A 57,671-nucleotide genomic window follows, 5' to 3' on the forward strand; every position below is an offset into this window, starting at 1 on the left:
CGCTATTTCGCAGAACGGGTTCATCGACATCTTGACGTTGGCGAGGTCGACGCCGGAATTGTCCGCCTTGACGCGGACCTTGACGTTGTAATCGACCACGCGTTTCACGGCTACCAGGATCTTCATTGGTCAGTGTTCTCTCGAAAATCTTTGATGGTTTCAGTCGGGCTGCGGATGATCAGGTCGCGACTAAATCGCCCCGGCGGCGCGCATTTGTTCAATGTGCTCCGTTCCCAGCCCTAGTTCCCTGAGCACCTGTTCGGTGTGTTGGCCCAGGCCCGGTACGGCGTCCATGCGGGATTCGAACGCGCTGTTGCTGCCGGGCGGGATCAGACTTGGAATGGGGCCCGCAGAGGTTTCAACCGTTCGCCAGCGTCCTCGGGCCTCAAGTTGTGGATGGCTCCAGACACCTTGCATGTCGTTCACTCGTGCATTGGCGATTTGAGCGCGGTCCAGGCGATCGATCACGGCGTCGAAGTTGAGCGTGGAGAACGACTCAATGATCAGTTCCCGTAGTGCGTTACGGTTTTCGACACGCTTGAAGTTGGCAGAGAAGCGCTCGTCTTTGGCCAGTTCGGGTTGAAGTAATACCTTCTCGCAAAACAGCTGCCATTCACGCTCGTTTTGCAGCCCCAGCATCACGGTGGTGCCGTCACCGACTGGGAAGGGGCCATAGGGGTAGATGGTGGCGTGCGCAGCACCAGCGCGCGGTGGTGGCGGTGCGCCGTTGTAGGCGTAGTACATCGGGTAGTTCATCCACTCGACCAGGCTTTCCAGCATGGACACGTCGAGGTGGCTGCCTTCGCCGGTGCGTTCACGCAACAGCAGCGCGGACAGGATGCCGGTGTAGGCGTACATGCCGGCCGCGATGTCGGCGATCGAGCATCCGGCCTTGGCCATTGCTTCATCGCCTGGGCCACCGGTGACCGAAAGAAATCCACCTTCGCTCTGGATCAACAGGTCATAGGCTTTTTTCTTTTCATAGGGACCACCGACGCCATAGCCTGAAATATCACACACAATCAGACGTGGAAAACGCTGATGCAAGGCCTCAAAGGACAACCCCATTCTTGCAGCCGCACCGGGTGCCAGGTTTTGCACCAGGACGTCGGCGCCGACCAGTAAGCGGTCCAACACTTCGCTGGCGGAATCCTGCTTCAGGTCCAGGGTCAGGCTCTCTTTCGAGCGATTGGTCCAGACGAAGTGCGAGGCCAGGCCGTTGACGCGTTGGTCGTAGCCTCTGGCGAAATCGCCGCTGCCTGGACGTTCGACCTTGATCACGCGCGCGCCGAGATCGGCCAGTTGTCGGGTGCAGAAGGGGGCGGCAATAGCATGCTCAAGGCTGACGACGGTGATGCCATCGAGTGGACGCGGACCTTTGGGTTGGCTCATGAGTGTTATCTCTCTGGTCATGGCTCCCCAGCGGCGCCTGCCTGGGCTGACGCGCCGGGTTGTTGCGCCGATCACTTAGAAGGAGCGCGGCAGTTCGAGCAGGTGCTCGGCCACGTAGGACAGGATCAGGTTGGTGGAGATCGGCGCCACCTGGTACAGGCGAGTCTCGCGGAACTTGCGCTCGACGTCGTATTCGCAGGCGAAACCAAAACCGCCGTGGGTCTGCAGACAGGCATTGGCCGCCTCCCAGGACGCCTTGGCCGCCAGGTACTTGGCCATGTTGGCGCTGGCCCCGGCGTTCTGGCCGCTGTCGTATTCCTTGCAGGCGCGCCAGCGCATCAGGTCGGCGGCCTCGATCTCGATATGGGCTTCGGCAATCGGGAACTGCACGCCCTGGTTCTGCCCGATGGGCCGGCCGAACACCACCCGGTCGCGGGCATAGGCGCTGGCTTTTTCGATAAACCAGCGACCGTCGCCGATGCACTCGGCGGCGATCAGCGTGCGTTCGGCATTCAGGCCGTCGAGGATGTAGCGAAAGCCCTTGCCTTCTTCGCCGATCAGGCTGTCAGCGGGGATTTCCAGGTTGTCGAAGAACAGCTCGTTGGTCTCGTGGTTGACCATATTGGCGATGGGCTGCACGGTCAGGCCGTTGCCGATGGCCTCGCGCAGGTCCACCAGGAAGATCGACATGCCCTCGGATTTCTTCTGCACCTCGGCCAGGGGCGTGGTCCGGGCCAGCAGGATCATCAGGTCGGAATGCTGGACCCGCGAGATCCAGACCTTCTGCCCATTGATCACGTACTTGTCGCCGCGCTTGACCGCGGTGGTCTTGATCCTGGTGGTGTCGGTGCCGGTGGTGGGCTCGGTGACGCCCATCGATTGCAGGCGCAACTCGCCGCTGGCCAGCTTCGGCAGGTAGAAGCGTTTCTGCGCCTCGCTGCCGTGGCGCAACAGGGTGAACATGTTGTACATCTGGCCGTGCACGGTGCCGGAGTTACCGCCGCAGCGGTTGACTTCCTCAAGGATCACCGAGGCTTCGGCCAGGCCCAGGCCGGAGCCGCCGTACTCTTCGGGAATCATTGCCGACAGCCAGCCGGCGTCGGTCAGGGCTTTGACGAAAGCTTCGGGGAAACCCTTTTCTTCATCGATCTTGCGCCAGTAGGCGGCATCGAATTCAGCGCACAGGGCACGAACACCCTCGCGAATGGCATTGAGTTCTTCAGAGTTGCGGTCAGTCATTATTATTCTCCTCAACGCGTCACGCACGGCATTGGCCCTGCGTGAGCGGGTTCGGGCATGGAGCAATCAGATCGGGTTGAAACCCAGCGCAGCGCGAAAGCGATTTTTGACGTAGTGACCATCACGCGGTGGCAGCACCCGTGGCGGGTTTTCCGCCTTGATCTTGATCGTCGCGAGCTTGACGCCATCGCGCGTTGCGAAGCGCTCGCGCAGGTTATGTACACCTTCCATGTCGCGGACTTCGTCGGTCCAGCTGAAGCCGCAGGTCTTCGCGACTTGATCGAGCTTGATGCCGAAGCCGGCATGGCTGACCTGCATGCCGGTTTCACCGAAATGGCCGTTGTCGAGCACGGCGATGGTCAGGTTGGCGGGCTTTTGCAGCGCAACGGTGGCCAGGGCGCCAAAGCCCATCAGCAGTTCACCATCACCGGTGACCACGATCACCGACTTGTCCGGCTGGGCGTTGGCCAGGCCCAGGCCGACGGTGATTGCGCTGCCCATGGCGGCCCAGAGGTAGTAATTCAGGTCATTGTCACCGGCCGCCATGACGTCGTAGGACGCCGACCCCAGGCCGGTCACGACCAGCACGTCTTTGCGGTCGGCCAGCAGAGCCTTGACCACTTCGCGACGGCACAGGGTGTGGTTTGCGCTTACTTGACCCATTTCTTTTCTCCAATCAGGCGCTGACCGAGCAGCAGGGCACAGGAAGAGTCACCGTTGAATGCCATGGTCGCCGCGCCGTGCAGCAGTGGGGCGACGTCTTTCGGATCATCGGCACGCCAGGTCATGACCTTCATCAGGTTCAGGGAGGCCTCGGTGGCCTGACCCATGGGGTTTTGCCAAGCGTTGAATTCGGCCCAGTCGCCGCGCATGGTGACCACCATCAGCAGCGGGAAGCCGGCGCAGACCTGAAGCGCCAGGGTGTTGATACAGTTGCCGACACCGCTGGATTGCATCAGCAGCGCACCCCGTTCGCCGCCGAGCCAGGCACCGGCGAGGTAGCCGATCCCTTCTTCTTCGGTGGTCAGGACCACGGCTTTGATGTCCGGGTCGGCATACGACATACGGATAGCGGCCGAGTGACCGGCATCCGGTACGAAGACCACATGTTTGACGTCGTGGGCCTTGAGTACGCGGAATACGTCCTCCTGCCAATCCGGCCCTACGGTTTGTTCAGCTTCTGTTGACATGCCAGTCTCCCAAGCGGTGCTGCTTTTGTGTTTTCACACATTCTGGGAGGGATGGAAGGCAGCGACGACTACCGTTTTTGTCTTTGAGATATGCCCATTTTCTATAGCTCGGCTGTGGAGTCGCTGGGTATTGGGAAATTGCGATAGCCATGCGTTATTGGAAGGATAAAACCTGATTGCTGTGGTGAGGACCAGGTTCAAGGCTTTAGTGTACGGCGATACAATTTAGGCATATCAGCTAGAGCGTGATCCGCTCTTATTAGGAAGGCAGGACTAGGGTAGTTTTCGGCTACGTCGTAACAGCACTTGGCCGACGCCACTACAACAATAAGATCCGAGGGTTACACCTATGTATAACAGCCTCTTGCAGTTGGCTTGCCCCGTCCTGTCCTCTGTCCATGATCTGTTTCACCCGCATCCACCCTCGGTCTGCCGGTACCGGCATTTCGCACTTGCCTTGTTCATTCCTTAGTTCGTCGGTTGCACACCGTCCTTTGATGGCTGTTGCCTGATCAAGGGATGTTGTTCCCGGCTATTTCCAGAAATACAACAACAGGTGCTCTATGAAAAACAGGCTACCGGCTGCGGCAGGCATTTTGATCGCCATGCTGCTGGGGATCTTTATCGGCTATATGATTTTCCTCAACTTCCCGGACAAGGCGATGGCCACCAAGGTGGCCGGTTACATCTCGATCGTCTCGGATATCTTCCTGCGTCTTATCAAAATGCTCATCGGCCCGCTGGTCTTCTCGACTCTGGTGGTGGGCATCGCGCATATGGGCGATGCTAGTGCTGTCGGCCGGGTATTCGGCAAAGCGCTGGGCTGGTTCGTCACGGCTTCATTGCTTTCATTGTCGGTGGGGCTGGTCATGGCCAACCTGCTGCAGCCCGGCCACAACCTGGGGTTGCCGTTGCCAGATGTGAGCAGCGCGACCAACCTGCAAACCTCGGTGTTCACCCTCAAGGATTTCGCCACGCACCTGGTGCCCAGATCTTTTGCGGAGGCTATGGCCACCAACGAAATTCTGCAGATCGTGGTGTTCTCGATTTTTTTTGGTGTCGCCTTGGCCTCCCTGGGAAAAAAGGCCGAGCGACTGGTGAATGTCATTGAGGATCTGTCCCATGCGATGTTGAAGGTCACTGGTTATGTGATGAAGCTTGCACCGCTGGCGGTGATGGCGGCCATGGCCGCGACCGTTGCGGTCAACGGGCTCTACATTCTGGTGAAGTTCGCGGTCTTCATGCGCGACTTCTATTTCGGGCTGATCGTGCTCTGGGCGATGCTGGTGTTTGCCGGCTGGATGTTTCTGGGGCGGCGTGTATTCAAATTGGTGGTGCTGATCAGAGAGGCTTTCCTTCTGTCTTTCGCCACGGCCAGTTCCGAGTCGGCTTACCCGAAGCTTCTCCACGCGCTGGATCGTTTTGGGGTCAAACGCAGGATCTCGAGTTTCGTCATGCCCATGGGCTATTCCTTCAACTTGGATGGCTCGATGATGTACTGCACATTCGCGGTATTGTTCATCGCCCAGGCGTATAGCATCGAGATGTCCATCGGTACCCAGATCAGCATGCTGTTGACGCTGATGCTCACCTCCAAAGGCATGGCTGGCGTGCCGCGTGCTTCGCTGGTGGTTATCGCCGCTACCCTGACCCAGTTCGATATTCCCGAAGCGGGTCTGCTACTGATTCTGGGGGTCGACACCTTCCTCGATATGGGCCGGTCGGCGACCAATGCCGTGGGCAACTCCATTGCAACGGCGGTAGTGGCCAAGTGGGAAGGGCAGTTGGTGAGCGAGGATGAGGCCGAACGCGCCGGTGCTGTGCTGGGGGCGTCGGATCGGGTCGGGGAGAAACCGCTGACGGTCTGATCCGTTCGGGGCACGGGTGCAGGATAAGAGGGTGAGCATTCACAAACGTGGTGGCTCACCCTTTTCGTTTATCCGAGGGAAGGTAGGTGACCACGCCAGCGGGTTATTGGTAAAGACGCAGGAGATGCACCTGCAGATATAAAAAAACCCTCACATTGCGCTGTCGTGGGCAGGCACAGTGAGGGCAAAAGGGAACGCGGTGCAGGTGACGCTCAGGACTTGCGTTGCAGGGTGTGGTAGCCCAGTGCCGATCTGGCTTCCCTGAGGGATTTTCCTTCAGTGAGCAAGGCCCGGATGTTGGCTTCCACGGCTTCGATCGCGCGGGCAGACGCAGCCACTTCACGGGCGCGATCCCGGGGCACGATGACCACGCCGTTGGCATCCGCGACCACGATGTCCCTGGCGCAGACGCGGGCTTGGCCGATGGAAACCGGCTGATTGACCGACTCGACTTCGACCCGATCCTTGCCGGTGCGCATGAACCGGCCTTTGCTGAACAACGGGTAGCCATCACCCAGAGCCTTGCTGACATCCCGGCAGACACCATCGATCACGGTCGCGGCAATCCGTTTACTCCCGGCATATTGGGTCATGATGTCACCCCAGACGGTGCAGTCGGTGCGTCCGTCGTTGTCGATGACCACCACATCGCCTTCCGCCACGTCGTCGATGAAGTCGCCGACCGTGCCGGGTGGGCAGCTGGCGGTGACGTAGCGCACGGTGAAAGCCGGGCCAACGACCACTTGGCGGTAGTTATCCAGGGGCATCACGCCCAGGCACTGGCCAGGCAGACCCAGTTTGTCCAGGGCATCGGACACTCCAGGCGTATCCAGACCTTCAAACAGTGCAACCAATTCTCTGTCTTGGGGGGACATGTGTAACTCCTCGCAGTGATGACAGCATCGTTCATGAACAAGCCGCTCAAACGAGCGGCCTGGTTTTATTCAAGGGGGCTTCAGCCAGGGGAACTTGATCTCGCCCGTGGCTCGGAAATGGTCAGCAAGAGGACGAAACTGATAAATGATCCGATCGCCAGCCAGGCAAAGACATAGTTCCAGCCATAGTTGTCCAGCAGCAGTCCGGTAATGAAGGGCGTGGCCGCGGCGCCCAATTGACCGATCATGTTCACGATGGCGTTGGAGATGGGGAACGTTTTTTTGGTGGTCAGTCCCATCGGGTAGACCATGTAGGAAGAGAAGCCCAGGCTGAGGACGACACCGGTCAGCATCAGCAATAACCCGTAGGGCAAAGGTTCGGCGGGTGAGTTTATCAGCAGGTACATCATCAGCGATGTACCCAGTGCCGACAGCAACATGCCGGGTTTTCGCCGCCCACCGAGCAGCCGATCCGAGCAGAAGCCGCCGATCAGGTTCCCGAGTACCGCACCCACCCATGGCGCCGCCGATACCAACCCCATGTTCATGATCGAGAATTGTTTGACGGTCATCAGGTAAGTTGGAATCCAGGCCAGCAATACACTGGAGACGCCCAGTTGAAAGCAGTAGCTGGTGGCGCAGCCCCAGATGTTCCAGGAGGCGAACACCTGCTTGTTGGTTTCCAGGGGGGCTTCATGACGAGCCCGTATGAGACGATCCAGTCTATCCAACCATGCCGGGGTCTTCTGGGGGCTGGTTTGCTGGGCCGTCTGGGTACTGTCGGTTTCTTCGGTAATGTAGTTGAGCTCGGCTTCGTTGACGAACCGGCTGCGGGAAGGGTGATTGGTGACCATGAAATACCAGACCACCGCGAGGACGATGCCGGGTACGGCGAAAAAGTAGAAGATTTCTCGCCAGCCCCAGACCGAAATAATCACGGCACAGAGTGGCGGTACGATCACGGGACCGAACTTGACGGCGGACAGGAATATCCCCGAAGCCGTACCTTTTTCTCGCGGGGGAAACCAATTGTTGATAGTCGTGGTCATGCTGATCGGCAGCGGACCTTCAGCGACGCCAAGGCCCAGGCGATACAGTTTAAGGGCAAACAGCGAGCTGGCCGTACCCACCAGGCCGGTCAGCAATGAGGTCAGTACCATGGCGCCTGGCAGGATCCTGCTGACCCCGAAACGGCCGAAGGCAAAGCCAGAAGGGATCTGTGCCAAGGCATAAGCCAATAGAAACATGCTAACCAAGCCACCGGCCTCAGCATTGCTCATATCGAACTCTTTACGAATAAATGGCAGGGCGACACCGAGGTTGGCCCTGTCGGCGGCAGCGATGGTGTAAATCAGGAAGATCAGGGCCGCAACCACCCAGCGGTAATGGCTACGCACAGCAGGTTTCATGACTTCAGGCAGGGACATGATGGTGGACCTTATTTTTCTATCGGTGTTGTCCAGCCAAAGTAGTGATTGTGACTCTGCAAAAAAAGCGACAAATACTCCTGCCAACAAATCGCTTTTATTGATGGGAGTGCACTGTGGAAGGCATGCTTTATAGCGTGCGCAGGCATAAAAAAACCGGGCTGAAGGCCCGGTTGCATGACGTGGGGAAGACCATCCTGTAGCGGGCTCCGCTTGCGCAAAAGCATCGCTCCTTGCGCTGGGCTACAACACCATGTGGCTGAAGTCACAGCACTGTGCCGCCAGACGCGCCACTTCGACGCTCAGGCCCTGAAGGCGATCGGCACGGTGTGCGGCGATGTAGTGGATGGGAGGCAATGGGGGCTCGGTTTCGATGATCTGCAACCGGCCCTGTTCCACCAGCGGTGAGAGGCACTGGCGAGGTAGGTAGCTGATGCCGATACCGGAGAGCGTCAGCCCCAGTTGGGCGATCAGGTAGTTGCTTTTGATCGTGCGGTTGACCCGGACATCGTTTTGGGCGAGCCAGCGCTCATAGATCAACCCGGTGCCGGAGCCACCGCCCTGGGTCAGTACGGTGTACGAGGAGATGGCCTGCATATTCATTACTCCGTTGCCCTGATGCAGTGAAGGCGCACACATCCAGGCGTTCTCCACCGAACTCAGCGGGGTGCTGACGAAACGGGCGTCGGCAAAAATGTCGGGCACGATGATCAGGTCGAGCTGATCGTTCTCCAATTTCGCCACCAACTCGGTGCTGAGTTCGATCGAAGGTTCCAGTACCACTTTGGGATAAGCGCTGCGGATGCCCTCGATCAGCACCGGTAGCCAAGTCATCGCGGTCAGTTCGGTGACGCCGATACGAAAGCGCCGGACCAGCACCTCCTTGGAACTGATGCGCTCAAGCAGGTAATCGCGTTGGCGCAGGATCTCCGAAGCCTGCTCGAACAGCTCCGTGCCTTTTTCCGTCAGGCGCGCACTGCGTTTGGAACGATCGAAAATGGGCATGTCAAAGGCGTCTTCCAGTTCCTGGATACGCTTGGAGACGGCTGACTGGGACATGTTCAGTTTCATGGCGGCGGATTCAAAGCTACCCAGTTCCACAATCCAGTAGATGGCTTCCAGTTGCTTGAACGTGATCATTGCTCAGGCTCGATTGAGAAAAAGTGATCCATTATTAATGAAATACATCGAGTCTGCCGAACCATAAAGCGAAACCCGGCGATGACCGGGTTCGTTCACATCCATTTGGATCGTCTCGGCCCCTTCAAAAACCCTTTGTAAGGGGCAGGGCGTCAAACCCGGGCAACATGCGGTTTTGTGTGCCCTTGCAGTCCGGTACGTTCTTCAATCTCACCGCTGCCGCTGATATACCCATAGCGCGACAGATTCGGCATCAACATCGAGGCGATGAACGTAATGGTTACGATCGCAGCGACGTAGAAGAAGAAATACTCCTCTATCCCCTGTGATCGAAGCGACAAGGCGACGTATTCGGCGGTGCCACCGAACACTGCATTGCCGACGGCATAGGGAAAGCCCACACCCAATGCACGTACCGCCGGGGGGAAGAGCTCGGCTTTGACGATCCCGGCAATCGGGGTGTAGAGCGACGCAATGGCCAGGCCTCCAAATACCAGCAGGAACGCCGTAAACGGGCTTTTGACCGACTGCAGGGAATAGAGCAGGGGAACCACCAGCAGCATGGCCAATCCTGAAAACATCAGCATGTGCGCCTTGATCCCAATACGGTCTGCGAGCAAGCCAAACAGTGGCTGGCAGAACATGAAACCGACCAGGGCTGCTGTCATGATGAAGCTGACTGTTTCCGGGCTGAAGCCTGCGGAGATCACCAGGAACTTCTGCATGTAGGTGGTGAAGGTGTAGAAGTACAGCGAGCCGCCGATGGTGAATGCCACCACCAGCGCGACGGCCCGTTTGTGTTTGAACATGCCGCGCAAGGAACCGGCATCTTTGCGGGCCATGTCTTTTTTGCTGGCGGTTTCATGCATCGAGCGCCGCAGATACACCACGACGATTGAACTCAGGGCACCGATGAAGAACGGAATCCGCCAGCCCCATGTGTGCAATTGCTCGGCACTGAGGGTCTGCTGGAGAATGACCACGGTCATCAAGGCCAACAGTTGACCTGCGATGATGGTGAGGTACTGGAAGGAGCCATAGAAGCAGCGACGGCCGGGTGTCGCGATTTCGCTGATGTAGGTGGCGCCGGTGCCGTACTCCGCGCCGACCGACAACCCCTGGATCAACCTGGCGGCCACGAGCAGAATCGGTGCTGCAACCCCTAGGGTGTCGTAGGTTGGCATGATGGCAATCAACAGTGAACCGGCGCACATCATGAACACCGAGATGATCATCGAGGCCTTGCGGCCGCGAGTGTCGGCGAGCCAGCCGAAAATCCAGCCGCCGAGTGGGCGCATAAAAAAACCAACAGCAAAAACACCGGCGGTTGCCAGTAGTTGGCTGGTGGTGTCCCCTTTGGGGAAAAACGAAGCGGCGAAGTAGATGGCGGTATAGGCGTAAATGAAAAAGTCGTACCACTCCACCAGGTTGCCTGAGCAGGCACCGATGATTGCCTTTATGCGGCTTGGGGTATCCACGGGGCCGGTCTGGGCCACGTGGTTTTTCGAGCCTGTGATAGATGTCGACATGATGTTCACCCTTTCTTCAAGGCGAGGCGATACGAGGCGCACGCTAATGCGTGTCCGACGTGACTGACTCGATGGATTGATCGGCTTAACGAAGAGGCGTGAGTCCGCTCTCTGTCCGGTTTTCTGAAGAGAAGGGGGAGGGAGGATGCACGAGGGAGGCAAACGGCCCGTGGCCCAGAAAACTCGAATAAGCCAGGTCAGAACAAACGGTGGAAATCATGGCGCGAGCCCTCGAATCTTATTCTTGTAGTGAGTCGAGCGCTCTTCGGCGCTGACGTTGATTGCACGCTACCGCAGAGTGAGGAGGGCAATAAGCCGTCAAGCAGGCCTAACTGATATACCCAAATTCTATAGCTGGGCGTGCAGCCCTGGCAGGTAGGGGGATACAGCCCGCTCGAAGGCCGCCAAGCCCCGCAGCGCGTGGTGTGCAGGGCACTCCAAGGCTTGTAAATACGGATACACTGATTAACACTTTCGGCGCATATCGCGCCGAACTCGATGCTGACTGGCCCGGTAATGGATGTTGTTCAACTCAAAACCTTGATTCATGTGGCCGAGCTGGGCAGTCTCAGCAAAGCCTCGGACCGTCTTCATATCGCGCAACCGGCACTCAGCCGGCAAATCAGAATGTTGGAGAAAGAGCTCGGCGCCTACCTGTTCGAACGACACGGACGCGGGATGGAAATTACCGATGTCGGCCGCGAAGTGCTGGCTCACGCGACTCGTATCATGGAGGAAATGGAGTCGATTCGGAGTTCGGTCGTCGGTGGCAGGTCGTCTTTCCGCGGAACGGTTGTCATCGGTACAACGCCGACAGTTGCCCAGATTGTCACTGTACCGCTGGTGCGCAAGATCCGTGAGGCGCATCCCAATCTTGCCGTCAGGTTTTCTTCGGCCTTCAGCGGTTACTTGCTCGATTGGGTTCAGCGCGGTGAGTTGGAGCTGGCCATTTCCTACGACCCTCAACCGCTGCATACGCTTCGAATCGTGCCGGTGATGATGGAGAACCTGCTGCTGGTTGGCCCCGCCAGTGCCAACTTGCGCATCGATACGCCGGTGTCCTTCGAGTCTTTGGCCGAGCAGCAGTTGATATTGCCCAGTGCTCGACATGGCCTTCGCGTGATCATGGACAACTGTGCGCGGGAAGTCGGGATCAAGCTCAAGACCAGTATTGAGGCAGACTCGTTTGGCGCGATGATCGATCTGGTTCGCCATGGCTTCGGTTTGACGGCCTTGCCACTGGCGTCTATCTATTCGCAGGTCGAAGCCGGCGAGCTGTGCGCGGCGCCGTTAGTGGATCCCGTGCCCATGCGCAAACTGGTTCAGGTTTTTCCGGCGGACAGACGCGTCAGTCCCGCAGCTAAATTTGTTGGCGATGCCTTTATCGAAATTGCCGCTGATCTGGTCGATCGAAAAATTTGGGCGGGATACATGCTTTGAGTCATTGGCTGATGTGTCTGCCCTGTGCGTCGGCCCCCTGCAATGATTGACCATCTTTGACCAACACCTTTTGAGGGAGTCCCCCGTTGGCCTTCAACAATACGCCACTCGTACTCATTCCCGGATTGCTATGTGATGAGCGTCTATGGGCGCATCAAAAGGCTGCACTGGAACGCGCCAGGCCCATCTGCATTCCCAATGTCTCACTCGACGCCAGCATTGCGCAGATGGCGGAGCGAGTACTGGATGAGGCCCCTGCGTGTTTTGCACTGGCGGCCTTGTCCATGGGCGGTTATGTGGCCATGGAAATCATGCGCCGGGCGCCTGGGCGGGTGATGAAACTGGCCCTGATAGATACCATGGTGCGACCGGATGATGAGGCCCGAGCCAAAGCGCGACGCGGCCTGCTGAGTCTTGCCGAACTTGGCCGGTTCAAGGGGGTGACGCCACAACTTTTGCCCAAGCTCATGCATCCCCGTTGCATCGGTACCGCTGTTGCGGACACCGTCCAGGCAATGGCGCACGCGATAGGCAAGGACGGTTTCGTTCGGCAGCAACAGGCAATTATCGACCGCGCGGACTACCGACCCGTACTGGAAACGATTGCAGTACCTACCTTGATCGTGGTGGGTGAAAACGACGAGATCACGCCGCCGGTGGAGTCAGAAGAAATCCATCGGGGCATACCGCATTCACGTCTGGTTGTGCTGGCTGAATGTGGACATCTGCCACCGCTCGAGTATCCGCAGTTGACGACGCAACTGCTGAGTCGATGGCTTGATGTGTAGTTGTCCTGATGGACGTCATGGTCGGTCCGATCAACTGAAGGCGTCCAGGGAAAACTCGATAAAGCTGCGCAGCTTCGGGGTGACACGACGGTCGGGGGCATATAGCAGGTGCATCGGACGCGTCGGCACTTTGTACTCCGGCAGCAGTTCGATCAGCGTACCTTCGATCAAGGCTTCGCGTACCAACTCCACGGGCTGCAGCAGGATACCCAGGCCTGCCAGTGCCGCGCAGAGCAATGGCTCGCCGTGGTCCACCATGAGTCGGCTTGACACGGGGACCACAACGCGTCCTTCCGGCCCATCGAAGGTCCAGTGTGTGCGCAACTCGGTATGGGTAAATCCCAGGCAAGCATGGACTTGCAGGTCCCGAGGGCTGTTCAGTGGTGGATGCTCGGCAAGATAGGACGGAGCAGCACAGAGCGTCAGGCGGTATGGCGCCAGAGGGCGAGCGATCAATCCGCTATCGGAAAGCGTGCCGATGCGAAACACAACGTCATACCCCTCGTCCACCAGATCAACCGCGCGATTGCTCAGCGTGAGCTCAACGTCGACCTTGGGGTGCTTCTTCATGAACTCCGGCAGTCGCGGTGCCAACGTGTGCATGCCGAAGCTGACCGGCGCATTAACGCGCAGCTTGCCCGTCGGCAGTGCGCGGGTCTCGGCGGCCAGGTTTTCGGCCGCATCCACTTCAGCCAGAATGATTCGCGCCCGTTCGTAGAACGCTCGACCGAAGTCGGTCAGGCTCTGTCGGCGGGTCGTACGTGTGAGCAGGCGGACCCCCAGGCGGGCTTCCAATGCTTGCACATGCTTGCCAACCCGTTGAGAGGACATCTGTAACGCCTCGCCTGCCGCACTGAACGAGCCCAAGTCCACAGACTTCACAAAGACTGACAAGCTTGTGAGTCGATCCATTACAAACCCTGCGTTTCAAATGATGATTCATTCTAGGTATTTATCGCAGGCAGGCACAGGTTCAGGATGCCTTTTCTCGTTTCGCATCTGTCAACAGTCTTTCCCAAGAGGTTTTTAAATGAGCATCAATCAAAACAAGGACGCGATGTCGCGATTCCTGGGGTTTATCAATAACGGTAGCGAATCTCTCGCGCGCGAAATCGTCTCTCCAGACGCCATTTTCCACGTGCCGGGGCGAGCAGAAGCGCTCAAGGGGCCCGCAGGGTACCTGGATATCCTTGCCATGATGCGCGCCGGTTTCCCAGACATCCAATGGACGCTTGAGGAGCTTATTGCGGAGGATGACAAGGTCGCCGCACGCTTTATCATGCGGGGGACTCACCTCGGTCACTTTTTCGGCGTAGCGCCCACCGGTAGGAAAATTGAGGTGCAGGCCATGAATTTCTATCGGTTCCTGGATGGCAAGGTCATCGAGGAGCGCGGACAGCCCGACCTCCTTGGCCTGTTGCAACAAATTGGGGCCGTCCCGGGCCAAGCATCTAACTGAAGCCTGGAAGCTCCATGGTCAAGGCCAATCCCCCGGCACCGGGAGTTCCTCTGGCCTGCGGCTACAGCTGACCTCGGTTGCTTAAGACTCGGATAACATCACTTTTTTTCCAGAAATCGAGCTGGAAAGCGCTGTGCTCCGAATGATTGCCGAACAATCGATAGCGTGGAGAAATCACAGCGCTCAAACCACAATACTCAATGTGCTAGCAGGTTCTCGACACCCAGATCCTCGGGCCTGGCGACACCGAGCAGACCCAGATCGCGCTTGAGTTCAGCGCCGATGAGTTTGAGTGCATGCCGCACGCCTGCTTCGCCGGCCACGGTCGCGGCGTAGTTGAACGGCCGCCCGATAAAGACCGCCTTGGCCCCCAGCGCCATGGCTTTCATGGCATCGGTGCCCCGGCGCACGCCGCTGTCGAGCATCACCGTCATATCCGGTACCGCCTCCACGATACGCGGCAGGATTTTCAGGGGGGCCACGCTCCCATCCAGTTGCCGCCCGCCGTGATTCGACACAATCACCGCGTCGGCGCCGATGTGTTGGGCCTTCACCGCATCCCGCGGGTTCAGGATGCCCTTGATGATCAACTTGCCCTTCCAGCGGCGACGAATGTCGATGACATGCTCCCAGGTGAGATGGCCTCGGTCCGAAAAGTCCCGCAGTACATTTCTTGAGAGGATAGGCGCGCCGCGAGTCGCGTAATTGTTCTCGAAATGCGGCATCCCGTGAACGATCAAGGTCCGCAAAAATGTTCCGAGCAACCACCTGGGGTGCAGAAGCCCTTGAGCGGCCAATCCCAGGCTCGGACGAAGCGGCGTCGAAAAGCCGGCCCTGATGTTGTTTTCCCGGTTGGCGGCTACCGGCGTGTCGACCGTCAGCACCAGGGTTTCAACACCGGCGGCGGCGACCCGATCAATCAGCGCATTGATCTGTTTCCCCTCTCCCGGGAGATAGGCCTGGAACCAGGTACCCGGCGCTTGCTCCATCACCTCTTCCAGGCGGATCAATGAAGAGCCACTCATGATGCACGGTACCTTCGCCTGGGCCGCCGCGCGGGCCAGCACGATATCGCCGCGGTAGCTGGTCAGCGCGGAGATACCCATGGGCGCAATGCCGATCGGAGACGAATAGGTTTCGCCAAGCAACCTCACCGACGTATCGACATGCGCCACGTCCACCAGCGCGTTTGGCAGGAAGCTGTAGTCCAGGAATGATGCGCGGTTTGCGATGGCCGAGAGTTCGTCTTCAACAGCGCCTGATACATAGGCGAAGAGCGGTGTGGGCAACAGGCGCCGCGCCAGGGGCTCGAAATCCTGAAGTGAAAGACAGCGGTGCAAGGGGCAGGGCATAAGGCTCATCCTGGAGGCGTGGGCTGCGGTACGGCTTTAATATGATTACTAAAAGAGATGCTAAAGCATAGATAAATATCGCTAAAAGTATTTTTTGATTCTCCCTAAGATCAGGTTGTCGTGAAAGCACACCTAATAACACCGGGAGATATCATGTTACTTCCAGGCACCCGTATCGAACCATCACCTGCACTTGCTTCTGATTCCTTGATCAAAGCATTTGCCTCTGTCGTGACACCTCATATCAGCGACAACATGGGGCGCCATATCGGTGCCCGTAGCCTGACGCGCTACAATCGCACAGGCAAGCTCGTCGGTACCGCACTGACGGTCAAGACCCGTCCAGGCGACAACCTCTACATCTACAAAGCGCTGATGATGTTGAAGCCCGGCCACGTGCTGGTGGTGGATGGGCAAGGCGATACCAACAACGCGGTGATCGGCGAGTTGATCAAGTTGTATGCCCTGCAACGGGGTTGCGTCGGCTTTGTCATCGACGGCGCGATTCGTGATGTGGCGTGTTTTGAGAACACTCCATGCTATGCCAGAACGGTCGTGCACTGCGGGCCCTACAAGACGGGGCCGGGCGAGATCAATGTGCCGGTGTCCATTGGCGGGATGGTGATCAACCCGGGGGACATCGTTGTCGGTGATGAAGACGGCTTGGTGGCGTTCTCCCAAGAGGCCGCCGAGGGCGTGTTGGCGAAAGCCCGTGAACACGAAGCACACGAAGAGCGGGTGAAGGCAGAGATCGCGACCCAAGCGATCGAACAGTCGTGGATCACCAATGCCCTCGTCAAAGCCGGCCTGATGTGAGGCAACCATGAGCACAGCACTGCTTTCCCAGCGGGTCTTGAGCATTGCCCCTTCGCCCAGCATAGCGGCCAATGCCTTGGTCGCCACGCTACGGGCGCAAGGTCGCGACATCGTGAACTTCACCGTTGGTGAGCCCGACCTCGATACGCCAGCGCATATCATGGAGGCTGCCAAAGCGGCGATATCGGCGGGTGAAACCCACTACACCAACACACTCGGCACGCCAGCGCTACGCAAGGCGATCGTGACCAAGCTGCAGCGTGACAACGGCCTTGAATACACCCTCGATCAGGTGGTGGCGGCTGCCGGTGGCAAACAGATCATCTTCGAAGCGCTGGCGGCCACCCTCGACCCTGAAGACGAAGTGATTGTTCATACCCCTTACTGGGTGTCGTATCCAGACATCGCCAAGCTGAACGGCGGGACTCCCGTTGTCATCGTCGGCAATGAAACCAACGGGTTCAAGCTGACAGCGGCGCAGCTGGACGCTGCCATTACCCCACGCACGAAATGGCTGATCCTCAACTCGCCGAACAATCCGAGTGGGGCCGTCTACACCTTGGAAGAGTTACAAGCCCTCGCCCAAGTGCTTCGCCGTCATCCCCATGTGCTGGTCATGGCCGATGAGATCTACGAACACTTCGTCTACACCGAGGGCGGACATGTCTCCTTTCCCAAGGCAGCACCCGATCTGAAGGAGCGGACGCTGGTTGTGAACGGGGCTTCGAAGGGCTATGCCATGACCGGCTGGCGATTGGGCTTTGGCGCAGGCCCTGCCTGGCTGATCGCGGCCATCGGCAAGCTGCTCTCGCAAACCACCACGTGCCCCAGCTCGATCAGCCAGGCCGCTGCCGTGGCGGCCTTTGTCGGCGACCAGGCGCCTGTTCGCGCCATGGCAAGTCTCTACCGCAAACGCCGCGATCTGATGCTGGACTTGTTGTCCGGTATCCCCGGCCTGACGTGCGTGACGCCGGACGGTGCGTTCTACGTATTTGCCAATGTGCAAGGGCTGCTTGGTCGCCAAGTCCCGCAGGGCTATGTGCTGCAGACGGATGCCGACGTGGTTCGCTACTGGCTTGAAGATGCCGGTGTTGCGACGGTGGTCGGCGATGCATATGGCCTCAGCCCGTACGTGCGTCTCTCTTTCGCAAGCGGCGAGACATTGATCCGGGAAGGTTGCGCACGTATCAGGAAAGCCAGCGAAGCGTTGCGCTGATTGGCCGACTAGAGCCGACAGCTGTCGGGGGAGGGCGCTGCCTCCCCTTTGAAAACAAGATCCTGCCACTGACATCACCTGTGAGACGGACATGCATAAACCTCGTATTCCTCTGGTCGTTCAGATCCTGATCGGCTTGCTCGTCGGCATTGCGGTCGGCGTAGTCCTCAACCATGCACCCGAAGCGCGCCCCTGGCTCACGGAAAACCTGCTGCAACCCGCCGGAGACCTGTTCATCAAGCTGATGAAAATGATCGTCATACCGATTGTGTTCTGTTGCATGGTGGTGGGCGTCGCCGGTCATGGTGATCGCAAGGCGCTCGGCCGGATGGGGGGCAAAACCCTCCTCTACTTCTTTGCCGTGACCACCACCGCGATCATTGTCGGGCTGGTGATCGGCAATCTGCTGCAGCCGGGAGCGGGCACGGATCTGCACAGCCTCAAGGCGGCAAACATCACCCTGCCTGCCGGCAATGGACATCAGGGCGCCGTGGCCCTGTTGTTGGGCATTGTCCCGGATAACATCGTGGACGCGATGGCCAAGGGCAACCTGCTGCCAGTGCTGTTCTTCGCGGTCATGTTCGGCCTGGGGCTTTCCGGCCTGTCCGATGAGCGTAAAGAGCCGGTGCTGGCGATTTTCAAAGGTCTGAGCGATGCCATGTTCCGGGTGACGTCGATGGTGATGGCTTATTCCCCCATCGGGGTATTCGGCATGATTGCGGTCACAGTCGCCAACTTCGGCTTCGCCTCCCTCCTGCCGTTGGCGAAGCTGATAGTGGTCACCTATATCGCCCTGGTGCTGTTTGCGGTGCTGGTGCTGGGCAGTATTGCGCGGATGGCGGGTATCTCGATTTTCGGCTTGATCCGGCACATCAAGGACGAACTGGTCCTGGCGTTTTCCAGTGCCAGCTCCGCGGCGGTGATGCCACAGCTGATGGTCAAACTGGAGAAGTTTGGCGTGCCACGCGAGGTGGTTTCCTTTGTCGTCCCGGTCGGCTACTCGTTCAACCTCGATGGGGCGTCTTTATTTCTCGGCATAGGGACGCTGTTTGTTGCCCAGCTCTATGGGATAGAACTGAGCCTGTCACAGCAAGCGGTGTTGGTGGTCACCATGGTCCTGACCTCCAAAGGCGCGGCGGGAGTGCCCGGATTCATGTTCGTGATTCTGTCCGCTACCCTGGCCAGCGCGGGATTGCCGCTGGAGGGCATTGCGTTTATCGCCGGTGTCTACCGAATCATGGACATGGGCACTACCACCCTGAATGTACTGGGGAACGCGTTGGCCCCGATGGTGATCGCGCGATGGGAGTCGGCTCTGCACTCAGCGTCGCCCGTTCCGGGTGCTCACATCCACCCATACGGCCAGCACCAGGATGCTGCCTTTGACAATCATCTGCCAGTAGCTGTCGACATCGAGCATGGACATGCCGTTGTCCAGGCTGGTGATGACCAGCGCGCCGAGGAGGGCGCCGTAAACGGTGCCCGAGCCACCGCGCATGGAGGTGCCGCCGATGAAGCAGGCGGCAATGGCGTCGAGTTCGCCCATGGTCCCGGCCGAGGGTGAGCCCGCGGCCAGGCGCGCGGTATTGACCACGCCGGCGAGGGCGCACATCAGGCCCATGATGCCGAAGATCCACAGCTTGACGGCCTGCACGTTGATGCCGGACAGGCGCGTGGCTTCCATATTGCTGCCCACCGAATAGATGCGTCGTCCGAACACGGTCTGGCTGGTGATGTAGCTGAACACCCCCAGCAGCATCAGCAGAAGCAGCACCGGCACCGGGATCCCGTCGTAGCTGTTCAGGGTATGGACGAACCCCGCCAGCACCGCGCCGATCAACACCACGCGCAAGACGTCACGCACCAGCGAGTGTGCCACCAGGCCATGGAGGGCCCGATTGCGGCGCTGTTTCCAGGTCAGGAAAAGTGTCAGGGCGAGCAGCAGTATGCCCAGGCCTGTCCCGACCGTGTGTGGCAAATAACCCTGGCCGACATAGACCAGCGACGGTGATACCGGGGCGATGGTGGTGCCGCCGGTAATCCCCAGCAGAATGCCGCGAAACGCCAGCATGCCGCCCAGGCCCACAATGAATGACGGGATGCGCAGGTAGGCGGTCATAAAGCCGTTTGCCAGGCCAATCATCCATCCGCACAGGGCGACAATGCCCAGGTTCGCCAACAGCGGTACGTGATAGATCACGTCGAGAATCGCCGCCAGGCCACCCAGCAGGCCAAGCAATGAGCCCACCGACAAGTCGATCTCGCCGCTGATGATCACCAGCACCATGCCGCAGGCGAGAATCCCGGTGATGGACATCTGCCGCAGCAGGTTGGAGAGGTTGCGCGGGGTCAGAAATCCGCCGTCGGTCTGCCAACTGAAAAATAGCCAGATAATCGCCACGGCGATCACCAGCGCGAGCATTTTGTAGCGGGTGAAGAGTTGTTTGAGCTGATTCATCTACGCGGTTTTCCGATCATTATTGTTATGGTCATCGGGAGAGCTGAGGGCGGCGGTGAGCAACTGTTCCTGGGTGAGTTCGTGGTTGATGAAGTCGCCGCGCAGCTGGCCTTCGCCGATCACCAGGACGCGATCGGAAACGCCCAGCACTTCGGCCAGCTCCGAGGACACCATGATGATCGACACGCCTTCGGCCGCCAGCGCGCCCATCAGCTTGTAGATTTCATACTTGGCGCCGACATCCACCCCGCGGGTGGGCTCATCGAGAATCAGCACGCGGGGGTTGGTCAGGAGCATCTTCGCCAGCACGGCTTTCTGCTGATTGCCGCCGGAGAGGCTGGTGATCGGCAGGAACGGGCTTGCGGTCTTGAGGTGCAGGCGCGAGATTTCCTTGTTGATGCTGCCCAGTTCGGCTTCGGCGTCGATACGGGTCATTCTCGAGTAGTTGCCCAGCACGGCCAGGGTGATGTTCTGGCCGACCCCCAGGTCCGGAATGATGCCCTGGCGCTTGCGGTCTTCAGGCACCATGCACAGGCCGGCGCGGATGGATTTGAGCGGCGTGCGGGTGTCGATCGGCCGGCCGTCCAGCCAGACTTCACCTTCATGGCGGCCGGGGTAGGCGCCGAACAGCGCCGACACCAGTTCCGTGCGACCGGCGCCGACCAGCCCGGCGATGCCGAGGATTTCCCCGCGTTTGAGGACAAACGAAATATCGTCGACCCGTTTGCGCCTGGGGTTGTCGACGTCGTAGCAGGTGATGTGGCGCGCCTCGAAAATCACCTCGCCGATCTCATGGGGTTCGGTGGGGTAGAGCGTGCTCATTTCCCGTCCGACCATCTGGGTGATGATCGTCGGGATGTCCAGGTTCGCCATGGCGGTCGTGGCGATGTGCTTGCCATCGCGAATTACCGAAATGGTGTCGCACACGGCGGCCACTTCATCCAGCTTGTGGGAGATATAGACGCACGCAACGCCCTTGGCCTTGAGGTCGCGAATGATATCCAGCAGCACCTCGATTTCCGAGCGGGTCAGGGCCGATGAAGGCTCATCGAGGATCAGCAGGCGCGCCTGCTTGTTCAGCGCCTTGGCGATTTCCACCAGTTGCTGGTAGCCACCGCCATACTGTGAAACCGGTAGCGAGACGTTCATGTCCGGCACCTTGAGCTCACGCATCAAGGCTTCGGCACGGTGGATCATCGCCGGGTAGTTCATGCGCCCGCCGGGCAGCGTCAGCTCGTGCCCCATAAAGATGTTTTCGGCCACCGACAGGTCGGGGACCAGGGTCAGCTCCTGGTGAATGATGACGATTCCGGCGGCTTCGGTGTCGCTGATGGACTGCGCCTTGAGCGGCTGCCCGTCCCAGAGAATTTCGCCTTCCCAGGTGCCATGGGGGTAGACCGCCGACAGGACTTTCATCAGCGTGGATTTGCCGGCGCCGTTCTCGCCGCACAGACCCACGCATTCCCCCGGCTTGACCTTGATATCGATGCCATTCAGGGCTTTGACACCGCCAAAGGATTTGACGATGCCATTCATTTGCAGCAGGTAGTCGGACATAGCGAGGTACTCACAGGGTACAGCTCGGTGGGTCACTGTCCGGCAATCTGCGCCTTGGTATAAAACCCGTCTTTTTCCAGCAGGTCGATATTGTCTTTGGTCAAGGGGATCGGAGTGAGCAGGATGGTGTCGACCTTCTTGTTGCCGTTGTCGGATTGCGAGCTGTAGCTGGGTTTCTCGTTACGTGCCAGTTGCACCGAGAGCTTGGCTGCTTGCGAGGCGATCAGTTTCAGCGGCTTGTAGACGGTCATGGTCTGGGTGCCATCGATCACCCGTTTCACCGCTGCCAGGTCTGCGTCCTGACCCGAGATCGGCACTTTCCCGGCCATCTGCTGCGCGGCCAGTGCCTGGATGGCACCCCCGGCGGTGGCGTCGTTGGAGGCGACGATGCCATCGATCTTGTTGTTGTTCCGGGTCAGGGCATTTTCAACAATGCTCAGGGCTTCGGTGGGGTTCCATTCCTTCACCCACTGTTGGCCGACAATCTTGATATCTCCCTTGTCGATGGCCGGTTGCAGCACTTTCATCTGGCCTTCGCGCAGGACCTTGGCGTTGTTGTCCGTGGGCGCGCCACCGAGCAGAAAGTAGTTGCCCTTGGGCGCCGCTTTCAGCACGCCGCTGGCCTGCATCTCGCCGACCTTTTCGTTATCGAAGGAGATATAGGCGTCTATATCGGCGTTGAGGATCAGTCGGTCATAGGACACCACCTTGATCCCGGCCTTCTTGGCTTCGGCGACGGCATTGGTCAGCACGGTGGCGTTGAACGGCACGATGACGATCACATCGACACCACGGGAAATGAGGTTTTCAATCTGCGAAATCTGCTTCTGCTCGTTGGCATCGGCCGACTGTACGAAGACCTTGGCGTCCATTTTTTCCGCCGCCGCGACGAAGTAATCACGGTCTCGCGACCAGCGTTCCAGACGCAGGTCATCGATGGAGAAACCGATCTTCGGGTGGGCGGCATCGGCCATAACCGGTAGCGAGAGCAGGGCCAGAGCGCTGGCGAGCAGAGTGCGTTTTAGTGCGTTCATGATGGTGCGTCCTTTTATTGTTGTTGGAAAGACACTGCCTGGCGATGAATAAGCTGCCGGTGGAACTGTAGAGCGTCGCAGGGCGCCGCGAGCATGGATTTGTCGTGAGAATGTCACCGCGACGCCGGGGTTCGCCCGTCCTCAGGGGTAGATGAAACGGTTCACCACGCCTTCGAGCATCTCCTGTCGACCGCTGACGGCCTGCGGATTCAACCCGTGGCTGAAGGCATGTTCGGCCAGTGATTCGAGGCTGAACTCACCCGCCAGCACCGCCTGGCCGAGTGGCTGCTGCCAGCCGGCGTAGCGTTGATCCTTGAATTGCTGGAGTCGGTCGTTCTGCACCATGGCCGCCGCGCGCTCCAGGGCCAGGGCGAGGATGTCCATTGCCGCGACGTGGCCGTGGAACAGATCGACCTCGTCCACGCTCTGGCGACGGACCTTGGAGTCGAAGTTGAACCCGCCATTAGTGAACCCGCCGGCCTTGAGGATTTCATAGGTGGCCAGGGTCATCTCCTCGACGCTGTTGGGGAACTGGTCGGTGTCCCAGCCGTTCTGCGGATCGCCGCGGTTGGCGTCGATGCTGCCGAAGATCCCCAATGAGACGGCCGTGGCGATCTCGTGATGGAAGCTGTGCCCGGCCAGGGTCGCGTGGTTGGCCTCGATATTGACCTTGATCTCGTTTTCCAGCCCGTACTGGTGCAGGAAGCCGAAGACCGTGGCGCTGTCGTAATCGTATTGGTGCTTGGTCGGCTCCTGGGGCTTGGGTTCGATCAGCAGGTCGCCTTTGAAGCCGATCTTGTGCTTGTGCTCGACCACCATGCGCATAAAGCGCCCCAATTGTTCACGTTCGCGTTTCAGGTCGGTATTGAGCAGGGTTTCGTAACCCTCGCGACCGCCCCACAGTACGTAGTTGGCCCCTTTGAGCCTTTGGGTGGCGTTCATGGCGCTGAAGACCTGGGCGGCGGCGCAGGCGAACACTTCCGGGTCGGGGTTGCTGGCAGCGCCCGCGGCAAAGCGCGGGTTGCTGAAGCAGTTGGCGGTGCCCCACAGCAGCTTGATCCCGGTTTGTTCCTGATGGCGCTCCAGATGATCGATCATCTGCGCGAAGTGATTGCGGTACTCCTTCAGCGAGTGGCCTTCCGGGGCGACATCGGTGTCGTGGAAGCTGTAGTAGTCGATGCCCAGTTTGGAGAAGAACTCGAAGGCCGCTTCGGCCTTGCCGATGGCCAGCTCCATCGGATCCCCGGCGTGCTGCCACGGGCGCTTGAAGGCGCCAGCACCGAACATGTCCGCCCCTGGCCAGACGAAGGTGTGCCAGTAGCAGGCCGCCATGCGCAGGTGCTCGCGCATGGGTTTGCCGAGGACCAGCTTGTCGGCGTCGTAGTGGCGGAAGGCTAAGGGTGAGTCGCTGCTGGGGCCTTCGTAGCGAATCTTGTCGACAACGGGGAAGAACGGCATTGGAATGTCCTTGTTGTTCTTGGCTGTACCCCGATACTAGCAACGGCCCGGTGGCTGAAAATTATGAAAATCACCAAGTCGCAGTGCGATTTTGAGTCTTGAGATTCGTCGTTTGCGCGCCTAGTCTGTGTTGACCGGTCCAGGATCAAAACAATGAAAACCGTCCCGCCCGTCCACCGTATTGCGCTGTTGTTCAACGGCAGCAAGATCTACGATCGAGGCATTATCAGTGGCATCGGCAACTACCTGAGCAGCACCCGTGCATCCTGGGACCTGTTCCTTGAGGAGGATTTTCTCTGTCGGTTGAAAGGGATCGAGCGCTGGCAGGGCGATGGGATCATTGCCGACTTCGACGACCCGCTGATCGGCGAGGCGCTGGCCGGGATCAAGTTGCCAGTGGTGGCGGTGGGCGGGTCCTATCAGGATGCGCGCGCCTATCCGAAGGGCATTCCCTATGTCGCCACCGACAATGACGCACTGATGAAATTGGCCTACGAGCACCTGATCGAGGCCGGGTTGACCCGCTTTGCCTGCTTCAGCCTGCCTGAAGCGCAAGCCAATCGCTGGGCGCAGGAGCGGGAAAAAGCCTTTCGCCGGCTGCTGAAACGCGATGGTTTGCCTGTCGAGGTCTATCGCGGCATGGGCACCAGCGCGCCGCTCTGGGACAGCGCCGTCGAACAGCAGATCGCCTGGTTGCAAAGCCTGCCCAAACCCATCGGCATCATCGCCGTCAGTGACGCCCGTGCCCGGCAGTTGCTGCAAGCCTGCCTGACCGCCGGGATCGCCGTGCCGGAGCAGGTGGCCTTGATCGGCATTGATAACGACCCGCTGACCCGCAGCCTGACCAGGGTGCCGCTGAGTTCAGTGGTCCAAGGCACCGAGACCATGGGCCGGACCGCCGCGCACCTGCTCCACCAGATGCTGCACGGCATGCCGTCCACGGGCACGCAGATACTGATCCCCCCGGATGCGATCAATGTGCAGGCCTCGAGTCTGCATCAACCGTTGGGCGATCCCTACGTCATGCAGGCGCTGCTCTTTATCCGCCAATACGCCTGCCAGGGCATCAAGACCGCGCAGGTGGCCGCGTACGTGGGCGTGTCGCGCTCATCGCTGGAGTCGCACTTTCGTACGGTGCGCGGCTGCAGCGTGCACGACGAGATCCTGCGCTTCAAACTGGCGGCGGCGGCCAATGGACTGGAACACACGGATTCGGCGATTGCCGATATCGCGCAGAATTGCGGCTTCAAATCGGCGCAATACCTGCACACGGTGTTCCGTCGAGAGTTCGGCTGTACGCCGCGGGAGTATCAGCAGGGCGTCAATGCAGCGATTCATTGAGTCAATAGATCAGTAACGATAGGTCAACTGCACTGACAATTCATTGGCACTGTTATCGTATTGGGCACTATAACTCGGTTGAAGGCCTGAGTTATTCGACTCTCTTACCGAGGCAGTGGAGTCCCAGATATAAGCATAAGCAACGTCTATCGTTATATCGGCATTCGGCGAAAAACCCGCGCCCAGGGTCAAGGTGCTGCGGTTGCCAACCGGGATTCGCACGCTGCGGTCCGCGTTTTGAACCGGGGAGGGGTCATAGGAGTAACCGGCGCGCAGCAACCACTGCGGGTCAAGTTGATAGGATGTACCGACCGCGCCAGCCCAGGTGTCGTGCCAGTTCAATGTCTCGCCGACACTGCCTAGACCGAAACTCTGCCCGGCCGCGGAAACACCGCTATTGATCGCCTCGAATTTCTCGAGACGGCTCCAGCGTGTCCAGACGGTGCTCAGGTATCCGCTCCAGCGATCATTGAAATGATGGGTAATGGAGGTGTCCAGTGATTCAGGCGTATCCAGGGCGATCGTGGCGTTATATTTTCCATTCAGGGGTAGAACGGCTGGGGCGTCGGAAACCTCGGTTTGTCCTTTGAGGTTGTAGCTGACCTTCGAATGATAAGTCACTCCCCAGCGGGTTGTGTCGTTCAAGTCGAACAGGACGCCAACGTTATAACCCACGGCCGTGTCATCGCCCTTGAGGGTGACCCGTGTCTCTTTGCCGTTGTTCAAGGCACCGGTGGCCAGGTTGTTCTGGAGCTTCGCCTCGAAGCGGTTCAGCGTCGGGCCGCCCCCCACAGATAGGTAATCATTGACCCGGTAGGCGAGAGTCGGTTGCAGGGTGATCGCCTGGGTCTTGCTATAGGCGCCAAAATAGCGACCTTGGAAGCTGCTCTCATAATTGTTGACCAGACCGAATGGAACATAGAGCCCCAGGCCGGCTGAAAAACCCTCGTCAAGAGGTGTTGAAAAATAGGCGAAGGGGACGGCGGACAAGGGGACGGAGTTACCCTTGCTCGTTCCTGTGGCATTGCTCTGGGAGTCGCTGATGCTGTCCTGGATCGCAAGGACCGAGACTCCACCGCTCAGTTCGCTGCGAGGCAACTGGGTCAGCCCCGCGGGATTCCCGTATATCGTGCTGGCGTCCAAGGCGGATGACGAGCGTCCCGCATAGGCGGTCCCTGCACTGCTGGTGCTTTGTTCATTGAGCGTAATGCCATTGGCCAGTGCCGTTGTTGATGCGCCGAGCAGGGCAACCGTGTAGCCCAGTTTTATCCAGTCAATAGCTGTTTGACGGGGGCTCAGACAAGGGGTTGCGCGACGTTTCTGATTCATGGTGTTCACCTCTTTATTGTTTTTGTTGATTGCAGTGGGCAAATGACGCGGGCAAGGCTTTGCCTTCCAGTGCACTTGCGGGAGGCAATGGGTTTAATGGCTGTTACTTGATAGTCCCTGGCAGGTTGATGTCAGGGGGTATTATTCAGGGGGGCTGAGATACACTCGTTATCAGTCAACCCAGTCAACTTGAAAGTTGTAACACCCCAGCAGAGGGGCAAGGGTTTTCTGGTGAACTCCGGATTGAATACGAACTAAAAGTCCTCGGTTACTTTCTTGTACGACGTCGACCGCAATGCCAGAGAGTCCAAGGTGTTCAATCTCCAGTTGTACCGTGCTGGCGATTTCCCGTTGCTGCAGGGCCGGTTTGAATATCTTGCCGACCGCAGTCAGGGGGAGCGTTTCGAGTATTTCAATGCGTTTGGGGATGGCTGCGCGTTCGCTGATGCTGAGATTGGCGAACGCCAGCAGCTCTTCGGCGCCGCAGAATTGGCCGGGCTTCAATTGGACATAGGCGACAGGTACTTCCCCTGAATAGGCATCAGGGCTGCCGATCGCGGCCACCAAGGCAACAGCAGGGTGGGCCTGCAACACCTCCTCGATTTGCTTGGGGTCGATATTGTGCCCGCCACGAATGATCAATTCCTTTTTGCGTCCGGTCAGCCAGAAATAGCCCTGTGCATCCTGGCGACCCAGATCGCCGGTATTGAGCCAGCGTCGGCCGTCGATATCGATCCACAGTCCCAGGTTGTGACCCTCTTCCAGATAACCGTCGAACAGATTGGGACCGCTGATCGTGATCAGCCCGGTTTCGTCGACATTGGCATCGCGCAGGTATTCCCCGGCCTCATTCAATAGCACCGCGCGCATGTCCTGATAAGCAAGGCGTATCCCGATGGAGCCGGTGCGTCGCTCGCCATGGGGCGGATTGACGGAAGAAACGCAGGCGCCCTCCGTGAGCCCATAGCCTTCAAGGATATGTACCCCGGTCTGCTCTTCGAACTCGCGCAACAAATCCACCGGCATGGGGGCGGCGCCACACAAGGCATAACGAAGGCTGGACAGATCATAGGCACGTGGATTGTTTCTTAGCAGGGCCGCGTAGACGGTGGGCACGCCGGAAAAGAAGTTGATGCCGAAGTGCTCGACCATTTCCCAGAAGTTTGGGATAACGCCAGGGTTCCGGTAGCCTTGGGCCGTGCCCAGGATGACATGGTCACCCTGGCTCCAGGGCATCAGTCCCGTGACCAGTTGTCCATTGACATGAAAGAGTGGCAGGCCGCAAAAGATCACCTGGCCACTCTGGCGAGGTTGTAAGTGCGCGGCCATGGCCCAGGCGTTGAATACTTCCGAGCCATGGGTGCGGGCGGCAATCTTGGGCAGCCCGGTGGTGCCGCCGGTACAGAAGTAAGAAGAATGCTCTTCAGGGCGGATGTGTCGGCCGCTCTTGAGGTGAGTTTCTGGCTGGGCTTCCATCAGCTCGCGCAGATCGTGGATCACGGTATTACCGTGAAAGGCCCGCTCCCTCTGCGCCAAGCTTCTGAGCATGTCGCGCTCAGGCTCGCTGACATAGGGTTCCAGGCTGACCCAGATGATATGCCTGATTCCGGGCAGATCGTTTAATTGATCAGCCAACTTGGCCCACAGATTGTTATCTGGGGTGGGTGCCAGTGTCACCACTACCGAGGCTTTGGCCGAGTTCAGCAAGCTGGCAATCTGCTTCGCCTCCTGCAATGGGTTGATTGCCATGACGATGCCCGCTGCCTCGGCGCCCCAGATAGTGAAATGGGTCTCCGGTAGATTGGGCAGGACGAAGGCGAGTACTTCTCCCGGCACGATGCCCAGGTCGTGGAAGGCATTCGCCGCGCGGGTTATTTGCGCGAAGAGTTGGGAATAATTCCATTCGAAGGTACGCGTGAAGTGAGTGGCGTCAGGGAAGAAGCTCAACGCCGGCGCTTGAGGATTGCATACGGCGGCACGGCGCAAGGCTTCATAGGTGCTGGCGGCCAGATTGCGCTCTGAAAGCGGGGTTTGTTCCAGGTGCTTGATGTCTACCAGGCTCTGCACGCTCATCAGACTTCTCCTACTACCTGATTGCGTTGTATGCCCAGATCGATCAAGCCGTCGGCGCTACGAATATGCGCCTCGACCTTGTCGCCTGGCTTGAGATACTGGGAGCGTTTCTCCTGGGCCTTGAGGAACAGTTTCCACTTGCTGGCTTCGGGTAGCAGGGCGGCGATGCGCTGCTTGCCGGGGGAGGGGATGCTCAAGGCGCAGCCGGCCGGCGTGCCGGTGGCAATCAGGTCTCCCGGGGCAAGATCTTGTACGGACGAAAGCTCGGTCAGGGTTTGCGCGGGGCCGTAGACCAGGTTGGCGGTGCTGTCGTTTTGACGCATCTGGCCGTTGACCGTCAGGCGCAATTGCAGGGCCTTCAGATAATGCATGTCCTCGGCCCCCAGCAGGCAGAGGTGGGGGCCGACCGGGCCAAAGGTACGGAAACTCTTGCCTTTGTAGAACTGCATCTGTGGAATCTGGATGTCACGAGCCGAGTAGTCGTTGACAATAACGACGCCGGCGATGAATTCATGCAGATTGTCGTCAGTGACAGAGACAGGGCCGGTGATCTCGCGTTTCATCACCAGGCCCAGCTCGATTTCGTAGTCCAGGAACTGGACATTGCGCGGCTTGATCAGGTCGCTGTCGGCCGCCACCAGGCAACTGGTCGCCTTGGTGAACATCATGTTGAAGTGCTTTGCGTCGGGGTTCATGCCCGATTCGATCATGTGCTGACGGTAGTTGGCACCCTGGCAAAGGAACTGCTGATTACGGGTCACCGGGGACAGCAACTTGACGTCGCTCTTGGCCAGTTCGATGCCTTTCAGTTGAAGCAAATCGTCGATGGTGTTCTGGCGGATGAACTCGCCGGTCGTGGCAAAGACTCCGGGAACCGGTGTAATAAGGTTCTGGCGTATGACGCCCCATTGGACGGTGTTTTGGTATTCGAAGCGGACAATATGGACAACGGACATTGAAGGCACTCCAGAAGCATTGTTTGCCCGACTTTTGCCAGGCTTAGTTGTTGTATTGGGCCCATGCAGGGCATGTTGTCGGCGTGCGGGCGGCCTGCACCAGGGCGTCGGCGCCACACGCAGCGCACTTGTCGGGTGGTACTGAACAGGCGGACTTATCCGAACAGGCGGGCCAGCGCCATAAGCTTGCGTAGCGTCAAGTCCGGGCTGCGTCGCAGATTGCGCATCAGCATCCGCAGATTGCCCAGTGTCAGCTTGGGTTTAGTGAACTGCTTGGGCATGCGTTGCCCCCATTGCGCCATGGCCTCGCGGCTGACCGGATGAATGCCGGTGGGCTGTGTGGCAGTGAAGAGGTCGCCGTCACAGTAGTGCTCGTGTTTGTCTGCCCATGGGTCCTGCCAGTAATCGAAGATCTGGCTCCCCAGAATGTGCCGGCCGATCCCCCACGAATGTTTCCAGCCTCGCTCCCGCAGGACCCGCTGTCCCATGCCCAGTGCATCGGCATCGACCACTTCATAGGCGCTGTGGCTGTAGGTCGCCGTGAATCCCTGGGCAATGGCGAGGGTATGGTGATCTGTTGGAATCTCACCGCGATCCAGGCGCATGAAGGTGACGATGGGGGAGCCATCCGGGAGAACCTGTATATCGCTGGGGATCAGCCCGAAATGCTGTGTATACCAGGCGCAGGTGGCTTGATAATCGGCGACTTCGATGACGACGTGACCCAGGCGCAATATTTCCGGGGGCGTTATTGGTGGGCGTTGAGCTCTGTTGATGCGTGGCTGCTTATCCGCCAGATTGAGCGAAAGAGCGGCCCTGTGCGGCAGTGGAACACTTGAGGACTGTCCGCAGATGGCTTCCACGATGAAGCCGGAGGGGTCGAGCAGCCGGACCTGTTTTCCGCCCCCCGGATGTTCGATCCGCTCGATAGCTGAAGCACCCTGGAGCTGGGTCAGGTGATCCAGATCGCCGAGACGGCCGACTTCCAGCCCGTAGCCCAGAAAGCGTGCTTGGGCCGCTCGATGAATACGGTAGCAGTAGGGGCTGGGGTCGGCAGCCCGGAGATAGAGCGTATCCGTGTCCCGGTGACTGACGCTCAGACCGAAGTCGCTCAGAAAGTGCGCCGCTTCATCAAGGTCCGGTCGTTCGAAGATAAGATGGGTGAGGCGTTGAGCTTTGACGCTCGGGGTGGGATGCCGGGCGGGTTGCAACGTGCTCAGTCGAGGTGCTGCGCTATCGTTCATTATTGTTCTCCGAACTTTTTTCGGGCAAAGCAGCGCCGAGCCCCATAAACAACAGGGGCGAAAACCACAGCGGTGGTGAAGGGGTTAGTCGAGCGCCGGGAGTGTGGGCAGTTCCTCGCTCGCCAGTCTCGCAGCCTCCTGTGCCGGCACGCCGAGCGCCCGGAGTACGAATTCCGCCGCGTCGGAACCCGCATCGCGCCAGGTTCTATGACCTTCCAGCACCAGGAACATCGCACCCAGTGCAGTGCTGGAGATCAGCGTAATGACCGAGAGCAGTTGGTCTTGTCGGAAGCTGTAGCAGCCACTGGCGTGCCCCTCCAACAGGTCCTTCGTGGCCTGACTGGCGAACATCTCGCGCAGCGCGGCGTTACTCATCGCGAATCGATGAATGAAAGTGCCCCACTGGGGCTCCTCATGGGTGCGTCGGATAAAGAAGCGGATGCCATTGGCCAGACGGTGGGCAGGCTGGGCGAGGGTCTCGAAACTCTTATTGACCCGTTCGTGCATTTCAGCGCTGAGATGGGCCGCAACCGCTTCGAACAGCTGCTCCATGCTTTTCACGTTGCTATAGATCGTCCCGCGAGCAACACCGGCCTCAGTTGCAAGATCGCTGATACTCACGTCAATGGCGCCGCGCTCGGCAAAAAGGCGAAGGGCGGCTTGATGGATGCGTCGCTGTACCGGATTCAGGGATTCCACGCTTTATCTCCAGGGTCGTCTTACAATCAATTGAACACGTGTGTTCAATTTCGGTCAATTGTTTTTTTGAGCTGGAGAGTGCGTTTTATCGGTTTATGTTCGTTAGCCAAGGGTTTTTCGGTGTTGTAGGCGTTTTTTCATCGAAATGCTTTGTGTGTTTTGAACATTGGTGTTCAGTTTTCTGGCTAGGTGTCCATGTTCACAACAGGCAGTGGCAAGCTGGCGATTTTCCTGGCTTTGGCTGGCGTGACGCCCAGCGCCTTGAGGACCATTTCGGCGACCCGCACATCGTGTTCCGCCACTGTACGACCCTCGACAACAGCGCGCATGGCCCCGGTGGTGCATGACAACACCAGGTCCAGGGCGATGCCTTCGTCTTCGAATGCAAAAGCACCCTCATGGCGACCTTGGCGCAGGTCGTCAAGTACATGGGTGGCCAGTCGCGAGCGCGTCGCCTCGCCGAAGTGGATGATGCGCAGCAGCGCGCTGGCCCACGGGTGGTCATCGCCGGCTCGGTTGATGAACATGCGCACGCCGACGCAAAGGCGCTCGGCACCGCTGTGCAATCCGCTGCTCAAGACGGAAATGGCATCGGAGAACTCGGTGGCCATGGCGATGCCCACGGCTTCGAGCACCTCGTCGCGAGTGCGGAAGTAGTTGTAGATGGTGCCATTGGAGACCTCCGCTTCCGCGGCGATCTCGAGCAGGGCGATCTCCCCCACCTCCTTGCGTGCGACCAGGCGTCGCGCTGCGTCGACCAGGCCGCGACGGGTGCGCTCACGTTTCTTGTGGCCTCGTGTGAGAGGCTGGGGCGCTGCGGGTGCTGGGGGGGAGGAGGGCATACTCAGGCTCGTAGTCGAGGGGGCTCGCTGATGGTAATGGAAACCCGTTCAACAATGCAGTCGTCGCTCGTTATCAGATCAATGCAGGCTTGAACCAGATGGCCCGCCTGCGCGCCGTCGGCATGGTGCATGACGAGGCGGTCGGGGCGTACCACCACCAGCGTGCCCTTGGCCGCCAGCGGCAGGATGTCATGGTTCAGATCCTCGATAAAGGCGCAATCACCCACCGGACGTTGACCGCACGGCCCGATATGCAAGAAGTTGCCGCCGGTTCGTTTCCAGGCCCCGACCTGCTCGGCGCAGAGCAGCGACAGCGGGTCGATGCCGAATCCGATCAGGGTCAGGTGGTCTCCGAGCGCATCGTCACTCAGGTGGATCTGCTGTTGGGCGTTGCGAACCCAGGCCTGGGGAAAGAGCCCTCCGCGAACCAGCTTGTCACCACGGCGATGAGGGGCGAACAGGCCTTTCCTGAAGATGTTTTTCGGTTTGATGTCCAGCTCTTCGAAGTACTTGCGGGTGGTCGGCATCAAGGCGAGCAGGCGCATCAGGCCATGAGTGAAGAAGGCCCCCAGCTTGCTTCTGGGCATGATCAGGCGTCCCATGAGCTTGGCCATGTCGATCATTGCCTTGGCATGGGGGCGGCGCTCCTCGTCATAGGAGTCCAATATCGAGGGCGAGGCTTGTCCGCGCAGGACCCAGGCGAGTTTCCAGGCCAGATTGGCGGTATCGCGAAGGCCGGCGACCAGGCCCTGTCCGACGAAGGGCGGCGTGATATGAGCGGCATCTCCTGCAAGAAAAACGCGCCCCTGGCTGAAGCGGTTGCAGCAGCGCGCGTGGAACCGATACACCGCCGTGCGCTCGATCTGCAGCTTTTGCGGATCGATCCAGGGGGCTATCAGTCGAGCGATGTTTTGCGGATTTTCCATTTCTTCGCGGGTTTCACCCGGTTGCAGCATGAACTCCCAACGCTCCCTTCCGCCGGGCGCCGGCATGTGTGGCGTGGGCCGCTTTGGATCGCAAAGGAACTCGATGTGATCGATCGCTGACCGGTGCCGATTGCCGGCATCGACAATCAGCCAGTCCTCGGCATAGGTCTGCCCTTCGAAATCCTGGCCGATCAGGGTTCTGACCCTGGAGCTCGCGCCATCGGCGCCTACCACGTACTGGGCGCGAACAGAGTGGACTTGGCCCTCCTGGTCCCGGACGGACGCAATGACGCAGCCTGGTGCATCGGTCAGGTGTTCGAGCTCGAAGCCACCCAGGCTGACCACCGACTCGAACCGCGAGACCTGTTCTCGCATCGCCCGCTCGAGGTCGGGCTGATAGAACGTCACCAGTTTGGGATGGCCATCAATGCTCCCGGTGGTATTGGCGCGACTGAAATCCCCGAGGGTCGTGGAGCGCATCCGCACTTCGGGGATCACGATCTTCTCGAAAGCGTCCTGGGCCAACCCGGCGAGTTGCAGGATGCGTAGCGCCTCGTTGTCCAGGGCGATGGCGCGAGGCATCAGCAGGATCTCATGGGCCTTGTCCAGGATCAGTGTCCTTACGCCGTAGCGTCCCAGCAGTGCCGCGAGTGTCGCGCCTACCGGGCCGTTGCCCACGATCAATACATCGACTGCGCTTGGCGGCAGCGTGCCGGCTTTCTTGTTATTCATACCGAGCCCTTGTTGTGGTTGTTTTTTTGGCAGTGAAACCGAGGGTTTCATCGTCAGGCAGCATGAGGTTATGAAAAAATGAGGTTTGTTTCAATATTGATTATTGTGTCATTATATCGAGGTCACTCTTTTTGCCAGCATGGAACGCATAACTGTCTTCATCTGAGCCTGTAGGAGTCGCCTGTGGTGCGTGCGCTGTGTCATCCGAATCCACTGCGGATCCGCTTTGTCGATTTTGAACTCGATGAGGCCAATGCTCGCCTGTCGTGCAATGGAGAGGCGGTGGCGCTGGCGCCGACGCCGTTCAACCTGTTGTGCGCGCTGGCGCGCGAGCCGGGGTCGCTTCTGAGCAAGGATGCGTTGCTTGACGCGGTCTGGGGACACCGCTTCGTCAGCGAGTCGGTGCTGAAAACCGCCATCAGCGATCTGCGCACGACACTGGGCGACTCTCCCCGAGCACCACGTTTTATCGAGACCGTGTCCCGGCGTGGCTATCGCTTTATTGCCACGCCGTCCCTGACGCCTTTGACGCCGACCAGCCTGGCGATGACACCGCAAGCCGTCACGCAAGCGCCGCTGTTTATCGGCCGTGGCGCTTCGCTTTCGCGCTTGCAACGGGCCTGGGTGCAGGCGCAAGGCGGCCAGCGCTCGATGTTCTGGCTCGCCGGCGCGCCGGGAATCGGCAAGACCCTGCTGATCGAGCATTTCATGGCGGGTCTCGACGGCGCCACCTGCGCGCGCGGCCATTGTGTGGAGCCCCTCGGTACTGGCGAGCCGTACCTGCCGGTGCTGGAAGCGATTGCCGGTTTGTGTCGCGTCGACCCGGCGCTGCCGGCACTCTTGCGGAGCGTGGCGCCCACCTGGCTGTTTCAACTGCCGTGGCTGAGTAGCGCCCAGGAGCGTGAGGCGTTGCGGCACGAGCTTGCCGGTGTCGGCCCGGAGCGCATGCTGCGGGAAATGGGCGAGTTGCTGGAGCGTTACACGGAGCAACGCCCCTTGTTGCTGGTCACCGAAGACCTGCATTGGGGCGACAGGGCCACCCTCCAACTGATCGACTACGTCGCCCGGCGACGCGGGCGCATGCGGTTGATGTGGGTGGCGAGCTTTCGCGTCGCCGAGGTGGTGGCGCTCGATCATCCGCTCAGTTCGTTGCGACACGAACTTCGTTTACAGCGCTTATGCGAAGAAGTGGTGCTCGATCCGTTTTCGGAGACCGAGATCGCCGATTATGTCGCTACGCGTTCGGTCTCACTGGCGAGCGATGAAGGGTTCGTGCGGGCGCTGCACGATCACACCGACGGCGTGCCACTGTTCGTCTCGTCGTTGCTCAATGAAGTGATGGACCGTGCGGACGATGACGCCACCGTCGAGGCCCGGCTGGCGAACCTCACGGTTCCCGAGAATCTGGCATCTATCATCGATCATGTGATCGCCAGGCTCGGTCGGGAAGAGCGTGATCTGCTCTCGGCGGCGGCGATATGTTCGGGGGATTTCCGGGTGGAAACGCTTTCGCTGGTCCTTGAGCGTGACCTCGCGTCGCTGGCTTACGCCTGTGAGGAGCTGGTTCGCGGGCAGGTGTGGCTGACACGGTCACGGACGGTCGATGGGGCAGAGGTGTCCGCGCAGGCCTACTCGTTCCGCCACGCGCTCCTGCGTCAGGTGCTGTACGAGCGCACGCCGCTTTCGCTGCGTATTCACCTGCATCGTCAGATCGGAGACGCCCTTGAGCGTGAGCGGTCGTTCGGCGTGCCGGTCGCCGCGTCAGACCTGGCGATGCACTTCGAACGGGCCAGTCGGCCGGTGATTGCGCTGTCGGATTTCGGCCCGGTCGCGACCATCAGTGCCCATGGCGACCGGATGCCGACCCTTTGCTGACAACTTGATCGGGGCATGGCTTTAGGCTGTTGCCGAACTTCTCCGATCCCGTGGTCTGCAATGGTCCTGAATCCTGAATCCAAGTATCCAAACCGCCGCACGTATGTGCTGAAGCTGCGTAGCGACGCCGCGCCGGGGGGCCTTGCCGGGCGCCTGGAAAATCTGGTGACCGGCCGCCAGTGCGAGTTCTCATCCGTCGAAGAGCTGTCGGCGTCGATTGCCGACGACCTTGCATCGATAGCCGGTGAGCGTGCCGCGGATGCCGCCGCCGAATGACCCCACCTACTCGATGGAACGCTCCATAGGGCGACCGAATCACGACGCTTGGCTGACAACTTGGCGTGCGGCCGACCCTATGCTGGCGTCACCTCGAATTCCTACGAGTCCAATCCGATGTCGCGACTTCAGCTCCTTCTTTCGTTGATCCACCCTGGCGGGCAGACGTCCCGCCCATCTGCCGATTGCCTGGGCGGCCTTGCCGCTGCGGTGACGCTTGCCATGTCTATCGCGCTGGCCCTGGCGGGCTGTTCCACGCCCATCGTCAAGCCTGCGGTGGACCTGCCGGGCAAGTTCGCCGCGACCGCGGCCTCGGGGATGGAGCCCGAAGTCGCATGGTGGGAGGCTTTCAAGGATCCGGTGCTGAGCGATCTGGTACGCCGCGCGATGCGCGATAACCGCGATATCAAGATCGCCTCCGAGCGCCTGTGCGCCGCGCGCGCTGGCGAAAGCATCAGCCGTTCCTGGTTGTTTCCGAGCGTCAGCGGGTCCGCCTCCGGTACCGACCGCAGTAGCGGGTACGACACGGCCACGAAGGCGGGCTATCCCGATACCAAAACCGCAAGCGTGGGGCTGGACGTTTCGTGGGAGCTGGACCTGAGCGGCCGTTTGCGGGCTGGCGCGAGTGCGGCCCAGGCCCAGGCGCTGGCCGCGGAACACAGCGTACGCGGTGTGCGCCTGCTGGTGATGAGCGATGTTGCCAGCAATTACTTCACGCTGGTCGGTGCGCAGCGTCAGGTCGACACCCTGCGGGCCATGTCGGCGATGCAGGACGAGACCTTGCGTCTGGTCACCGCACGCCAGCGCGTGGGGCTGGCAACCGTCTTCGACGTGGAGCGTGCCGAGGCTGACGCGGCCTCCGCGCGTGGGCAGATTCCGCCACTGGAAACCCTGGCGGCGGTGGCACGCCATCGCCTTGCGGTACTGATCGGTGACCAGGCCTTCAATGCCGCCGCCATCGTACCCTCGCGCGGCGATGTAGTGGTGCCTCAGCCGCAGCCCGGCCAGCCGGCCACGCTGCTGGAGCGCCGCCCCGACGTGCTGGAACTGATGGCGCAACTGGATGCGGCCAACGCTCGCCGTCAGCAGGCCGCCGCCGAATGGTTTCCGCGTCTGTTCCTTGGTGCTTCCTACGGTAGCCAGGGTCTGGAACTCAATGGTGTGGGGCTGGGCGCTGCCCGCTATACCAATGTGGCGGGCCTGCTGACGATGCCGCTCTTCAACGCCGGGCGCACGCGGGCCATCAATGAGGTTGCCGAGAGCGGCCAGCGTGAAGCGCTGCTGCGTACCGAGGACGGCATCGCCCGTGCGCTCGAAGACGTGGAGAACTCGCTGGTCGGCCTTTCCCAGGAGCGTCGTCGTTCGGCGTCGTTGCAATCGGCTGTGGTGGCCGCGGATTCCGCGCTGGGCCGGGCTCAATCGCTCTACGACCGGGGGCAGATCGACCTGTTGCCGCTGCTGGATGCGCACCGTGTGCGCCTGACGATGCGTCTGAACGCCAACGACAGCAACACTCGTCTGCTGCTCGACAGCGTACAGCTCTACAAGGCGCTGGGCGGCGGCTGGCAGGTTTTCGAGTCCGTGCCTCCCGCCGGCACCGCCACTGCCGGCGCCGTGCGTCCACTTTCCTGAATCCCGTCGCTTACAACGAGGAACTGTCTTGAATAACTCTATTACCGCCGTCGGTGCCATGGCCGTCGCCGCGTTACTCTGCGCCTGCAGTCCGGACCAACCGCCGGTACAGGTGCCGCGGCCCGTACGTACCGTCGAACTGCGCTATGACAACGCCCGTGAAGCCAACCGCTATGTCGGCACCGTGCAGTCGCGCCATGAAGTGGACCAGGCTTTCCGCGTGGACGGCAAGGTCGTCCAACGCAAGGTCGAGGTCGGCCAGTTCGTGCACGAGGGTGATGTGCTCGCCACGCTGGACGACAGCGACTACCGGCTGGCCGTGGAAGCGGCGCGGCAGTCGTGGGCCGCTGCGGTGGCACAGGCCCGTCAGGCCGACTCGGACCACCAGCGCCTGGGAGCGCTGAAGGCCGATGGTTCGGTCAGCGTGGCCGATGACGAGCGTGCGCGTACCAGCGCCGAGACTTCCCGGGCGAACGCCGAGGCCGAGGCCCGCAAGCTCGAACTGGCGCGCAACCGGCTCAATTACTCCGTGCTGCGGGCCTCGTGGAGCGGCGTGGTCACGGCCGTGCATTTCGAGGTCGGGCAGGTCGTGACGCCGGGGGCCGCGGTGATCTCGATCGCCGACCCTGGCTTGCCCGAAATCGTCGTCGATGTGCCGGAGGATCACCTGGCTGCCTTCAAGCAGTCGGGCTTCAAGGCCTCACTGGCCAGCGCCCCGGGCCAGACCTTCGCGGTGGCCTTGCGCGAACTGTCGCCGCAAGCCGCGCCGCAGACAAGGACCTACCGCGCGCGCATGAAGCTCCTGGACACGCAACCATTGCCCCTGGGGGCGACCGCCACCCTCGAGGTCGAACGCCAGATGACCGGGCGCCCGGTGGCGGCCGTGCCGGCCACCGCACTGACGCAAAGCGGCGGGCAGCCGGCGCTGTGGGTGGTCACGCCGACGGGCAAGGACCCGGTCGGCACCGTCGAGCTGGTACCTGTGGGGGTGTCGGGCTATCGAAATGACGAGGTGCTGGTCTCCGGCCCACCGGCCGGGGCGCTGATCGTAACCGCCGGTGTCCAGAAGATGGCGCCTGGCCTGAAAGTAGCGCTGCCAGGTGCGGTTTCCCCTGAAACGAAGGCAGTGGTGACGCGATGAGCCATTTCAACCTTACCGATTGGGCGCTGCGTCACCGTGCCATCGTCCTCTTCCTGATCCTCATTGTCGCGGTGGCCGGCCTGTTCAGTTTCACCCGGCTTGGCCAGCTCGAAGACCCGAACTTCTCGGTGCCGTCGATGACCGCCGGCGTCGCCTGGCCAGGCGCGACCGCCCAGCAGATACAGGATGAGGTCCTGAATCGCATGGAGAAGAAGTTCGAGCAGATCGACCACTTCGAAAAGGTGGTCACCTTTGCCCGGCAGGGTTACGGCGGCATGACGCTGACCGTGCGCGGGGGTACCTCGAAGGCCGACCAGCGCGAGGCCTGGTATCAGGCCCGCAAGAAACTCAATGACCTGCGCCTGGAGCTGCCCGACGGCGTGACCGGTCCGGTGGTCAACGACGAATATGGCGACGTGTATGGCCTGATGTACGCCGTCAAGGGCGACGGTATCGACCACGCCGACCTGTCGAATGCCGCCGAGGACATCAAGCGCAGTCTGCTGAAGGTGCCGATGGTCAAGAAGGTCGACCTGATCGGCGAGCAGGCCAAGCGTGTCTATGTGGAGTTCTCGCACGAACGCCTCGCTGCGCTGGGCATCACGCCGCTGATGATCGCCGAGAGCTTGCGCGCGCAAAATGCCTTGCAAGCGGCAGGGCAGGTTGACACGCAAGGGGACCGTGTCGTTGTGCGCGTGAGTGGCCAGTTTGCCAACGAAGATGACATTCGCAATGTGCCTGTCGCGGCCGGTGGTCGGATGATCAAGCTGGGCGACTTCACGACCATCAAGCGTGGTTATGAAGACCCACCGACCTACACCGTGCGTCACAACGGCCAGCCGGTGCTGATGCTCGGCATCTCGATGACCGAGGACGGTAATATCGTCGAGCTCGGCAAGGCGATGGAAGTCGCGGTCGCCCAGCTGCAGTCCGAGCTGCCCCATGGCGTGGAACTGGAGCGCGTGGCCGACCAGCCCACCACCGTGAAAGAGGCCGTCTGGGATTTCGCGCGCTCGCTTATCGAGGCGCTGGTCATCGTGATCATTGTCAGCTTTGTCAGCCTGGGCTGGCGTACCGGTCTTGTGGTGGCGGCCACGGTGCCGCTGGTACTGGGCGGTGTCGCGATGTTGATGCTGGCGATGGGCTGGAACCTGGAGCGTATCTCGCTCGGCTCGCTGATTATCGCCCTGGGCCTGTTGGTCGATGATGCGATCATCGCCATCGAGATGATGCTGGTGAAGATGGAAGCCGGTTGGGACCGTGTGAAGGCCGCCTCGTTCTCCTACCAGTCCACCGCCATGCCGCGCCTGACCGGTGCGCTGATCACCGTTGCCGGGTTCATGCCGATCGGTCTTTCAAAATCGACCACGGGCGAGTATGCCGGTGGCATCTTCTGGATTGTCGGCGCGGCGGTGTTGTTTTCATGGATCAGTTCGGGGATCTTCACGCCTTACCTGGCGGTCAAGATGCTGCCCAAGGATTTCGGCAAGCACCAGCATGCCGGCGATCCGTACGACACCCGGTTCTTCCGCAAGCTGCGCGGCATGATCGACTGGGCCATCCAGCGTCGCTGGGTGGTCATCGGTGTGACGCTGGGTGCTCTGCTGCTTGCCTTGGGCGGCTTGAAGCTGGTGCCGCAGCAGTTTTTCCCCAGCAGTTCGCGTCCTGAACTGGTCATCGACCTGCGCCTGAAAGAGGGGGCTTCTTTCGCGGCGACGGCCGAGCAGGTCAAGCAGATGGAAACCCTGCTCGGCAAGGACGAGGATGTCCGGTTCTATACCGCCTACACCGGTGCCGGGGCGCCGCGCTTCTATCTGGCGCTCAATCCGGAGTTGCCCAATCCGGGCTTTGCCCAGTTCGTCGTGATGACCCAGGACCTGAAGGCGCGGGAACGGGTTCGCAAGCGCTTGATGGCCTCGGCCGATCAACAGTTCCCGCAGGTCTGGGTCCGTGTCACGCGGCTGGAACTCGGGCCGCCGGTGGGCTTCCCGCTGCAGTTCCGCATTGTCGGGCCTGATACCCAGGTCGTGCGCAAGATTGCCCGTGAAGTGGAGCACGTCGTGACTTCGAATGCGAAAGTCCGTGACGTCCAGCTCGACTGGAACGACCCGGTGCGTTCGCTGAAGGTGCAGTTGGACCAGGACAAGGCCCGCGCGCTGGGACTCACGCCGGCTGACGTATCGCTGGCCACCCAGACCGTGATGAATGGCGCGACCCTGTCGCAGTTGCGCGAGCACGAGGACCTGATCGACATCGTCGCCCGCGCCGTGCCTGGAGAACGCCTGAGCCTCGACACGTTGAAGGACATCAACCTCTACACCCGCAAGGGCACCGTGGTGCCGTTGTCGGAAGTCGCGCAGGTGCGCTACGAACTTGAGGAACCGGTGCTGTGGCGGCGTAATCGTGACATGGCGATCACCGTGCGCGCCGATGTGAAGGATGGCGAGCAGGGCGTATCGGTGACGCAGGAGATCCAGCCGCTACTGAAGGATATTCAGGCCAGGCTGCCCTCGGGCTACCGCATTGATGTGGGCGGTGCGGTGGAGGAAAGCGACAAGGCCAACCAGGCACTGCTGGCGGTGGCGCCACTGATGCTGGTCACCATCCTGCTGTTGCTGATGCTTCAGTTGCAGGACTTCTCGCGCATGTTGATGGTGGTCTTGACCGCGCCACTGGGCCTGATCGGTGTAGTGCCGGCGTTGTTGCTGTTCAACGCGCCGCTGGGGTTCGTCGCGATCCTGGGCATCATCGCCCTCGGTGGCATGATCATGCGCAACTCGGTGATCCTCATTGATCAGGTACGGATCGAGATCGAAGAAGGACGCGACCCCTGGAATGCGGTACTGGACGCGGCCATCCACCGGACCCGTCCGGTGCTCCTGACGGCGCTGGCGACGGTGCTGGCGATGATTCCGCTGACGCGCAGCGTGTTCTGGGGGCCGATGGCGATCGCGATCATGGGCGGTCTCACCGTGGCGACGCTGCTGACCATCTTCTTTGTCCCGGCACTCTATGCCGCTTGGTTCAAGGTGGGGCGGCATTCGGCGGCTGTTACCCGGCAGGAGGCAGCCGACCTCGACTTTCATTGATCGTTGCGTCAGGGACGACGCCCGGCTGCCGCGAGACATTGTCCGCAATCATGGTCAAGGATGCAGGTTGCCATCCCGCACAGTCTTGCGAATCCCCTCCAACAGCATCGCAAACGCCGGGTTGTCATTGTTCTCGCGCCAGATCAGATGCAGCTCGCTTTGCACGCCTTCGCCCAGATCGATGCTGCGAAATACCACGTTCTTGAATACGACGCTGGTGGCGCAGCGAGGCACCAGGGCCAGGCCCATGCCGGCGTTGACCAGGGCCAGGATGGTCAGCGAGGAGCCAAGCCACTGCACGTACTGCGGGGCAACGCGGGCGGAGCGGAGCATGCCGGTCAGCAGCTCATTGAAGGGCGGGTAGGCGGAGTGGGAATACATGAGGAAGGGTTGCCCATCGAGGTCCTGGACGGACACGGTTTCAGCGTTGGCCAGCGGGTGACTGCTGGGGACGGCCAGCACGAACGGCTCACGCACCAGGCATTCGGTGGCGTAGCCCGGCTCCAGTAGCGGTGCGCGGACGATACCCAGGTCAATACGGCGAGCGCGCAGGGCTTCGTGCTGTTGATAGGTGTTCATCTCCGACAGCTCGATTTTGACATGGGGCTGTTTGAGCCGTGCCTCGGCGATGACCTTGGGCAGGAATTCGTACACCGCACTGCCGACGAAGCTGATATTGACCGAGCCGATATCCCCTTCGGCAAAGCGCCGGGCGCTCGCGGCGGCTTGCTGGGCACGTTCCAGCAGGTTCTGCGCTTCGATGAAAAAGGCCCGGCCGGCGGCGGTCAGGGCCACGCTGCGGGTCGAGCGGGTGAACAACGCCACACCCAGATGGTGCTCCAGCAGTTGAATCTGCCGGCTGAGGGGCGGTTGCGTCATGTTCAGCCGTTCGGCGGCACGACGGAAGTTGAGTTCGGTCGCCACGGTGGTGAAGCAACGCAGTTGCGTGAGTTCGAACATTGATCTAATCCAGGTATCAATCGAATGCCAGGTTAGATTAGACGGGATCAATGGCGGGGTCCATGATCGACGGGTCCCTAAAAAAACAATGATCGGGAGTCGCCCTTGAATACCCTCCAGAGTCCGCCGGAGCCGAATCTGCTGGCCCGCGCGGCAGCCAAGGTGAAGCGCCATGTGCTGCCGCTGTTCGTGGTGATGTTTATCGTCAACTACATCGACCGGGTCAATATCGGCTTTGTGCGCAGCCATATGGAAACCGACCTCGGCATCGGCGCCGCGGCCTATGGCTTGGGGGCCGGGCTGTTTTTCATCGGTTACGCGATTTTCGAAGTTCCCTCCAATCTGCTGCTGCAACGCTACGGTGCGCGGGCCTGGCTGACGCGGATCATGTTCACCTGGGGCGCGGCGGCCATGGCCATGGCCTTTGTGCGCGGCGAAACCAGCTTTTATGTGCTGCGCTTTGTCCTCGGTGCGGCCGAAGCGGGTTTTTTCCCGGGGATCATTTACTACTTCACCCAATGGCTACCGTCGAGCGAGCGGGGCAAGGCCATGGCGATCTTCCTCAGCGGCTCGGCCATTGCCTCGGTGATTTCCGGCCCGGTGTCCGGCGCGCTGCTGAACGTCAACGGTTTCAGCCTGCATGGCTGGCAGTGGATGTTCCTGATTGAAGGCTTTGCCTCCATCGTGCTCTGCGGTTTTGTCTGGTTCTGGTTGCAGTCCCATCCGCGCCAGGCGAAATGGCTGAGCGACGAGGAAAAGGCCGCATTGATGGGCGCTATCGCGCTGGAACAGCAGGCCCGCGAAGCCGCGCTGACGGTCAAGCCATCGATGTTCAAACTGTTGGCGGACAGGCAGATCGCCTTGTTCTGCTTCATCTACTTTTCCATTGCCCTGACCATTTACGGTGCCACGTTCTGGTTACCGAGCATGATCAAGAAAATGGGCAATATCGGTGATTTCCACGTCGGCCTCCTCAATTCGATTCCGTGGATCATCTCGATCATCGCGATGTATGGCTTTGCCGCCATGGCCAGTAAATGGAAACACCAGCAGGCCTGGGTGGCCTTGACCCTGGTGATTGCCGCATTCGGCATGTTCATGTCCACCACCGGCGGGCCGATCTTCGCCTTCGTCGCCATCTGTTTTGCCGCGATCGGTTTCAAGGCCGCCTCGGCGTTGTTCTGGCCGATTCCCCAAGGCTATCTGGACGCCCGCATCGCCGCCGCGGTGATCGCCCTGATCAACTCCATCGGCAACCTCGGTGGTTTTGTCGCGCCGACCGCATTCGGTTTCCTGGAGCAGAGCACCGGCTCCATCGAAGGCGGGCTTTATGGCCTGGCCGCCACTTCACTGGTGGCGGCGGTGGTGATCTTCTTCGCGCGCACCGCGCCGCGTGGCGACATCTCTCGCCCGCAGCCCGGTAAACCCGCCGAGAACCGGGCCGCCAAAACATCGATCAGTCATCAAGCCTTGGGCCTGGGCCCACAGGGAGCAGCTTCTTGAAAATCAAACGTGTCAGCGTCACCCCCATCGCCTTTCGCGATCCGCCGCTGCTCAACGCCAGCGGTATCCACGAGCCCTTTGCACTGCGTTCGATCATCGAGATCGAGAGCGACAACGGTTATATCGGACTGGGCGAAAGCTACGGCGATGCCCCGGCTCTGGCGATCCAGCAGCAACTGCAAGACCGGTTGATCGGCCTCGATCCGTTCAATCTCAATCAGTTGCGCGCAATCGTGCAGGCCACGGTGGCGGCGAACAAGATCACCAGCCTCGCCGGGGCGGAACTGGCGCCGGGCTCTCATGCCAGCAAAGCGGTGAGCAACGCCTATTCGGCCTTCGAAGTGGCCTTCCTGGATTTGCAGGCGCACTCACTGAATGTGCCCCTGGTGGACTTGCTGGGCGGTGCGATCCGCGACGAGATTCCGTTCAGTGCCTATCTGTTTTTCAAATACGCCCGGCATGTCGACTCGCCCTACAAACCGGACAGTTGGGGCGAGGCGCTGAACGAAGAACAGATCGTCGCCCAGGCGCGGCGCATGATCGAGACCTATGGTTTCAAGAGCATCAAGCTCAAGGCCGGCACGCTGGACCCTGAGCACGAGGTCTCGTGTATCAAGGCGCTGAAAAAGGCCTTCCCGGGTTACCCGCTACGGATCGACCCGAACGGCAACTGGTCCCTGGAAACCTCGATTCGCATGGCCGAACTGTTGGGCGATGACCTGCAATATTACGAAGACCCGACACCGGGCCTGGAGGGCATGGCCGAACTGCACAAACGCACCGGGCTGCCGCTGGCGACCAATATGGTGGTCACCGATTTTGATGAGTTTCGCCGCAGCGTGGCCTTGAACAGCGTGCAGATCGTGCTCGCCGACCACCATTACTGGGGCGGCCTGCGCGACACACAGGCACTGGCCAAGATGTGCCAGACCTTTGGCCTGGGGGTGTCCATGCATTCCAACTCGCACCTGGGGATCAGCCTGATGGCCATGGCCCATGTCGCGGCCTCGGTGCCCAACCTCGACTACGCCTGCGACACCCATTACCCCTGGCAGGAGCCCGATGAAGAGGTGATCAAGGGCGGCAAGCTGCCGATTGTCGACGGTTGCGTGAAAATCACCCGCGCTCCCGGCTTGGGCCTTGAGCTGGATCACGACCAGTTGGGCAAGCTGCATGACCAGTACTTGAGCTGCGGCATCCGCCAGCGCGATGACGTGAAGCAGATGCAGCGTTACAAGCCGGACTGGAAGGCGCTCAAGCCGCGTTTTTGATTTTCGGGCAAGGCGACTTCAGGCCGCGGCGAGCAGGCGTTAGAGGTCCATGACCATCTCATGCCAGGCCATGCCACCGTGGTCGGAAGGCGAGGGCTGCACGTAGCGATAGCCCATGCGTTGATACAGCGCCACGTGCTGCTCCTTGCACATCAGGTGGATGGTTTTCTTGTCCAGTGCCTTCATGCGCCGGACGAACTCGTCCATCATCCGTGTGGAGTGGCCTTTACCCTGCTGCGCGGGATCCAGCACCACGGACATGATCACCACGTTCGGCGCCTCGGCCGAATGCCCCACCAGTTCCTTGAAGGCCTCATCGGACATCACCACCTCGTGGGCGCAGCCACTGTTGATGAAACCGATGACCTCGCCGCCATCCTCCAGAATCAGAAAACCCTGCGGATACTGGGCGATGCGCTTTGCAATCTTCTCCAGGGTCGCGGCTTCATCGCCTTCGTAGGCGCAGGACTCGATTTGATAGCAGCGCGCAGCGTCTGACGGCGCGGCATTGCGAAAGCTGAGGGTGGACATTGCGGTTCCTGGTCGTTGGGTGGGTCTTGAGGGAGACGGGAGGCGCTATGTTAGAGCAAGCAGGTGGCGGATGAGGAGGTACTCGTATGCTTAATTCCACCGCGTTGACGTTCGCCAGGGTTGGGCGCCCCAAGGATCAGTGTCGTCTGATGCCGGGGCGCTTGTTCAGGCGATGGACTCAGGACTGCGCGGACAACCAGGCGCGCCAGCCGCCCCAAGCGCTGATATCCGTGGCGCCCTCCAGGCCATAGGCGTCGCAAATGAACCCGGTCTCCCAACGACCATCGTCCAACTGCACCTTACCCAATCCCAGTGGGGCCGGGATCCCGGTCAGGAACGAGCCCAACTCGCTGCTGGGCAATTGCCAGACCTCCACGGCGATGGCCACGCCACCTTCAGCGACCCGGACCATCCCCGGACGCTTCAGCGGGCCGCCGGCCAGTGCGTACAGCCGGTAATCCGGTGAACTCCGGGTCGTTTCGAGCAGGCGCGCGCCGCGTTGCTTGAGCTGCCCGTTAAGCGCCAGGCCGTCAAGGTGCGCGCCGCAGACCACCAGGCGGGCCTGATCATGGCGAGCCTCATGGGCAGGTTTTTTGCCGCCCTGATACGCATGGGCGAGGCTCAGCAGGTATTGATCGGTGAAGGCCCGACCCAACAAGGTCACCCCCCAGGGCAAGCCGTTGGCCATGAAGCCGCTCGGTACGGCCACGGCGGCATAGTCCAGCAGGTTCATGAAGTTGGTGTAGTAACCCAGCTCGGCGTTGCGCAGGACCGGCTCTTCGGCAAGCTCGGCCAAGGTCACCGGGCGACCGATGGTGGGCGTCAGGACACAATCCAGCCCGGCCATCAGGCGGTCGCACTGCGCCTTGAGTGCCTGCAGGCGATACTGCGCGCGGAAGGTTTGCACGCCGCTCACCTGGGGGGCTTTGGCCAGCACCGCATGGATCACGGGCAGTAGCGCATCTGGCTGAGCCTGCGCCAGCTCGCCGACGACGCTATAGCGCTCGGCCACCCATGGACCTTCATAGAGTAGCCGTGCGGCCTCAAGAAACGGCGACAGGTCGAGACTGACCGCTTCGCCGCCCAATGCCTGCAAACGCTCGATCGCGGCGGCAAACAGCCCCGGTCCTTCAGTACAGCCGAAAAACTCCAGGTCCCGGGCCCGTGGCACGCCAAATCGAAACGGCCGCACGCTGCCGAACGCCGTGCCATCGTTCCAGGCGGGATTGGCGCGGCTGTATTCATCTTCAGGATCCTGCCGCGCGATCAGCGTCAACAGGCGGCTCGCCTCGGCGGCACTGGCGGTGAAGGTCGTCACGCAGTCGAGGGTGCGACAGGCCGGCACCACCCCGGCCGTGGACAGCAGACCCTTGGTCGCCTTGAGCCCCACCAGGTTGTTGAGCGCCGCCGGCACCCGGCCCGAGCCCGCGGTATCGGTGCCCAGGGCAAAGCTGGTCAAACCCAGTGCCACCGTCAAGGGCGAGCCCGCGCTGGAGCCCCCCGACGGATATTCAGCGAGCACGCTGTTACGGCAGGGGCCATAGGGTGAGCGGGTGCCGTTGAGGCCGGTGGCAAACTGGTCGAGGTTGGTTTTACCCAACGGCACCGCCCCCAGGTCGATCAGCTGCTGGACGACGGTCGCCGAACGCTGCGGGGTATAGGCGAACGCCGGGCACGCCGCCGTGGTGGGGATACCCGCCAGATCGATGTTGTCCTTGATGGCAAAGGGCACGCCGTACAACGGCAGGCTTTCCATCGTGCTGGATTCAAGGGCGACCAGGTAAGGCTCCAGCTCCTGGGCACTGAGCAGATGGATGAACAGATTGAAATCGGGATTCAACGCCTCGGCCTGTTCACGTAGGGCGAGGATCAGGCGACGTGGCGAGCATTCGCCGCTGGCGTAGCGTGCCCGCAGCACGTCCAGTTGCAGATCGGTTTTCATGGCTTTTCTCCTGTAGGGGGGACGGGCTCAATCACGACCACCCGTTGCCCGGCGCGCACCGCCGAGCCGGGTTGCACGAGCACTTCTCGAACAATGCCGGCACAGGGCGCAAGCACCGGAATTTCCATCTTCATCGACTCCAGCACGACCAACGCCGCGCCTGCGGCGACCCGCTCGCCGACAGCGACCTGAACCTGCCAGAGGTTGCCCGCAATGGGGCTTTCCACGCTGATTTGATGAGCCGGCAAGGGCGCTTCTTCGGGTGCCTCGACAAGCGCTTCGCTGCTTTCGAAGTGCGCTTGGCCGCTGTCGATCCAGCGCCGTCTTTCGGCGGAAAAAGCGCTTTGTTGCTGGTCTCGGAACGCCTGGATGCTGCTCGCTTCACTGGCCAGGAAGTCCTGGTAGTCGGCCAGGCGCAATTGGCTGTGCTCGATGTTCAAGTCGAAGCGACCGAGGGGGAAATCGCGACGGATGCGCAGCAACTCCTGCGCGCTGACTGGGTAGAACCGAATCTGATCGAAGAAGCGCAACAGCCAGGGTTTGCCGGAGAACGCCGCCACTTCGCGGTAACGGTTCCACATCTGCAGCGTACGCCCGACGAACTGGTAGCCGCCGGGGCCTTCCATGCCATAAACGCACAGGTAGGCCCCGCCGATACCCACCGAGTTCTCGGCGGTCCAGGTCCGCGCCGGGTTGTACTTGGTGGTCACCAGGCGATGCCGGGGATCCAGCGGCGTCGCTACCGGTGCCCCGAGGTAGACATCGCCCAGGCCCATGACCAGATAGCTGGCCTCGAACACCGTGCGCTGTACTTCATCCAGGTCGGGCAGGTCATTGATGCGGCGAATGAACTCCAGGTTACTGGGACACCACGGCGCATCCTTGCGAACGGTGGTCATGTATTTTTCAATGGCCAGCTGGCAAGCCGGGTCATCCCACGACAGCGGTAAGTGCACGATGCGAGAGGGGACCTGCAAGTCGCGGGCGGCACAGACCGCGTCCCATTCTCCAGCCACGATCTCCAGCAAGTGGGCCAGGGGGAGTTGTTCGGGTTGGTAGTGGACCTGCAACGAGCGAATACCGGGGGTAAGGTCGATGACCCCCGGCAACGCCTTGGCTTCGAGCGCCTGCATCAAGGCGTGGCCCCGGAAGCGCAACACCAGGTCGAGCTCGGCGGCGCCGATCTCCAGCAGCAGGTGGGTATCACCGGCCAGGCGCGCCACCAGGCGGGTATCGTCCTGGCCCAGGTCCAGCACAATGGGGGATTGCAGCCCGATCACGGCGGCGTCCCTGGGAGGCTCGGCGGTCAGCGCCGCGGTGGCGAGTTGGCGTGCCTGGGCGAGATTGGTCGGGATGAACCGCACCTTGTCCCCGGCCTTGAGTTGCCCCAATTGCCAGAGGTCGGCCTCGATCACGGTCACCGGGCACACGAAGCCACCCAGGCTGGGACCGTCGGGGCCGAGAATCACCGGCATATCCCCGGTGAAATCCACCGCGCCGATGGCATAGGGGTTGTCGTGGATATTGGACGGATGGAGCCCGGCCTCTCCACCGTCGGCCCGAACCCACTCGGGTTTGGGACCTATCAGGCGCACGCCGGTACGGCTGGAGTTGAAATGCACTTCCCAGTCGGTGCTGAAGAACGTGTGGATGTAGTCTTCGGTAAAGTATTCCGGTGCGCCATGGGGGCCATAGATCACGCGGATGGAGCGCAGCGCCGCCAGCGGCTCCTGCCCGGCAAGCACCGCGCCGGCCGTTGCGTCGGTCAGCGGGGCCAGGTGCAGCACATCGCCGGCGCGCAGCGCCCGTCCACCATGGCCACCGAACTGGCCGAGGGTGAAGGTGCTTTTGCTGCCCAGGTAATCCGGCACCTGCACGCCACCGCGCAGGCATAGATAACTGCGTGCGCCGGCTCCGGTGATGCTGCCCAGGCTCAATACCGAACCTGCCTTGACCCGCAGCGCGGTATTCATTGCCACTGCTGCGCCATCGAGCGTCACTGGCAACACCGCGCCGGTCACCGCCAGCACAGCGTCAGTATTGAAGCGCAGGCTCGGCCCGCTCATGGTGATCTCGAGACCGGCGCAACCCTCGGGGTTGCCCAGCAACAGATTACCCAGGCGCAGCGCACGGCTGTCCATGGGACCCGAAGGCGGCACGCCCACGGCCCAGTAGCCCTGGCGCCCCGGATAATCCTGCACGCTGGTCTGGGTGCCGCCACTGAGTACTTCGAAGGTGTTGGCGTGATAGACCAGCGCTTCCAGGCAACGGGTCCAGGGCTGGCCGCTGGCGAACGGCACATCGAGCAGGATCTGGCGAAGGTAGTCGCGGTTGGTCTCGACGCCGTAAAGCTGGCTTTCGCCCAGCGCCCGGTGCAGGTGCAGGCGCGCCTGCTCGCGGTCCTCGGCCCAGGTGATGACTTTGGCGATCATCGGGTCGAAGTAGGGCGGGATCTCACAACCGGCCTCGACCCAGGTATCGATACGCAATGCCTGGCCATCGGCCGGCGGGAATTTCACCGCCGTCAGCAGGCCCGGGCTTGGCTGGAAGTCCTTGCCCGGATCTTCGGCGTACAACCGCGCTTGCACCGCGTGGCCGCGAGGTTGCAGGCAGGCGCCCAATTCGCCGAGGGGCGGCAAGTCTCCCGCGGCCAGCTGCAACATCCAGCGCACGAGGTCGACGCCCCAGACCTGTTCGGTCACCCCGTGCTCGACCTGCAGGCGGGTGTTCACCTCCAGGAAGTAAAAGCGTTGATCGTCGCTGTCGAAGACAAACTCGACGGTGCCGGCGCTGCGGTAGTTGACCGCCTTGGCCAATTGCACGGCGGCGTTGCAAAGGGCTTCGGCCATGCCGTCGGGCAGGTTCGGTGCGGGGGTTTCTTCAAGGACCTTCTGGTTGCGTCGCTGCACCGAGCAATCGCGTACGCCCAGGGCCAATACCTCGCCGACACCGTCACCGAATACCTGGACCTCCAGGTGGCGGGCGCGCTGGATGTATTTCTCGATAAACACCCCGGCGTTGCTGAAGTTGTTCTGGCCCAGGCGCTTGACGGTCTCAAAGGCTTCTTGCAGCTCCTTGGCGTCGCGGCACACGCGCATGCCGATGCCACCTCCGCCGGCGGTACTCTTGAGCATGATCGGGTAGCCCACCTGCGTCGCGGCCCGCAGGGCTTCATCGAGGCTGTCAAGCAGGTCGGTTCCTTCCAGCAACGGCACGCCCTGCTGGCGGGCGAGGGCGCGGGCGGTGTGCTTGAGGCCGAACAGCCGCAGTTGTTCCGGCGTCGGGCCGACGAAGGCGATCCCGGCGGCTTCGCAGGCCTCGGCAAAGGCGGCGTTTTCGGAAAGAAAGCCATAACCGGGATGAATGGCCTGGGCGCCGCTGGCCTTGGCCGCGGCCAGGATCTTGTCCACCACCAGGTAGGTGTCGGCCGCGGCCCCTTCACCCAGGCTCAGGGCCTGGTCGGCTTCAAGGATGTGGCGGCTGGTGATATCCGCTTCGGAATACACCGCCACGCCCTTGACGTCGAGTTCGCGCAAGGTGCGCAGGAGACGGCAGGCGATGGCACCGCGGTTGGCAATCAACAGTGTGTCAAACATGACGGATTCCCTGGAGGCGGCGCTGGTCCGCCTCGGCTGGGGTGCGGGTCGTCCCACAGTTTTTCGAAAGGGTCTCGGGGTCGTCCCCAAACCGCGATCAAGGCCGCTTGCGAGGCAGCGTCTGGCCCGCGCGACTCTGGCAAATCGTGAACAGCCATAGCCGCAGGGGCTTGAGCCAGGGTTTCAGTCCCATATCAGCAGCTCCGCAGGGGTGGGGTTATAGCCATTGCACGGGTTGTTCAGTTGCGGGCAGTTGGATATCAACACGATCACGTCCATCTCGGCCCGCAACTGCACGTACTTTCCGGGGGCGGAGATGCCGTCCTCGAAGGTCAGGGCGCCTTCGGGTGTTACCGGCACGTTCATGAAGAAGTTGATGTTCGGGCTGATATCCCGTTTGCCCAGCCGACCATCGTGGGTGCAGGCGCGCAGGTAGTTGTCGCGGCAGCTGTGCATGTGGCGTTTGTCCAGGGCATAACGCACGGTGTTGCTTTCCTGGGCGCAGGCACCGCCGAGGGTGTCGTGGCGACCGCAGTTGTCTTCGACGATGGTCAGCAAGGGGCGGCCAAGATTGGAGTAGAGCACGCTGCCGGTGCTCAGGTAGACGTTGTTCTGGCGCCGCAGGGTCCGTTGGACGTCGTAACGTTCGCGCGGGTTGGCCGCGCTGTAGAACAGCGTGTCAACGGCCTGGTTTCCTTCGAGGTCGAGGATGCGCAGGGTCTGGCCGGCCTTCACTTCGGTGAGCCAGGGCTCGCCCGCCGGGACGGTGGCCCGGTAGACGGCTGATTCGGGATGCAGGTGGGTGGTCATGGGGTCGTCCTCAAGCGAACAGGCGGTCGGTGTTGATGAAGCCGCGCAGGTTTTCGGGGCGCGAAGTCCGGCAGTGTTCGGCGACGCTGGCGTCGGCGTTCATAAAGGTCAGTTGCACCGGTTTGGGCGCGTATTCAGGGGCGGGGTCCATGGGGTGTTGCAGTGCGGTGATGATGAACAGGGTGTCCATCGGCGCGTAGAGCTCAATGCAGTCGCCCGCTTTGGAATGCGCTTCGACAAAGTGCAAGGCACCGTGAGCGTCGACGTCGACGCGACTGAACAGATTGAGGGTCATGGACAGATCGCAGAGCCCCAGTCCCCACTTGCCCATCTCCACCAGCAGGTTGTCTGCGCCGTTGCGGTAGAACCCGTTGCGCAGCTCCTGGTAGCGGCCGCGGCCGTACTTCTGTTCGACTTCGTCGGCGCATAGCACACCACCGAGGCTGTCGCTCCAACCGCAGGTGTCACGGGTGATGGCCGCCAGCACCCGGCCCATGTCCGAGTACAGGCAATGGCCGGTCGTCAGCTTGGCGGTGTGTTGGCACTTGAGACTGTCAGGCAGGTTCAATCGCTCGGTTTTCTCATGCGCGTTGAACAGCATCAGGCTGACGTTGGCGCCGCCTTGAAGGTCGGTCAGGCGCAGTAGCTGCCCGCGCTTGAGCACGAAAGAAAGGTGGCCGCCGCCGGGCAGGCGTTCGTCGGCAAAAACAGCAGTGTCATTCATGGGGTCAGTCCCAGGATCGGTTGAAGAGCGCTCGCCAGCGAGGTCGCGAGGGCCGCCTGGGCCTCGCTACGCTTGCTGTTGAGCGGCAGGTCGTAAGTAATGCGGGCCCCATAGGCATAGGGCGCATGGGGATCGACGCGCACCTTGTCGAAAACCATCAGTCGGGTGCCCAGGCTGAAGCCTTCGCTGAGGTCGTGGGTGACCATGAATACGGTCAGCCGGGTTTCGCGCCACAGGTCCAGCAGCAGGGCGTGCATGTCCTTGCGGATACCGGGGTCGAGGGCACCGAAGGGTTCGTCAAGCAGCAGCACCCGTGGCTTCATGATCAAGGCCTGGGCGATGGCCAGGCGTTGCTGCATGCCGCCCGAGAGCTGCGCCGGGTATTTGTCCAGGGCATGACCGAGACCGACCTTGTGCAGCAGCGCCGCCGCCTGTTCGCGGGCGGCGCGTTTGCGTTGGCCGAACAGCCGGCCCAGCAGCGGCGCCCGGGGCAGTTCCAGGCCCAGGGCGACGTTGTCCAGCGCGCTCAAGTGGGGGAACACCGAATAGCGCTGGAACACCACGCCACGACTCGGGTCCGGCTCCGCGGCCAACGGTTGGCCGTCGAGCAGGATTTCGCCGCGACTCGCGCTTTCCTGGCCCAGCAACAGCCGCAGGAAGGTTGATTTTCCGCAGCCGGACGTGCCGACCAGGGTGCAGAACTCGCCTTCGGCGATGCTCAGGTTCAGGCCCTCCAGCACCACATGGTCGCCATACTGCTGCCACACATTGTTGACTTGGATAAAGCTCATGAGCGGGCTCCTTCGTACCAGGGAAAGGCACGCCGGGTGAGCTGCTTCAAGCCCCAGTCCATCAGCCAGGCCAGCAGGGTGATCCACACCACATAGGGCAAAATAACGTCCATGGCCAGGTAGCGGCGCACCAGGAAGATCCGATAGCCCAGGCCATCTTCGGAAGCGATGGCCTCGGCCGCGATCAGGAACAACCATGCCGATCCCAGCACCAGCCGCAGGGAAATCAGCAGCCGTGGCAGCAGTTGCGGCAGGACCACGCGCAGGATCAGGGTCCAGGTCGAGGCTCCCAGGGTCTGGGCCTTGATCAGCAACTCGACGGGGATTTCCCGGGCCCGTTGTTCCAGGTCGCGGGCCAGTATCGGCGTGATGCCGATGACGATCAGCATCACCTTGGACAGTTCACCCAGGCCGAAGACGATAAACAGGATCGGCAGGATCGCCAGCGGCGGCACCATGGACAGCACCACCAGCAACGGCGACAGCGGCGCGCCGAACAGCGGCAGCGTGCCCGCGGCGATGCCCAGGCACAGGCCCGCCAGGGCGCTGACGCCCAGGCCGATGGCCAGGCGTCGCAGGCTGGACGCGGTGTCCTGCCAGAGCACATAACCACCGCTGCGCTTGTCCTCGCTGAAGGCCATGCGTTTCACCGCGTCGGTCATCTGCACGGCGCTGGGCAGCAGCTTGTCGTTGGGGTTGTCTGCCAACCGCTGCGCGGAGCCCAAAAAATAGGCACACAACAACAGGGCGAAGGGCAGGATCACCAGCAACAAGCGTGTGGGCCGATCAGGGTGACGATTGATCAGGTGCATGGACGTGTCCTCTGCTTACAGCTTGCCGTCGACCGCCATCTGCACGTAGCCGGGGTCAAAGCGCAGCTTGAGATTGCCCTTGTCGCCGCGAGTGACCTCATGGGCGAAGCGCATGCCGACCGCGCTGCTGTCCTTGGCCGCCTGGCCAAGCAGGCCATGCTCAAAGGAGAAGCCAGAGACCTTGTCCATGGTTTTCGGCAGTTCGGGGCTGTTGACGAAGTCCAGCATCTGCTGCGGTGTACGGAACAGTTGGGTCGTCGCCAATTGCGCCTTGAAACCGGCCAGGTCGGTGCCGGAGGCCTTGGCCATATGTTCCAGGGCTGCTTCGCCGGTGGCGGACTGACTGCCCATCAAGGCCACGACTTCGAACCAGGCGCCGGTCAGGGCTTTACCCAGCGCGGGGTTATCTTTGAGCGTCTGGGTATTGACCACCATCATGTCGATGATCTCGCCAGGGATCTTGCTGGAGTCGAACACCTCGGTGACCCCCGGCTTGGCCTTGATGTCGGCGAGCATGGGATTCCAGGTCGTGACGGCCTGGACGGCGTCGGTGTTGAAGGCGGCGGAAATATCCGCGTCGGACGTGTTGACGACTTTCAGGTCCTTTTCCTGCAGATCGACGCTGTCCAGTGCGCGCGCCAGCAGATAATGGGAGACCGAAAGTTCGACCAGGTTGACGTTCATGCCCTTGAGGTCGGCGACGGTCTTGCCGCTGCCCTTGATGACGATGCCGTCGTTGCCGTTGGAGAAGTCGCTGACCAGCAGCGCGGTGCTGTCCACGCCACCGGCGGCGGGGATGGTCAGGGCGTCCATGTTGGTCATGGTGCAGCCATCGAACTGGCCGGCGGTGTACTGGTTGATCGACTCCACGTAATCGTTGAGCTGGGTGACCTTGATGTGGATGCCGTATTTTTTGCCCCACTTGTCGACGATGCCTTGGGCTTGCGCATACTCCCAAGGCATCCAGCCCGCATAGATCGTCCAGCAGACGTTGAAATCAGTCTTGGCCGCGGCGTTGGACGGCAGGCTGACCAGCAGGGCAATACCGGCGGCGAGGAGGGCGGATAGAAGGGGTTTTCGCATGGTAAGACTCCAGTTGAGGATGGGCGGACAGGGAGCAGCGCGACACCTGTATGAATAGGTGGTCTGTCTCCCGGGCTTTTATCCCGCCGTGTAACCTCAACTGGAGGTCGTTGGCTCTCGGACCAGTCACTCGCTTTTCAGCGAGCCGGAACCCTAGCCAACTATTTGCAAATTGTGGTGCGTCTAGCTCGCGCTACTCCTGCACGCCCTGTTCCTTGCGAGAGGCGTGCCAGATCATGGTCATTTCTCCAACGCCAGGCTCAAGGGGGGAAAGCGGCGAGATACAGCGGATTTTCCGGGGCTGAGTTCGGTTGCTTTGCACCGCCCATCCTCGAGAGATGCTCCGGGTTGGGGCGGCTCGCACTCGATTGGGGCGATCCGGCGAGGCCGGAATATACGACGTTGTTTAAAAAACTCGGGTGTTTTACAGCGGAAATACACGAAGCCGTTAAACTGACACCCCAGGAACGGATTATATCCGTCCAGCTTGTTTTCATCGCAGTGCCTGACACGAGGTGCTTTGGGTGAGAGAGTCGTACACTCGGTTGTAAAGACAGCGTCGCGCTTCTGGTGCCTTACGTGCTCCCAAGGGCGTAGGGCGGTGATTACAGGTATACAGTGGTAAGAGAAATGGACTCTAGCGTCGGGTTGATCAGTGGCGAAGAAGCGGAGCCCTTTTTCGTGCAGACACTGGAGCAGGCAATTGATGCCGTGGTGGTCATTGATGATCACAATTGCGTGGTGTTCTTCAACGGGGCGGCCGAGCAGCTCTGGGGGTGTCCGCGCAGCGAAGTACTGGGCCAAAACGTCAATACCTTGGTGCCCCAGGCTGTCTATGCCCAGCATGACGGTTTTATCAGCGCCAACCGCGAGACCGGGGTCAACAAGATAGTCGGCAGCAGCCGGGATCTGCGTATTGTGCGCAAGGATGGCGAAGAGCGCTGGGGCTCGTTGTCCATCTCGAAAATCACCTTGCAGGGCCGCATTCTCTACGCCGCCTTTCTCAAGGACATCACCCAGGCGCGCTTGAAGGACATCGAGCACCGCTTGCTCTCGATATCCGTCAATGCCACCCGTTCGGCCACCTGTATCGCCGATGCGAATGGAGACCTCATTTATGTCAATGACGGGTTCGTTCGCTTGTTGGGCTATTCCCGTGAAGAGGTGATCGGTCAGTCACTGCTGATATTCTTTACCCCGGGTACCCAAGCCAAGGCGAATGCACAGCAGGTGCTGGAAAAGCTCCTCGGCGGTC

45 protein-coding genes, 2 pseudogenes and 1 riboswitch (1 of these 48 running past the window's edge) are annotated in these 57,671 nt (G+C 60.9%); of the genes and pseudogenes, 16 read left to right on the forward strand and 31 right to left on the reverse strand.

Annotated elements, in window-relative coordinates; translation table 11 throughout:
* The 5 genes and pseudogenes from M5C56_RS10285 to M5C56_RS10305 form a co-directional block, all read right to left on the reverse strand.
* A pseudogene (locus M5C56_RS10285) lies at positions 1 to 126 on the reverse strand (electron transfer flavoprotein subunit beta/FixA family protein); the annotation flags it as partial.
* A gap of 63 nt (positions 127 to 189) precedes the next feature.
* Positions 190 to 1,392, reverse strand: a complete 1,203-nt coding sequence (locus M5C56_RS10290) for a CaiB/BaiF CoA-transferase family protein (RefSeq protein WP_177104816.1) — start codon at positions 1,390 to 1,392, stop codon at positions 190 to 192.
* 75 nt (positions 1,393 to 1,467) lie between these two features.
* The gene (locus tag M5C56_RS10295) at positions 1,468 to 2,631 is read right to left on the reverse strand and encodes an acyl-CoA dehydrogenase family protein (RefSeq protein ID WP_247263152.1); all 1,164 of its coding nucleotides are present in this window, start codon (positions 2,629 to 2,631) and stop codon (positions 1,468 to 1,470) included.
* Positions 2,632 to 2,697: 66 nt separating this feature from the next.
* On the reverse strand, positions 2,698 to 3,294 hold the full coding sequence (locus M5C56_RS10300; RefSeq protein ID WP_103495577.1) for a thiamine pyrophosphate-dependent enzyme: 597 nt from the start codon (positions 3,292 to 3,294) through the stop codon (positions 2,698 to 2,700).
* A complete protein-coding gene (locus tag M5C56_RS10305; protein WP_103495578.1) occupies positions 3,282 to 3,821 on the reverse strand; it encodes a thiamine pyrophosphate-binding protein in 540 nt (179 codons plus the stop codon). Before M5C56_RS10305 ends, M5C56_RS10300 begins: the two co-directional genes overlap by 13 nt.
* Positions 3,822 to 4,384: 563 nt before the next feature.
* On the opposite strand from M5C56_RS10305, the gene M5C56_RS10310 reads away from it, so the two are divergent.
* Complete coding sequence (locus M5C56_RS10310) at positions 4,385 to 5,689, forward strand: dicarboxylate/amino acid:cation symporter (protein WP_103495579.1); 1,305 nt, start codon at positions 4,385 to 4,387, stop codon at positions 5,687 to 5,689.
* Positions 5,690 to 5,901: 212 nt separating this feature from the next.
* Here the strand turns inward: M5C56_RS10310 and M5C56_RS10315 are convergent, their stop codons facing one another.
* From M5C56_RS10315 to M5C56_RS10330, 4 genes are all read right to left on the reverse strand, one after another.
* Entirely contained in the window at positions 5,902 to 6,564 is a 663-nt protein-coding gene (locus M5C56_RS10315) for an RraA family protein (protein WP_103495580.1), read from the reverse strand.
* 80 nt (positions 6,565 to 6,644) lie between these two features.
* Positions 6,645 to 7,991, reverse strand: a complete 1,347-nt coding sequence (locus M5C56_RS10320) for an MFS transporter (protein ID WP_103495581.1) — start codon at positions 7,989 to 7,991, stop codon at positions 6,645 to 6,647.
* 243 nt (positions 7,992 to 8,234) lie between these two features.
* A complete protein-coding gene (locus M5C56_RS10325) occupies positions 8,235 to 9,131 on the reverse strand; it encodes a LysR family transcriptional regulator (protein WP_103495582.1) in 897 nt (298 codons plus the stop codon).
* Between the two features lie 152 nt (positions 9,132 to 9,283).
* Positions 9,284 to 10,660 (reverse strand): MFS family transporter, encoded by a 1,377-nt coding sequence (locus M5C56_RS10330; RefSeq protein ID WP_103495627.1) that lies wholly within the window; start codon positions 10,658 to 10,660, stop codon positions 9,284 to 9,286.
* A gap of 498 nt (positions 10,661 to 11,158) precedes the next feature.
* Between M5C56_RS10330 and M5C56_RS10335 the strand changes: the two genes are divergently transcribed.
* The gene (locus M5C56_RS10335) at positions 11,159 to 12,100 is read left to right on the forward strand and encodes a LysR substrate-binding domain-containing protein (protein ID WP_247263151.1); all 942 of its coding nucleotides are present in this window, start codon (positions 11,159 to 11,161) and stop codon (positions 12,098 to 12,100) included.
* Between the two features lie 86 nt (positions 12,101 to 12,186).
* Entirely contained in the window at positions 12,187 to 12,888 is a 702-nt protein-coding gene (locus tag M5C56_RS10340) for an alpha/beta fold hydrolase (RefSeq protein WP_103495583.1), read from the forward strand.
* A 30-nt stretch (positions 12,889 to 12,918) separates the two neighbouring features.
* Here M5C56_RS10340 and M5C56_RS10345 read toward each other — a convergent pair whose 3' ends face one another.
* Complete coding sequence (locus M5C56_RS10345) at positions 12,919 to 13,800, reverse strand: LysR family transcriptional regulator (RefSeq protein WP_103495584.1); 882 nt, start codon at positions 13,798 to 13,800, stop codon at positions 12,919 to 12,921.
* A gap of 118 nt (positions 13,801 to 13,918) precedes the next feature.
* Here M5C56_RS10345 and M5C56_RS10350 point away from each other — a divergent pair, with 118 nt between their 5' ends.
* A complete protein-coding gene (locus tag M5C56_RS10350; RefSeq protein ID WP_103495585.1) occupies positions 13,919 to 14,347 on the forward strand; it encodes an ester cyclase in 429 nt (142 codons plus the stop codon).
* A gap of 197 nt (positions 14,348 to 14,544) precedes the next feature.
* On the opposite strand, the gene M5C56_RS10355 is transcribed toward M5C56_RS10350, so the two are convergent.
* A complete protein-coding gene (locus M5C56_RS10355) occupies positions 14,545 to 15,699 on the reverse strand; it encodes an alpha-hydroxy acid oxidase (RefSeq protein ID WP_103495586.1) in 1,155 nt (384 codons plus the stop codon).
* Between the two features lie 153 nt (positions 15,700 to 15,852).
* Here M5C56_RS10355 and M5C56_RS10360 point away from each other — a divergent pair, with 153 nt between their 5' ends.
* From M5C56_RS10360 to M5C56_RS10370, 3 genes and pseudogenes are all read left to right on the forward strand, one after another.
* On the forward strand, positions 15,853 to 16,515 hold the full coding sequence (locus M5C56_RS10360; protein WP_103495587.1) for an RraA family protein: 663 nt from the start codon (positions 15,853 to 15,855) through the stop codon (positions 16,513 to 16,515).
* A 7-nt stretch (positions 16,516 to 16,522) separates the two neighbouring features.
* A complete protein-coding gene (locus M5C56_RS10365; RefSeq protein ID WP_103495588.1) occupies positions 16,523 to 17,731 on the forward strand; it encodes a pyridoxal phosphate-dependent aminotransferase in 1,209 nt (402 codons plus the stop codon).
* A gap of 91 nt (positions 17,732 to 17,822) precedes the next feature.
* Positions 17,823 to 19,040, forward strand: a pseudogene (locus M5C56_RS10370) (cation:dicarboxylase symporter family transporter); the annotation flags it as partial.
* Positions 19,041 to 19,052: 12 nt separating this feature from the next.
* Here M5C56_RS10370 and M5C56_RS10375 read toward each other — a convergent pair.
* From M5C56_RS10375 to xylA, 4 genes are all read right to left on the reverse strand, one after another.
* Complete coding sequence (locus M5C56_RS10375; protein WP_103495589.1) at positions 19,053 to 20,189, reverse strand: sugar ABC transporter permease; 1,137 nt, start codon at positions 20,187 to 20,189, stop codon at positions 19,053 to 19,055.
* The gene (xylG, locus tag M5C56_RS10380; RefSeq protein WP_103495590.1) at positions 20,190 to 21,746 is read right to left on the reverse strand and encodes a D-xylose ABC transporter ATP-binding protein; all 1,557 of its coding nucleotides are present in this window, start codon (positions 21,744 to 21,746) and stop codon (positions 20,190 to 20,192) included.
* A 32-nt stretch (positions 21,747 to 21,778) separates the two neighbouring features.
* Positions 21,779 to 22,780, reverse strand: a complete 1,002-nt coding sequence (gene xylF, locus M5C56_RS10385) for a D-xylose ABC transporter substrate-binding protein (protein WP_103495591.1) — start codon at positions 22,778 to 22,780, stop codon at positions 21,779 to 21,781.
* Positions 22,781 to 22,921: 141 nt separating this feature from the next.
* The gene (gene xylA / locus M5C56_RS10390) at positions 22,922 to 24,238 is read right to left on the reverse strand and encodes a xylose isomerase (RefSeq protein ID WP_103495592.1); all 1,317 of its coding nucleotides are present in this window, start codon (positions 24,236 to 24,238) and stop codon (positions 22,922 to 22,924) included.
* Positions 24,239 to 24,391: 153 nt separating this feature from the next.
* On the opposite strand from xylA, the gene M5C56_RS10395 reads away from it, so the two are divergent.
* On the forward strand, positions 24,392 to 25,579 hold the full coding sequence (locus tag M5C56_RS10395; protein WP_103495593.1) for a XylR family transcriptional regulator: 1,188 nt from the start codon (positions 24,392 to 24,394) through the stop codon (positions 25,577 to 25,579).
* A gap of 9 nt (positions 25,580 to 25,588) precedes the next feature.
* Here M5C56_RS10395 and M5C56_RS10400 read toward each other — a convergent pair whose 3' ends face one another.
* The 7 genes from M5C56_RS10400 to M5C56_RS10430 form a co-directional block, all read right to left on the reverse strand.
* On the reverse strand, positions 25,589 to 26,908 hold the full coding sequence (locus M5C56_RS10400; RefSeq protein WP_103495594.1) for an outer membrane protein transport protein: 1,320 nt from the start codon (positions 26,906 to 26,908) through the stop codon (positions 25,589 to 25,591).
* A gap of 171 nt (positions 26,909 to 27,079) precedes the next feature.
* Complete coding sequence (locus M5C56_RS10405) at positions 27,080 to 28,981, reverse strand: acyl-CoA synthetase (protein WP_103495595.1); 1,902 nt, start codon at positions 28,979 to 28,981, stop codon at positions 27,080 to 27,082.
* Positions 28,981 to 29,937 carry a fumarylacetoacetate hydrolase family protein gene (locus tag M5C56_RS10410; RefSeq protein ID WP_103495596.1) on the reverse strand — a complete coding sequence of 319 codons (957 nt, stop codon included), beginning with the start codon at positions 29,935 to 29,937 and terminating at the stop codon, positions 28,981 to 28,983. Before M5C56_RS10410 ends, M5C56_RS10405 begins: the two co-directional genes overlap by 1 nt.
* Before the next feature lie 155 nt (positions 29,938 to 30,092).
* On the reverse strand, positions 30,093 to 31,181 hold the full coding sequence (locus tag M5C56_RS10415) for a VOC family protein (protein ID WP_247263150.1): 1,089 nt from the start codon (positions 31,179 to 31,181) through the stop codon (positions 30,093 to 30,095).
* 84 nt (positions 31,182 to 31,265) lie between these two features.
* Entirely contained in the window at positions 31,266 to 31,880 is a 615-nt protein-coding gene (locus M5C56_RS10420) for a TetR/AcrR family transcriptional regulator (protein WP_103495598.1), read from the reverse strand.
* Positions 31,881 to 32,065: 185 nt separating this feature from the next.
* On the reverse strand, positions 32,066 to 32,722 hold the full coding sequence (locus M5C56_RS10425; RefSeq protein ID WP_103495599.1) for a TetR/AcrR family transcriptional regulator: 657 nt from the start codon (positions 32,720 to 32,722) through the stop codon (positions 32,066 to 32,068).
* A 2-nt stretch (positions 32,723 to 32,724) separates the two neighbouring features.
* A complete protein-coding gene (locus tag M5C56_RS10430; protein WP_103495600.1) occupies positions 32,725 to 34,380 on the reverse strand; it encodes a bifunctional 3-(3-hydroxy-phenyl)propionate/3-hydroxycinnamic acid hydroxylase in 1,656 nt (551 codons plus the stop codon).
* A gap of 183 nt (positions 34,381 to 34,563) precedes the next feature.
* Between M5C56_RS10430 and M5C56_RS10435 the strand changes: the two genes are divergently transcribed.
* The 5 genes from M5C56_RS10435 to M5C56_RS10455 all read left to right on the forward strand — a co-directional run bounded on the left by M5C56_RS10435 (position 34,564) and on the right by M5C56_RS10455 (position 42,393).
* Positions 34,564 to 36,255 (forward strand): AAA family ATPase, encoded by a 1,692-nt coding sequence (locus tag M5C56_RS10435; protein ID WP_103495601.1) that lies wholly within the window; start codon positions 34,564 to 34,566, stop codon positions 36,253 to 36,255.
* A gap of 60 nt (positions 36,256 to 36,315) precedes the next feature.
* Positions 36,316 to 36,531: a hypothetical protein gene (locus M5C56_RS10440; protein WP_103495602.1), complete on the forward strand. Its 216-nt coding sequence runs from the start codon at positions 36,316 to 36,318 to the stop codon at positions 36,529 to 36,531.
* 222 nt (positions 36,532 to 36,753) lie between these two features.
* Positions 36,754 to 38,163 carry a TolC family protein gene (locus M5C56_RS10445; protein ID WP_247263149.1) on the forward strand — a complete coding sequence of 470 codons (1,410 nt, stop codon included), beginning with the start codon at positions 36,754 to 36,756 and terminating at the stop codon, positions 38,161 to 38,163.
* A 28-nt stretch (positions 38,164 to 38,191) separates the two neighbouring features.
* A complete protein-coding gene (locus tag M5C56_RS10450) occupies positions 38,192 to 39,304 on the forward strand; it encodes an efflux RND transporter periplasmic adaptor subunit (RefSeq protein WP_103495604.1) in 1,113 nt (370 codons plus the stop codon).
* The gene (locus M5C56_RS10455) at positions 39,301 to 42,393 is read left to right on the forward strand and encodes an efflux RND transporter permease subunit (protein ID WP_103495605.1); all 3,093 of its coding nucleotides are present in this window, start codon (positions 39,301 to 39,303) and stop codon (positions 42,391 to 42,393) included. Before M5C56_RS10450 ends, M5C56_RS10455 begins: the two co-directional genes overlap by 4 nt.
* A gap of 54 nt (positions 42,394 to 42,447) precedes the next feature.
* On the opposite strand, the gene M5C56_RS10460 is transcribed toward M5C56_RS10455, so the two are convergent.
* On the reverse strand, positions 42,448 to 43,353 hold the full coding sequence (locus M5C56_RS10460; protein WP_103495606.1) for a LysR substrate-binding domain-containing protein: 906 nt from the start codon (positions 43,351 to 43,353) through the stop codon (positions 42,448 to 42,450).
* A gap of 105 nt (positions 43,354 to 43,458) precedes the next feature.
* On the opposite strand from M5C56_RS10460, the gene M5C56_RS10465 reads away from it, so the two are divergent.
* Together M5C56_RS10465 and M5C56_RS10470 are read left to right on the forward strand one after the other, a co-directional pair.
* Entirely contained in the window at positions 43,459 to 44,856 is a 1,398-nt protein-coding gene (locus M5C56_RS10465) for an MFS transporter (RefSeq protein ID WP_103495607.1), read from the forward strand.
* Positions 44,853 to 46,127, forward strand: coding sequence for a glucarate dehydratase family protein (locus M5C56_RS10470; RefSeq protein ID WP_103495608.1), 1,275 nt, complete (start codon positions 44,853 to 44,855; stop codon positions 46,125 to 46,127). Before M5C56_RS10465 ends, M5C56_RS10470 begins: the two co-directional genes overlap by 4 nt.
* A 39-nt stretch (positions 46,128 to 46,166) precedes the next feature.
* Here M5C56_RS10470 and M5C56_RS10475 read toward each other — a convergent pair whose 3' ends face one another.
* From M5C56_RS10475 to M5C56_RS10510, 8 genes are all read right to left on the reverse strand, one after another.
* The gene (locus M5C56_RS10475; protein ID WP_103495609.1) at positions 46,167 to 46,658 is read right to left on the reverse strand and encodes a GNAT family N-acetyltransferase; all 492 of its coding nucleotides are present in this window, start codon (positions 46,656 to 46,658) and stop codon (positions 46,167 to 46,169) included.
* Between the two features lie 178 nt (positions 46,659 to 46,836).
* The gene (gene atzF, locus M5C56_RS10480; protein ID WP_103495610.1) at positions 46,837 to 48,600 is read right to left on the reverse strand and encodes an allophanate hydrolase; all 1,764 of its coding nucleotides are present in this window, start codon (positions 48,598 to 48,600) and stop codon (positions 46,837 to 46,839) included.
* Entirely contained in the window at positions 48,597 to 52,196 is a 3,600-nt protein-coding gene (uca, locus tag M5C56_RS10485; RefSeq protein WP_103495611.1) for an urea carboxylase, read from the reverse strand. The genes atzF and uca overlap by 4 nt, the downstream gene beginning before the upstream one ends.
* A 183-nt stretch (positions 52,197 to 52,379) precedes the next feature.
* Positions 52,380 to 53,006, reverse strand: coding sequence for an urea amidolyase associated protein UAAP2 (locus M5C56_RS10490; protein WP_103495612.1), 627 nt, complete (start codon positions 53,004 to 53,006; stop codon positions 52,380 to 52,382).
* Positions 53,007 to 53,016: 10 nt separating this feature from the next.
* Positions 53,017 to 53,730, reverse strand: coding sequence for an urea amidolyase associated protein UAAP1 (locus M5C56_RS10495; protein WP_103495613.1), 714 nt, complete (start codon positions 53,728 to 53,730; stop codon positions 53,017 to 53,019).
* Positions 53,727 to 54,521, reverse strand: coding sequence for an ABC transporter ATP-binding protein (locus tag M5C56_RS10500; protein WP_103495614.1), 795 nt, complete (start codon positions 54,519 to 54,521; stop codon positions 53,727 to 53,729). Before M5C56_RS10500 ends, M5C56_RS10495 begins: the two co-directional genes overlap by 4 nt.
* Positions 54,518 to 55,333, reverse strand: a complete 816-nt coding sequence (locus tag M5C56_RS10505; RefSeq protein WP_103495615.1) for an ABC transporter permease — start codon at positions 55,331 to 55,333, stop codon at positions 54,518 to 54,520. The genes M5C56_RS10500 and M5C56_RS10505 overlap by 4 nt, the downstream gene beginning before the upstream one ends.
* Positions 55,334 to 55,348: 15 nt before the next feature.
* Positions 55,349 to 56,416, reverse strand: a complete 1,068-nt coding sequence (locus M5C56_RS10510; protein ID WP_103495616.1) for a putative urea ABC transporter substrate-binding protein — start codon at positions 56,414 to 56,416, stop codon at positions 55,349 to 55,351.
* A 65-nt stretch (positions 56,417 to 56,481) separates the two neighbouring features.
* Positions 56,482 to 56,584: riboswitch (guanidine-I (ykkC/yxkD leader) on the reverse strand.
* Positions 56,585 to 57,046: 462 nt separating this feature from the next.
* Between M5C56_RS10510 and M5C56_RS10515 the strand changes: the two genes are divergently transcribed.
* On the forward strand, positions 57,047 to 57,671 hold the 5' end (the start) of the coding sequence (locus M5C56_RS10515; RefSeq protein ID WP_103495617.1) for an EAL domain-containing protein. It continues 2,000 nt past the right edge of the window; only the first 625 of its 2,625 coding nucleotides appear in the window; its start codon is at positions 57,047 to 57,049; the stop codon falls past the right edge of the window.

It is taken from the genome of Pseudomonas sp. MWU13-2862, assembly GCF_023242495.1.
In the GTDB taxonomy this organism is placed as follows: Bacteria; Pseudomonadota; Gammaproteobacteria; order Pseudomonadales; family Pseudomonadaceae; genus Aquipseudomonas; species Aquipseudomonas gingeri_D.

What these genes read in the sequence shown, in the direction of transcription:
- M5C56_RS10290 (WP_177104816.1), bottom strand. Translation starts at nt 1,392, where the DNA reads ATGAGCCAACCCAAAGGTCCGCGTCCACTCGATGGCATCACCGTCGTC.
- M5C56_RS10295 (WP_247263152.1), bottom strand. Translation starts at nt 2,631, where the DNA reads ATGACTGACCGCAACTCTGAAGAACTCAATGCCATTCGCGAGGGTGTT.
- M5C56_RS10300 (WP_103495577.1), bottom strand. Translation starts at nt 3,294, where the DNA reads ATGGGTCAAGTAAGCGCAAACCACACCCTGTGCCGTCGCGAAGTGGTC.
- M5C56_RS10305 (WP_103495578.1), bottom strand. Translation starts at nt 3,821, where the DNA reads ATGTCAACAGAAGCTGAACAAACCGTAGGGCCGGATTGGCAGGAGGAC.
- M5C56_RS10310 (WP_103495579.1), top strand. Translation starts at nt 4,385, where the DNA reads ATGAAAAACAGGCTACCGGCTGCGGCAGGCATTTTGATCGCCATGCTG.
- M5C56_RS10315 (WP_103495580.1), bottom strand. Translation starts at nt 6,564, where the DNA reads ATGTCCCCCCAAGACAGAGAATTGGTTGCACTGTTTGAAGGTCTGGAT.
- M5C56_RS10320 (WP_103495581.1), bottom strand. Translation starts at nt 7,991, where the DNA reads ATGTCCCTGCCTGAAGTCATGAAACCTGCTGTGCGTAGCCATTACCGC.
- M5C56_RS10325 (WP_103495582.1), bottom strand. Translation starts at nt 9,131, where the DNA reads ATGATCACGTTCAAGCAACTGGAAGCCATCTACTGGATTGTGGAACTG.
- M5C56_RS10330 (WP_103495627.1), bottom strand. Translation starts at nt 10,660, where the DNA reads ATGTCGACATCTATCACAGGCTCGAAAAACCACGTGGCCCAGACCGGC.
- M5C56_RS10335 (WP_247263151.1), top strand. Translation starts at nt 11,159, where the DNA reads ATGCTGACTGGCCCGGTAATGGATGTTGTTCAACTCAAAACCTTGATT.
- M5C56_RS10345 (WP_103495584.1), bottom strand. Translation starts at nt 13,800, where the DNA reads ATGGATCGACTCACAAGCTTGTCAGTCTTTGTGAAGTCTGTGGACTTG.
- M5C56_RS10350 (WP_103495585.1), top strand. Translation starts at nt 13,919, where the DNA reads ATGAGCATCAATCAAAACAAGGACGCGATGTCGCGATTCCTGGGGTTT.
- M5C56_RS10355 (WP_103495586.1), bottom strand. Translation starts at nt 15,699, where the DNA reads ATGCCCTGCCCCTTGCACCGCTGTCTTTCACTTCAGGATTTCGAGCCC.
- M5C56_RS10360 (WP_103495587.1), top strand. Translation starts at nt 15,853, where the DNA reads ATGTTACTTCCAGGCACCCGTATCGAACCATCACCTGCACTTGCTTCT.
- M5C56_RS10365 (WP_103495588.1), top strand. Translation starts at nt 16,523, where the DNA reads ATGAGCACAGCACTGCTTTCCCAGCGGGTCTTGAGCATTGCCCCTTCG.
- M5C56_RS10375 (WP_103495589.1), bottom strand. Translation starts at nt 20,189, where the DNA reads ATGAATCAGCTCAAACAACTCTTCACCCGCTACAAAATGCTCGCGCTG.
- xylG (WP_103495590.1), bottom strand. Translation starts at nt 21,746, where the DNA reads ATGTCCGACTACCTGCTGCAAATGAATGGCATCGTCAAATCCTTTGGC.
- xylF (WP_103495591.1), bottom strand. Translation starts at nt 22,780, where the DNA reads ATGAACGCACTAAAACGCACTCTGCTCGCCAGCGCTCTGGCCCTGCTC.
- xylA (WP_103495592.1), bottom strand. Translation starts at nt 24,238, where the DNA reads ATGCCGTTCTTCCCCGTTGTCGACAAGATTCGCTACGAAGGCCCCAGC.
- M5C56_RS10395 (WP_103495593.1), top strand. Translation starts at nt 24,392, where the DNA reads ATGAAAACCGTCCCGCCCGTCCACCGTATTGCGCTGTTGTTCAACGGC.
- M5C56_RS10400 (WP_103495594.1), bottom strand. Translation starts at nt 26,908, where the DNA reads ATGAATCAGAAACGTCGCGCAACCCCTTGTCTGAGCCCCCGTCAAACA.
- M5C56_RS10405 (WP_103495595.1), bottom strand. Translation starts at nt 28,981, where the DNA reads ATGAGCGTGCAGAGCCTGGTAGACATCAAGCACCTGGAACAAACCCCG.
- M5C56_RS10410 (WP_103495596.1), bottom strand. Translation starts at nt 29,937, where the DNA reads ATGTCCGTTGTCCATATTGTCCGCTTCGAATACCAAAACACCGTCCAA.
- M5C56_RS10415 (WP_247263150.1), bottom strand. Translation starts at nt 31,181, where the DNA reads ATGAACGATAGCGCAGCACCTCGACTGAGCACGTTGCAACCCGCCCGG.
- M5C56_RS10425 (WP_103495599.1), bottom strand. Translation starts at nt 32,722, where the DNA reads ATGCCCTCCTCCCCCCCAGCACCCGCAGCGCCCCAGCCTCTCACACGA.
- M5C56_RS10430 (WP_103495600.1), bottom strand. Translation starts at nt 34,380, where the DNA reads ATGAATAACAAGAAAGCCGGCACGCTGCCGCCAAGCGCAGTCGATGTA.
- M5C56_RS10440 (WP_103495602.1), top strand. Translation starts at nt 36,316, where the DNA reads ATGGTCCTGAATCCTGAATCCAAGTATCCAAACCGCCGCACGTATGTG.
- M5C56_RS10445 (WP_247263149.1), top strand. Translation starts at nt 36,754, where the DNA reads ATGTCTATCGCGCTGGCCCTGGCGGGCTGTTCCACGCCCATCGTCAAG.
- M5C56_RS10455 (WP_103495605.1), top strand. Translation starts at nt 39,301, where the DNA reads ATGAGCCATTTCAACCTTACCGATTGGGCGCTGCGTCACCGTGCCATC.
- M5C56_RS10460 (WP_103495606.1), bottom strand. Translation starts at nt 43,353, where the DNA reads ATGTTCGAACTCACGCAACTGCGTTGCTTCACCACCGTGGCGACCGAA.
- M5C56_RS10475 (WP_103495609.1), bottom strand. Translation starts at nt 46,658, where the DNA reads ATGTCCACCCTCAGCTTTCGCAATGCCGCGCCGTCAGACGCTGCGCGC.
- atzF (WP_103495610.1), bottom strand. Translation starts at nt 48,600, where the DNA reads ATGAAAACCGATCTGCAACTGGACGTGCTGCGGGCACGCTACGCCAGC.
- uca (WP_103495611.1), bottom strand. Translation starts at nt 52,196, where the DNA reads ATGTTTGACACACTGTTGATTGCCAACCGCGGTGCCATCGCCTGCCGT.
- M5C56_RS10490 (WP_103495612.1), bottom strand. Translation starts at nt 53,006, where the DNA reads ATGACCACCCACCTGCATCCCGAATCAGCCGTCTACCGGGCCACCGTC.
- M5C56_RS10495 (WP_103495613.1), bottom strand. Translation starts at nt 53,730, where the DNA reads ATGAATGACACTGCTGTTTTTGCCGACGAACGCCTGCCCGGCGGCGGC.
- M5C56_RS10500 (WP_103495614.1), bottom strand. Translation starts at nt 54,521, where the DNA reads ATGAGCTTTATCCAAGTCAACAATGTGTGGCAGCAGTATGGCGACCAT.
- M5C56_RS10505 (WP_103495615.1), bottom strand. Translation starts at nt 55,333, where the DNA reads ATGCACCTGATCAATCGTCACCCTGATCGGCCCACACGCTTGTTGCTG.
- M5C56_RS10510 (WP_103495616.1), bottom strand. Translation starts at nt 56,416, where the DNA reads ATGCGAAAACCCCTTCTATCCGCCCTCCTCGCCGCCGGTATTGCCCTG.